The 57,671-nt window shown below is 34.5% G+C and carries 55 protein-coding genes and 2 pseudogenes (1 of these 57 running past the window's edge); 38 read left to right on the forward strand and 19 right to left on the reverse strand.

The window, feature by feature from the left end; all coding sequences use genetic code 11:
- Positions 1–196 (reverse strand): bacteriohemerythrin (locus CQA66_RS05115; protein ID WP_181882241.1); only part of this gene is annotated, 196 nt, incomplete at its 3' end.
- Between the two features lie 29 nt (positions 197–225).
- On the reverse strand, positions 226–867 hold the full coding sequence (locus CQA66_RS05120; RefSeq protein ID WP_233707650.1) for a bacteriohemerythrin: 642 nt from the start codon (positions 865–867) through the stop codon (positions 226–228).
- Positions 868–1,069: 202 nt separating this feature from the next.
- Here CQA66_RS05120 and CQA66_RS05125 point away from each other — a divergent pair, with 202 nt between their 5' ends.
- From CQA66_RS05125 to glmU, 3 genes are read left to right on the forward strand one after another with little or no spacing between them, the layout of a single operon-like run.
- Entirely contained in the window at positions 1,070–2,008 is a 939-nt protein-coding gene (locus tag CQA66_RS05125; RefSeq protein ID WP_233707651.1) for a peptidylprolyl isomerase, read from the forward strand.
- Between the two features lie 6 nt (positions 2,009–2,014).
- Positions 2,015–3,091 (forward strand): ATP-binding protein, encoded by a 1,077-nt coding sequence (locus tag CQA66_RS05130; RefSeq protein ID WP_104762291.1) that lies wholly within the window; start codon positions 2,015–2,017, stop codon positions 3,089–3,091.
- Positions 3,092–3,150: 59 nt separating this feature from the next.
- Positions 3,151–4,512 (forward strand): bifunctional UDP-N-acetylglucosamine diphosphorylase/glucosamine-1-phosphate N-acetyltransferase GlmU, encoded by a 1,362-nt coding sequence (gene glmU / locus CQA66_RS05135; RefSeq protein WP_104762292.1) that lies wholly within the window; start codon positions 3,151–3,153, stop codon positions 4,510–4,512.
- Between the two features lie 425 nt (positions 4,513–4,937).
- Here the strand turns inward: glmU and glyQ are convergent, their stop codons facing one another.
- Entirely contained in the window at positions 4,938–5,879 is a 942-nt protein-coding gene (glyQ, locus tag CQA66_RS05140) for a glycine--tRNA ligase subunit alpha (RefSeq protein ID WP_104762293.1), read from the reverse strand.
- 231 nt (positions 5,880–6,110) lie between these two features.
- Here glyQ and CQA66_RS09490 point away from each other — a divergent pair, with 231 nt between their 5' ends.
- Positions 6,111–6,308, forward strand: coding sequence for a hypothetical protein (locus CQA66_RS09490; protein ID WP_233707652.1), 198 nt, complete (start codon positions 6,111–6,113; stop codon positions 6,306–6,308).
- Positions 6,299–8,305 (forward strand): annotated as a pseudogene (locus tag CQA66_RS05145) (TonB-dependent receptor domain-containing protein). Before CQA66_RS09490 ends, CQA66_RS05145 begins: the two are co-directional and overlap by 10 nt.
- A gap of 83 nt (positions 8,306–8,388) precedes the next feature.
- Here the strand turns inward: CQA66_RS05145 and CQA66_RS05150 are convergent.
- Positions 8,389–8,646, reverse strand: coding sequence for a FeoA family protein (locus CQA66_RS05150; RefSeq protein ID WP_104762294.1), 258 nt, complete (start codon positions 8,644–8,646; stop codon positions 8,389–8,391).
- A gap of 115 nt (positions 8,647–8,761) precedes the next feature.
- Between CQA66_RS05150 and hisC the strand changes: the two genes are divergently transcribed.
- Genes hisC through CQA66_RS05180 form a run of 6 tightly spaced genes read left to right on the forward strand, consistent with a single transcriptional unit; the run spans position 8,762 to position 14,621 of the window.
- Entirely contained in the window at positions 8,762–9,862 is a 1,101-nt protein-coding gene (gene hisC, locus CQA66_RS05155; protein ID WP_104762295.1) for a histidinol-phosphate transaminase, read from the forward strand.
- Between the two features lie 38 nt (positions 9,863–9,900).
- Positions 9,901–11,592: a flagellar basal-body MS-ring/collar protein FliF gene (gene fliF / locus CQA66_RS05160; RefSeq protein WP_104762296.1), complete on the forward strand. Its 1,692-nt coding sequence runs from the start codon at positions 9,901–9,903 to the stop codon at positions 11,590–11,592.
- 32 nt (positions 11,593–11,624) lie between these two features.
- Entirely contained in the window at positions 11,625–12,656 is a 1,032-nt protein-coding gene (fliG, locus tag CQA66_RS05165) for a flagellar motor switch protein FliG (protein ID WP_104762297.1), read from the forward strand.
- Positions 12,643–13,452, forward strand: coding sequence for a flagellar assembly protein FliH (gene fliH, locus CQA66_RS05170; protein WP_104762298.1), 810 nt, complete (start codon positions 12,643–12,645; stop codon positions 13,450–13,452). Before fliG ends, fliH begins: the two co-directional genes overlap by 14 nt.
- A 30-nt stretch (positions 13,453–13,482) precedes the next feature.
- Positions 13,483–14,187 (forward strand): 1-(5-phosphoribosyl)-5-[(5-phosphoribosylamino)methylideneamino]imidazole-4-carboxamide isomerase, encoded by a 705-nt coding sequence (hisA, locus tag CQA66_RS05175; protein ID WP_104762299.1) that lies wholly within the window; start codon positions 13,483–13,485, stop codon positions 14,185–14,187.
- 59 nt (positions 14,188–14,246) lie between these two features.
- Positions 14,247–14,621: a chemotaxis response regulator CheY gene (locus CQA66_RS05180; RefSeq protein ID WP_104762300.1), complete on the forward strand. Its 375-nt coding sequence runs from the start codon at positions 14,247–14,249 to the stop codon at positions 14,619–14,621.
- A gap of 212 nt (positions 14,622–14,833) precedes the next feature.
- Here the strand turns inward: CQA66_RS05180 and CQA66_RS05185 are convergent, their stop codons facing one another.
- The 7 genes and pseudogenes from CQA66_RS05185 to CQA66_RS05210 all read right to left on the reverse strand — a co-directional run bounded on the left by CQA66_RS05185 (position 14,834) and on the right by CQA66_RS05210 (position 20,181).
- Positions 14,834–15,469: a hypothetical protein gene (locus CQA66_RS05185; protein WP_104762301.1), complete on the reverse strand. Its 636-nt coding sequence runs from the start codon at positions 15,467–15,469 to the stop codon at positions 14,834–14,836.
- Positions 15,470–15,556: 87 nt separating this feature from the next.
- On the reverse strand, positions 15,557–16,009 hold the full coding sequence (locus CQA66_RS05190) for a hypothetical protein (RefSeq protein ID WP_104762302.1): 453 nt from the start codon (positions 16,007–16,009) through the stop codon (positions 15,557–15,559).
- A gap of 30 nt (positions 16,010–16,039) precedes the next feature.
- Positions 16,040–16,720, reverse strand: a complete 681-nt coding sequence (locus tag CQA66_RS05195; protein ID WP_104762303.1) for a hypothetical protein — start codon at positions 16,718–16,720, stop codon at positions 16,040–16,042.
- 225 nt (positions 16,721–16,945) lie between these two features.
- A complete protein-coding gene (locus tag CQA66_RS09685; RefSeq protein ID WP_411698456.1) occupies positions 16,946–17,425 on the reverse strand; it encodes a methyl-accepting chemotaxis protein in 480 nt (159 codons plus the stop codon).
- Between the two features lie 36 nt (positions 17,426–17,461).
- A pseudogene (locus CQA66_RS09690) lies at positions 17,462–18,241 on the reverse strand (PAS domain-containing protein); the annotation flags it as partial.
- Positions 18,242–18,532: 291 nt separating this feature from the next.
- Positions 18,533–19,741: a phosphoglycerate kinase gene (locus CQA66_RS05205; RefSeq protein ID WP_104762305.1), complete on the reverse strand. Its 1,209-nt coding sequence runs from the start codon at positions 19,739–19,741 to the stop codon at positions 18,533–18,535.
- A 146-nt stretch (positions 19,742–19,887) separates the two neighbouring features.
- On the reverse strand, positions 19,888–20,181 hold the full coding sequence (locus tag CQA66_RS05210) for an HU family DNA-binding protein (RefSeq protein WP_104762306.1): 294 nt from the start codon (positions 20,179–20,181) through the stop codon (positions 19,888–19,890).
- 195 nt (positions 20,182–20,376) lie between these two features.
- Here CQA66_RS05210 and gap point away from each other — a divergent pair, with 195 nt between their 5' ends.
- Positions 20,377–21,360, forward strand: coding sequence for a type I glyceraldehyde-3-phosphate dehydrogenase (gene gap / locus CQA66_RS05215; RefSeq protein WP_104762307.1), 984 nt, complete (start codon positions 20,377–20,379; stop codon positions 21,358–21,360).
- A 1,082-nt stretch (positions 21,361–22,442) separates the two neighbouring features.
- On the opposite strand, the gene CQA66_RS05225 is transcribed toward gap, so the two are convergent.
- Positions 22,443–22,934, reverse strand: coding sequence for a flavodoxin (locus tag CQA66_RS05225; RefSeq protein ID WP_104762309.1), 492 nt, complete (start codon positions 22,932–22,934; stop codon positions 22,443–22,445).
- A 131-nt stretch (positions 22,935–23,065) separates the two neighbouring features.
- On the opposite strand from CQA66_RS05225, the gene CQA66_RS05230 reads away from it, so the two are divergent.
- On the forward strand, positions 23,066–24,214 hold the full coding sequence (locus CQA66_RS05230; RefSeq protein WP_104762310.1) for a pyridoxal-phosphate-dependent aminotransferase family protein: 1,149 nt from the start codon (positions 23,066–23,068) through the stop codon (positions 24,212–24,214).
- 163 nt (positions 24,215–24,377) lie between these two features.
- Here CQA66_RS05230 and CQA66_RS05235 read toward each other — a convergent pair whose 3' ends face one another.
- The 4 genes from CQA66_RS05235 to CQA66_RS05250 form a co-directional block, all read right to left on the reverse strand.
- Positions 24,378–25,751 (reverse strand): MFS transporter, encoded by a 1,374-nt coding sequence (locus CQA66_RS05235; RefSeq protein ID WP_104762311.1) that lies wholly within the window; start codon positions 25,749–25,751, stop codon positions 24,378–24,380.
- Positions 25,752–25,988: 237 nt separating this feature from the next.
- Positions 25,989–26,726 (reverse strand): hypothetical protein, encoded by a 738-nt coding sequence (locus CQA66_RS05240; protein ID WP_115582561.1) that lies wholly within the window; start codon positions 26,724–26,726, stop codon positions 25,989–25,991.
- A gap of 116 nt (positions 26,727–26,842) precedes the next feature.
- Positions 26,843–27,514, reverse strand: coding sequence for a hypothetical protein (locus tag CQA66_RS05245; RefSeq protein ID WP_104762313.1), 672 nt, complete (start codon positions 27,512–27,514; stop codon positions 26,843–26,845).
- Positions 27,514–28,704: an exo-alpha-sialidase gene (locus tag CQA66_RS05250; protein WP_115582562.1), complete on the reverse strand. Its 1,191-nt coding sequence runs from the start codon at positions 28,702–28,704 to the stop codon at positions 27,514–27,516. The genes CQA66_RS05245 and CQA66_RS05250 overlap by 1 nt, the downstream gene beginning before the upstream one ends.
- Positions 28,705–28,895: 191 nt before the next feature.
- Between CQA66_RS05250 and CQA66_RS05255 the strand changes: the two genes are divergently transcribed.
- The 4 genes from CQA66_RS05255 (at position 28,896) to CQA66_RS05265 (ending at position 32,381) form a co-directional block, all read left to right on the forward strand.
- Positions 28,896–29,108 (forward strand): hypothetical protein, encoded by a 213-nt coding sequence (locus CQA66_RS05255; RefSeq protein ID WP_104762315.1) that lies wholly within the window; start codon positions 28,896–28,898, stop codon positions 29,106–29,108.
- A gap of 559 nt (positions 29,109–29,667) precedes the next feature.
- On the forward strand, positions 29,668–30,906 hold the full coding sequence (gltS, locus tag CQA66_RS05260) for a sodium/glutamate symporter (protein ID WP_267892934.1): 1,239 nt from the start codon (positions 29,668–29,670) through the stop codon (positions 30,904–30,906).
- A 59-nt stretch (positions 30,907–30,965) separates the two neighbouring features.
- Positions 30,966–31,118: a hypothetical protein gene (locus CQA66_RS09280; RefSeq protein WP_158656985.1), complete on the forward strand. Its 153-nt coding sequence runs from the start codon at positions 30,966–30,968 to the stop codon at positions 31,116–31,118.
- A 9-nt stretch (positions 31,119–31,127) separates the two neighbouring features.
- Complete coding sequence (locus CQA66_RS05265) at positions 31,128–32,381, forward strand: TolC family protein (protein ID WP_104762316.1); 1,254 nt, start codon at positions 31,128–31,130, stop codon at positions 32,379–32,381.
- 223 nt (positions 32,382–32,604) lie between these two features.
- Here CQA66_RS05265 and CQA66_RS05270 read toward each other — a convergent pair whose 3' ends face one another.
- Entirely contained in the window at positions 32,605–34,389 is a 1,785-nt protein-coding gene (locus tag CQA66_RS05270) for an aminopeptidase P family protein (RefSeq protein ID WP_104762317.1), read from the reverse strand.
- Positions 34,390–34,602: 213 nt separating this feature from the next.
- Positions 34,603–35,640 (reverse strand): UDP-glucose 4-epimerase GalE, encoded by a 1,038-nt coding sequence (gene galE / locus CQA66_RS05275; RefSeq protein ID WP_104762318.1) that lies wholly within the window; start codon positions 35,638–35,640, stop codon positions 34,603–34,605.
- A 115-nt stretch (positions 35,641–35,755) separates the two neighbouring features.
- Between galE and CQA66_RS05280 the strand changes: the two genes are divergently transcribed.
- From CQA66_RS05280 to ftsZ, 4 genes are all read left to right on the forward strand, one after another.
- On the forward strand, positions 35,756–36,223 hold the full coding sequence (locus tag CQA66_RS05280; RefSeq protein ID WP_104762319.1) for an acyl-CoA thioesterase: 468 nt from the start codon (positions 35,756–35,758) through the stop codon (positions 36,221–36,223).
- Positions 36,224–36,409: 186 nt separating this feature from the next.
- Entirely contained in the window at positions 36,410–38,080 is a 1,671-nt protein-coding gene (locus CQA66_RS05285) for a SurA N-terminal domain-containing protein (RefSeq protein ID WP_104762320.1), read from the forward strand.
- Positions 38,077–39,453 (forward strand): cell division protein FtsA, encoded by a 1,377-nt coding sequence (ftsA, locus tag CQA66_RS05290; protein ID WP_104762321.1) that lies wholly within the window; start codon positions 38,077–38,079, stop codon positions 39,451–39,453. Before CQA66_RS05285 ends, ftsA begins: the two co-directional genes overlap by 4 nt.
- Before the next feature lie 9 nt (positions 39,454–39,462).
- Complete coding sequence (gene ftsZ, locus CQA66_RS05295) at positions 39,463–40,698, forward strand: cell division protein FtsZ (RefSeq protein WP_104762322.1); 1,236 nt, start codon at positions 39,463–39,465, stop codon at positions 40,696–40,698.
- Positions 40,699–40,923: 225 nt separating this feature from the next.
- Here ftsZ and purD read toward each other — a convergent pair whose 3' ends face one another.
- Positions 40,924–42,246, reverse strand: coding sequence for a phosphoribosylamine--glycine ligase (gene purD, locus CQA66_RS05300; protein ID WP_104762323.1), 1,323 nt, complete (start codon positions 42,244–42,246; stop codon positions 40,924–40,926).
- A gap of 382 nt (positions 42,247–42,628) precedes the next feature.
- Here purD and ilvD point away from each other — a divergent pair, with 382 nt between their 5' ends.
- From ilvD to CQA66_RS05380, 17 genes are all read left to right on the forward strand, one after another.
- Positions 42,629–44,320: a dihydroxy-acid dehydratase gene (gene ilvD / locus CQA66_RS05305; RefSeq protein WP_104762324.1), complete on the forward strand. Its 1,692-nt coding sequence runs from the start codon at positions 42,629–42,631 to the stop codon at positions 44,318–44,320.
- Between the two features lie 3 nt (positions 44,321–44,323).
- Entirely contained in the window at positions 44,324–44,482 is a 159-nt protein-coding gene (locus CQA66_RS09285) for a hypothetical protein (RefSeq protein ID WP_158654869.1), read from the forward strand.
- On the forward strand, positions 44,479–45,264 hold the full coding sequence (locus CQA66_RS05310) for a type II restriction endonuclease (RefSeq protein ID WP_104762325.1): 786 nt from the start codon (positions 44,479–44,481) through the stop codon (positions 45,262–45,264). Before CQA66_RS09285 ends, CQA66_RS05310 begins: the two co-directional genes overlap by 4 nt.
- Positions 45,254–46,141: a DNA adenine methylase gene (locus CQA66_RS05315; RefSeq protein ID WP_104721914.1), complete on the forward strand. Its 888-nt coding sequence runs from the start codon at positions 45,254–45,256 to the stop codon at positions 46,139–46,141. The genes CQA66_RS05310 and CQA66_RS05315 overlap by 11 nt, the downstream gene beginning before the upstream one ends.
- Positions 46,142–46,199: 58 nt before the next feature.
- Positions 46,200–46,598: a hypothetical protein gene (locus tag CQA66_RS09745; RefSeq protein WP_459178014.1), complete on the forward strand. Its 399-nt coding sequence runs from the start codon at positions 46,200–46,202 to the stop codon at positions 46,596–46,598.
- A gap of 3 nt (positions 46,599–46,601) precedes the next feature.
- Complete coding sequence (locus CQA66_RS05325; protein ID WP_104762326.1) at positions 46,602–47,615, forward strand: DNA adenine methylase; 1,014 nt, start codon at positions 46,602–46,604, stop codon at positions 47,613–47,615.
- A 40-nt stretch (positions 47,616–47,655) separates the two neighbouring features.
- A complete protein-coding gene (locus CQA66_RS05330) occupies positions 47,656–48,144 on the forward strand; it encodes a hypothetical protein (RefSeq protein WP_104762327.1) in 489 nt (162 codons plus the stop codon).
- A 36-nt stretch (positions 48,145–48,180) separates the two neighbouring features.
- Positions 48,181–48,594 carry a BsaWI family type II restriction enzyme gene (locus CQA66_RS05335; protein WP_267891874.1) on the forward strand — a complete coding sequence of 138 codons (414 nt, stop codon included), beginning with the start codon at positions 48,181–48,183 and terminating at the stop codon, positions 48,592–48,594.
- The gene (locus tag CQA66_RS05340; RefSeq protein WP_233707655.1) at positions 48,594–49,871 is read left to right on the forward strand and encodes a modification methylase; all 1,278 of its coding nucleotides are present in this window, start codon (positions 48,594–48,596) and stop codon (positions 49,869–49,871) included. The genes CQA66_RS05335 and CQA66_RS05340 overlap by 1 nt, the downstream gene beginning before the upstream one ends.
- Positions 49,872–50,138: 267 nt before the next feature.
- Entirely contained in the window at positions 50,139–52,055 is a 1,917-nt protein-coding gene (locus CQA66_RS05345; RefSeq protein ID WP_104762328.1) for a flavin monoamine oxidase family protein, read from the forward strand.
- Positions 52,056–52,116: 61 nt separating this feature from the next.
- The gene (locus tag CQA66_RS05350) at positions 52,117–52,341 is read left to right on the forward strand and encodes a hypothetical protein (RefSeq protein ID WP_233707656.1); all 225 of its coding nucleotides are present in this window, start codon (positions 52,117–52,119) and stop codon (positions 52,339–52,341) included.
- Positions 52,331–53,527 (forward strand): Eco57I restriction-modification methylase domain-containing protein, encoded by a 1,197-nt coding sequence (locus CQA66_RS05355; RefSeq protein ID WP_104762329.1) that lies wholly within the window; start codon positions 52,331–52,333, stop codon positions 53,525–53,527. The genes CQA66_RS05350 and CQA66_RS05355 overlap by 11 nt, the downstream gene beginning before the upstream one ends.
- Positions 53,528–53,685: 158 nt before the next feature.
- A complete protein-coding gene (locus CQA66_RS05360) occupies positions 53,686–54,762 on the forward strand; it encodes a hypothetical protein (RefSeq protein WP_104762330.1) in 1,077 nt (358 codons plus the stop codon).
- Entirely contained in the window at positions 54,762–55,619 is an 858-nt protein-coding gene (locus CQA66_RS05365) for a DNA adenine methylase (protein ID WP_104762331.1), read from the forward strand. The genes CQA66_RS05360 and CQA66_RS05365 overlap by 1 nt, the downstream gene beginning before the upstream one ends.
- A gap of 31 nt (positions 55,620–55,650) precedes the next feature.
- Positions 55,651–56,694: an N-6 DNA methylase gene (locus CQA66_RS05370; protein WP_104762332.1), complete on the forward strand. Its 1,044-nt coding sequence runs from the start codon at positions 55,651–55,653 to the stop codon at positions 56,692–56,694.
- A 251-nt stretch (positions 56,695–56,945) separates the two neighbouring features.
- Positions 56,946–57,080 carry a hypothetical protein gene (locus tag CQA66_RS09595; RefSeq protein ID WP_267892933.1) on the forward strand — a complete coding sequence of 45 codons (135 nt, stop codon included), beginning with the start codon at positions 56,946–56,948 and terminating at the stop codon, positions 57,078–57,080.
- A 200-nt stretch (positions 57,081–57,280) separates the two neighbouring features.
- A protein-coding gene (locus CQA66_RS05380) for a DUF302 domain-containing protein (RefSeq protein ID WP_104762334.1) crosses the window boundary here: on the forward strand, positions 57,281–57,671 show its 5' portion. Its footprint extends 44 nt past the window's final position; the window shows 391 of its 435 coding nt (coding positions 1–391); the start codon lies at positions 57,281–57,283; its stop codon lies beyond the right edge, outside the window.

Genomic DNA, 57,671 nt, shown 5'->3' on the forward strand with positions numbered 1-57,671 from the left:
CCATATATGTTTCTTCATCCCGAAAATGTGTTTTCATATACTCAAAAAGTGCCGCTAACATTTTTTTTATTTCTGCAGGATCAGTCTGCTTACCTATCATATTACCTGCCATATTTGCTAATTCGAAAAGCTTCTTGTGTTGCTCATCAATAAGGTAATTTCCAACGCTATATTTATCATCCCAAGCTAGCAACATAATAACTCCTACTGCTTGACTGATTGATCTTAGTTGACCTCATGATCGGTAACATATTTGATATTTGTTGTGCAATCTTGGCATTTATGTGTTTCTTCTCCACTTTGAATCTTTGCATGAATATCTGGCGCAATGTTATAAGTATTTCCACATAAACAAGTGTATATATGCATTACTCCTTTTTTGCCTTTTGCTTTTGTTTCCAAAGTGGAACTTTTTAGTATGCTTGTACTTTTATTTTCTGTGGTTGGAACATTTGTTGTGCTGGCTTGTTTTGCTCTTTTTGCTTTCATATCCTCTCGGTAATTATGATACCCCATATCTTCTTGTAGGATATGCTTTAAGAGCCATTGTTCCATGATGATAACAAGTTGTTGTTTGAAGTCATGCTTCATATTTTTGACTAGTAAAGTTATTTCTGCGATAATCTGCTTGTGTTTTTCTTTGTGAAGATTTAATCCGGGATACTGTATGCCTGCCATATATGTTTCTTCATCCCGAAAATGTGTTTTCATATACTCAAAAAGTGCCGCTAACATTTTTTTTATTTCTGCAGGATCAGTCTGCTTACCTATCATATTATCTGCCATATTTGCTAATTCGAAAAGCTTCTTGTGCTGCTCATCAATAAGGTAATTCCCAACACTATATTTATCGTCCCAAGCCAACATAATAACTCCTTTACTCATTAAAACTAAATAAACCATTAACTTGCTAAAAATTATAGCATATTACATAAAAATTTTTAATTATACTCTAACCAGACTTAATTTACTTGGTTTGAGAATTGTATAATGGGTTTAGTTAGTCGTTACAATGTTATTATTTAACTTTTCTAGTTAGAATCAAAGGGCTAAGAATTAGGAGAAAGCAATGGGTTATTATAAGGTATTTATTTTGTTTTTAGGATTCTCGATAGGCAGTATTGTATTTGCTTTAGAAGAAGCGCAGTTGCAAGCCACAAGGTCCGATACTCAAACTCAAGACATGCAAATAGATTCTCCTAAGCATACAATTAGCTACAAAAAGAGAAATATTGTTGATGGCATTGCCCTTTTTGTCAATGGAGAACCTATTACCCTCTATGCAATTTCCCAAGCAGAAAAAATGCTCAATACAGACAAATTGCGAGCCACAGATTTTCTTATTATGGAAGAGTTACGTAAAGAGGAAATTAAGCGATTAAAGATAGAGGTAACAGACGCGCAAATAGATTCTCAAATTAACCAAATAGCCGAGCAAAACAACATGAATTTGAATCAATTTTATGCAGCAGTTGTAAAAGAGGGCATGTCATTAAGCGAATATCGCGCAAAACTTAAAGAGCAGATGTTAATGCAAGATTTGATGCGTAAGATCTTATTTTCGAGTAATATAGGACAAGAAGATGAATTGCGTAAATATTACAATGAACATTCAGAAGAATTCCTTATCCCCAAAAGAGTGCAAAGTATTAAATTTGTTAGTAAGGATAAACAAAGCTTGGAATCTTTTATACGATCGGGACTTTCTTCACCATTACCTAGCAATATTGCAAAAGGCGAGGAAGAGTTAGAATTAGAGAGCTTGCCACATCAGATTGCAGATGTGTTTCTTACTACGTCGCAAAATACCTTTACTCCAGTTTTGGAATCAGGGGAAGGTAGTTATGTTGCATTTTTTGTGAAAAATAAACTTGATATAACCCACGTGGATTTTGAGAAAGCAAAAGGCTATATTGTTCAAAAACTTATGATGACTAATCAAGAAAAGATTCTTGCAGAGTATTTTGAGCGCGTAAGAACTCGCTCAAAAATTGTGTTTATTCGCTAGAACAATATGGAGAGAGAACATTATAGAATCAAAGATTTCATTCCGCGTAGTTTGAGTGTGAAATCGCATAGAGTGTATCTTTCTGGTTCTCCTTCTAGTGGTAAGACAACATTAGCGTTAATGGGAGAGGCTGTTTCGTCTCTTTGCTATATTAATCTTATGTTTGCTTCTAATAAGAAGTTATTGCAAGAAGCAAAAAAGAAATTATTATCTGTAGATTCAGGAATCAAACTTATTGTAATTGACAATTACCGAGAAGGTTTTTTAGATAGCGAATTACTTTCGCAATTGGATGAAATAAGAATTATTTTGATTGGTAAATATGCCGTTTATAAACAAGATTCTATGCTTAGAGATTTTTCTTACGTAATATTACGACATTTGAGCTTTGAAGAATATTTGGCTAGCGATACAAAGAATCTTGGCATAGAGTCTCTTTTTGGAAATTTTATCCAATGTGGTAATGCACCTGAAATTTATCATTTACCTCGATTCCAAAGAGAGCAGAGAAAGTGGCAGATCATGAGGCTTGCCTTAGAAGAGAATCTTGCTATTTTTTGTGCTATGTTGTCCTTCCAATCACTAAAGATAACTACTAATAGCCTTTATACGCAATTAAAAAATTGTGTACAAATTTCTAAAGACCGTCTTTATCCCCTCATAGAAAAGCTGCAAGATGAATATATTATCTCTGTATGCGAGCATACCAACAACATAGAATCAAAGCACAAAAGATATAAGTTATATTTTTATGATTTTTCACTTTTTGTGTTTGCTGATAATAAGCATTTTTTGCGCATGTACGAAAATATGGTTTATTTAGAGCTTATTGCGCGTGGGTTCATGTTGTGTTACGATGATTACTTTGATTTCTTAGACAAAAAGAAGCGAGTGTATTTTCTGTGTATGCCTTTTGCAAGCCTAGAAAGCATACAATTGCGCATCAAGAATCTTCAATCTATGTTTACAACTCGAGATAGACAACTCATTATTGTGTCTATGAGTCTCAATAAACAATTAAGCAAACATATCGACATTGTGGATTTCACGAGTTTGTATAATCTTAGCACTTTAGAAGCATGAGCTGATAAGAATCCAATTTATAGTATAATCATCGTATAAGTTTCGTTAAAAGGTTGGATATGACATCAGTTGTTATTTTAGCTGCTGGGTTGGGGACAAGAATGCGTTCTACTGTTCCAAAAGTGTTGCATAAGATTTGTGGCAAAAGCATGCTTGATTATACTATTGATACTGCCTTAAGTGTGAGTTCTGATGTGCATGTTGTTTTATTTCATCAAGAACAAGTGATTAAAGAACATATTGAGCAGCGTTATCCTCTCTATTTACGTGATAAATTACATTTTCATACGCAAATGTATGCTAAGTATCCGGGTACGGGTGGAGCACTTATTGCAGAATCTTCCGAAGAACATGAGCAAGTAAGACTCTTGCCATTACAGGGAGACAGGGTAATTGTCATGAGTGGGGACACGCCTTTTGTAGATGTTGCAGATTTAGAAGTATTATTGCAGAGTCGCGCAGATATTTGTGTTGGAATTTTTGAAACAAACAATCCTTATGGCTACGGTCGTATTATTACCACAAATAGCAGCGGGAATCCATTGTGTATTCGCCAGATCATTGAAGAAAGAGACTGCACACAAGAGCAAAAGCAAGTGTCTCTTGTCAATGGTGGAGTGTATTGTTTTCAGAAAGAGATTCTTTGTAAGTATATTGCTTCATTATTACCAAATAACAATCAAAGTGAGTATTACCTTACGGATATTATTAGACTTGCTGCACTTGATGGGGTATTAATAGCTGGGCATATTTTAGAATCAGAGCATCTTTTAGGGATAAACTCTAAGGTAGAATTAGCAAAAGCGCAGGATATTATGTTGGATAGTTTGCGATTAAAGGCAATGCAGCAAGGGGTAATTATGCGTATGCCTAAGAGTATTTATATAGAAAATGATGTGGTGTTTGAGGGGGAATGTATCCTTGAAAATGGCGTTTGTATCACAGGTAGAAGTATCATTAAAGATTCCCATATCAAAGCACATACAGTAATAGAGAATAGCAGTATTATCAAGAGTGATATAGGACCTAATGCCCATATTCGCCCGTCTTGCATGATTACCAATTCGCATATTGGTAATTTTGTGGAGTGTAAAAACGCCAATCTTACGGGTGTTAAAGCTGGACATTTGAGCTATCTAGGAGATTGTAGAATCGATGAAGGAAGTAATATTGGTGCTGGAGTGATTACCTGTAATTATGATGGTAAAAAGAAACACCAAACACTAATTGGCAAGAATGTATTTGTGGGGAGTGATTGTCAATTGGTTGCGCCATTAGAAATACAAGATAACGTTTTAATTGCGGCAGGCAGCACGGTTACTAAGAGTGCAAAATCTGGATCTCTTGTTATTGCAAGGCAAAAACAGACTACCCATGAAAATGGTTTTTTTCGCTTTTTCGAGCAAGATAAGGAATCTTAAAAGACAAAATAGCAAGCAAATACTTATAGAAGTAGGTTAGGTTACTACACAAACAATAAGATTCTATGAAACTATCTTGAACAAGAGGAATAAAAAGTTCAATGATTTTAACGAGAAGTGAGTAGCCGCATTCTTTGTTGATAAGAAAGTTTAGTCATAACAGCTTAAATATAGCCAATGAAAAGATAATATTGTGTTGGTGTACTGATATTAAATGTAGTCTTATATTTAGTATAAAATTCATAATATTTTAATATTTCTCTCTAAAATCCATAAGCCGAAGTTATATAGTTATATGGATAACTAAAATATTTATATCTGTAAAATAATCAATTCGTAGAGAATTTGAGATTGATTGATGTATTGTCATGATTTGTAATTGAGTTTATGTTTCAAGCAGTGCAGATTCTAAAACTTACTCTGTTTTATAACGTATTCTTAGTGTTTTCTAATCTCTGTGCCCTTTCTTTTTCTTGTTCTTTATAGCAAATTGCACAACCTTTCGCAAGTTGTCGAATCTTAAGAATATATTCTTGTCTTTGTGAAACCGATAATGCCCCTCTAGCGTCAAGTATATTAAAGAAATGGCTTGATAATATTGTATAGTCATAAGCCGGTAGTGGCAATTTTGATTCTAGGCAGTGTTTCGCCTCATTTTGGAAGTTTTCAAAGGTTTGTAATAAAAATTCAACACTTGCAATTTCAAAATGGTACTTGGAAAATTCATATTCTGCTTGTAAATGAACATCTGCATAAGTTTTTGTCGTGTGAGGCTGGATTTTATCATGTCCATTCCATGCAATTTTAAATAGAGATTCTACTTCTTGTATATACATTGCTAATCTTTCAATACCATAAGTAATTTCTACGCTAATACTTTCGCAGGGAATACCACCTACTTGTTGAAAATAAGTAAACTGCGTGATTTCCATGCCATCAAGCCATACTTCCCAGCCCAATCCCCACGCACCGAGTGTAGGAGATTCCCAATTGTCCTCTACAAAACGAATATCATGCGCATAAATATCAAGCCCTAGAGTACTTAAGCTCTGCAAATAAAGCTCTTGAATATTGTTTGGCGACGGCTTAATAAGTACTTGAAATTGATAATAGCTTCCTAGACGGTTGGGATTCTCACCATAACGACCATCAGTTGGTCTACGTGAAGGAGCCACGTAAGCTACCGCCCATGAGGTTTTATCCAAACTTCTTAACAAAGTTGCGGGGTGGAAAGTACCAGCTCCCGCGGGTAAATCATAGGGCTGCAGGATAATGCAACCTCTTGTAGAATCTGCTTCTTGTTCATTAAACGTTGCATTTGCCCAAAAGGATTGTAATCGTAAAATAATTTCTGAAAATGAAAGCATAATCAACCTTGACCTTAGGATAATGTCTAATTATACACTACTGTGATTAGCAATTGGTGTTTTGAGAGCATAAATATTCGTCTATGTAACTTTATATATTAATAATAAATATTAAATTTATATATTTTTAAGTTTTGTTATGATATTCTCTATATATTATGAATATCAAAAAGTAATTGATATTAATTTGATTTTTCCTTATGATTAATTTATATATAAAGGTTATTAACAATGAAAAAGGGAATATATGTAAGCCAAATCCTTCTCTTGATGGTAAGCTTGTCTGTTGTTCATGCAGAGGATTCCAATTCGCAAATGTTGCTGGCGCAAGTCAAAGAGACAAAATCTTATATACTTGATAAAATTATCACTACCGCTACGGGTTTTGAACAAGATATTAAAAATGCTCCAGCTTCTCTATGTCTGTAATTAGTAATAAAGATTTACAGAGTCGCCCTATTAGGGATTTAAGTGAGGCTATTGCACAAATACCTGGTGTAAGTGTTGATGTTGGAGCAACAAGCTTTGGTGGTTTTGCAGTCTCCTTACGGGGTATGCCGGCGAGCTATACTCTTTTTCTTGTCGACGGTGTAAGGCAGGATAGCGATCAGGAGACATTTCCTAATGTGAATTTCTCACAAGGTTCTTTCATGCCTCCTATTGCGGCTATTGAAAGGATTGAGGTTATTAGAGGTCCTGCTTCTACAATCTACGGAAGTGATGCTATTGGTGGTGTTGTGAATGTGATTCTTAAAAAGAGTTTTGATAAATGGGTAAGCAATGCTACACTAGAGGCTACAGCACAAGAGAGGCAAATATTCTCTAATTATTTGGGTGTTTCGCTTTTTACTGCTGGTCCTCTAGATTCACTTAAGAAATGGTCATTGCAATTAAGAGTAAAAGACACGTTTTCTTTTTCTCCCTTAGAGAGGCTATCTAATCTGAACTATAATCCTTCAGATGCAAATTCAACGCCCACATTAGGACCGAATGAAATTTCACTTATTGGTGCTGGCAAAAGCAATCAATACCAAATAGGCACGCGATTGGGATATGCAATGAATGAGCATAATTATTTCTATACTGATTTTGCACATTTTGGTCAATGGTATGATCCTCATGCGTTTGAGAATACTCTTTTCATGCGCAATAATTTTCTCTTAAGACATCAAGGTAGTTATGGTACAAATGGTATTATTCGCACAGATTCAAGTGTGCAGTATAATAGCAACTACAATGAAACGCGCAATAGATTAGGGCAGGATATAGTCGCAGAGCATAAGACAATTGTTCCATTTTGGCGTATGAAAGTTATAGCTGGAGGACAATACGTCTACAACACTATTACAGCACTTAATGGTACGAAATTTGGGGGCGATGTTCCCACATTGCTTGATAGGCACAATTTTAGTATTTTTGCTGAAGATGAATATATGATTCTGGATAATGTAATTCTTACATTTGGTGGAAGATTAAACGTCAATTCAAGTTTTGGTTTTAATTTTTCTCCACGAGCTTTCTTTATTTATCATATCATGGAGGATAGTATTTGGGGTTTTACATTGAATTTGGGGGTGTCTACTGGCTATAAAGTTCCCACAATCACACAAGTTGCACCCGGTTGAAGCTCTAGCACAGGCAGAGGTGCTATTAGGATATATGGGAATCCGGATTTGCAACCAGAGTCTTCGATTAATAGTGAAGTTACTCTCATGCACGATACAGATTGGCATGAAATAACTCTTACAGGATTCTATACTGATTTTAGAGATAAGATTTCTAGTATTGCGGTAGCCGTCGGTGGCGCATTGCCTGCAGGATTTATATGTCCTAGTGGAAGTGCTGTTGGCAGTATTCAACCGGGTTGCCAAAATCCTATCAATGTTGATACCGCGCGAAGTTATGGAATTGAGCTTGCAGCCCAGCTTAAGCCACTTGATATAAAAATCGGAGATATTGGATTCACACTTTCTTATACTTGGAATAAGAATGAGGCAACTTCAGGAGCTCAAAAGGGATTGCCTCTTGCAAATATTCCTGAACACACTCTGAATATGGCTCTAAATTATTCCTATCATGATATTTTTGGAATATTTTTACGTGGGGAATTTCGTGCGAAACAATTGCGAACGAATATTTTAGGTAGGAATAGCACCACCTCCGCTTTAGAGACGATTCTTGCAAGCAATCCCAATGTTAGTAGATACTATAATCCTTATTTTCTTGTACATTTGGGAGGTAACTATAATATTACGAATTTTTTACGATTAAATTTTGGAATCTATAATTTATTAAATCAAAACTTTGTAGATTTTTATATTATTAATAGCAATGCCTCTGGACAAACAACAAGCACTGCTTATAATAATTATGCTAACATTTATGAGGGTAGGCGATATTATCTTTCACTTAGTATGGATTTTTAAACGTAATTGGATAGAGATTCTAATAATAGAAGTCAGTTGAATAAAACAATATGTACTTTCTTAATTTCTACAAGTTCTTTATTTTAGATTTCGTGATTATGTGCTGAATCTTTTTGATATTCTTTAACATTAATGAGACGTGCCTCTCTTTTTCGTAAGGCGACGTGATTACCATGTACGTTAAAGCTGTAAGTGTCTTTTGCTAGAGAAGTGTGTTGCAATACGGCAATATTCCCCTCGCATAATCCCATTGCATAGAATCTCTGTTGCAAGTCATAAGAAGCAGAATCAATCGAAGTAATGAGATATTGTTTATTAAATTGAGAATCCACAAGTGTCATAGTAATGCCTTTTTGCTATATTTTTGCTATATATTGCAGTTAAATTATAGCGTAAAAGGTTAAATTTTAATATTTATGTTACAATATGCAAATTTATAACAGGTTAGGGTTTTTTATGAATTTTCATAAACATTTATCTGATTTGCCTACTTATCAGGCGGGTAAGCCTTTGGAAGATGTGATAGCTAGCTATCACATTCTTCCAGAAGATATTATAAAATTGGGTAGTAACGAAAATCCTCTTGGTGTTGCTCCTAGCGCAAAGGAGGCAATAATAAAATACGCAAATTTAGCAAGTGTTTATCCCGATGATTCTTACAGAGACATTAAAGAATCGTTAGCCAATAAATATCAGATTCAAGCACAAAACATTATTATTGGTAGTGGGAGCGATCAAATTATCGAATTTTGCGTACATGCGATTTGCGATTCAACAAAAACTGTGCTTATGGCGCAACATACTTTTGCTATGTATGAAATTTATGCAAAACAGTGCAATGCTAAAATTATAAAAACGACTGATTTTTTTCATAATTTGGATTCTATGAGAGAAATGTATCGCATGTATAAACCCGAGATTATTTTTCTTTGTACTCCTAATAATCCTTTGGGTGAAGCACTAAAGAGAATTGATATAATGGAATTTTTAAATGGGATTTCTGCAGATTGTTTGGTGATTCTTGATTGTGCTTATATGGAGTATTGTGCCTATAAGGATTTAGACTACGCTGTTTCTCCGAAAGACATTGTGAATCTTCCGAACGTAATTTACCTGGGCACTTTTTCTAAAATCTATGGTCTAGGAGGAATGCGTATCGGCTACGGCATTGCCAATAATGCTTTAATTGCCCTGCTGCATAAGTTACGTCCACCGTTTAACGTAACAACTTTAAGCCTCAAGGCAGCGAATGCGGCATTATTAGATACGGATTTTATCAATAAAACGCTTGATAATAATTTAACACAAATGCAAGAATATCGAAAGTTTGCAGAAAAATATTCATTGGAGATTCTTGAGTCTTATGGAAACTTTGTAACTTTTTTATTGCACAATAAGTTAAATTCTATTAAAATAGTAGCTTTGCTATTACAGCAAGGTATTGTTGTTCGGGATTTGACTAGTTATGGATTAAATGCTATAAGAGTTACAATAGGTATGCCTAAGCAGAATGAGATTTTTTTCCAGAAAATGGCAGACATATTGGATAGTTATTGATTCTATTGAATAACAGATTATGATGAGGAAAGTAGATTGTGGATTTTAAAGCAATATTTGTGCAATTACAAACTCTTATTAATAAATTAAATAGAAAGCAGCAAATTGTCGTTTTAGTCACGGTGATTGTAATTGTTGCCTTTTTATCATATCTTCTTGTTTCATCATTAGGTGGAAAACAAACAGGAACTTCAGACGGTTATTCGGTATTGTTTTCAGCTGAGAATCCTAGTGATACAGGTGCAGCTATTTCTTACCTTAAACAACAAAATATTCCCTATCGTATGCCAAATGAGAATACTATAGTTGTTCCTCAAGAAAAAGTGTATGAAGTTCGGAATGAACTTGCTATGCAAGGAATACCAAAAGGAAGAGTAGACTACGGGATTTTTGATGAGAGTACTTTTGGACAAACTTCTGAAGAAATACGTATTAAAACATATCGTGCAAGAAAAGGTCAGTTAGAACAAACACTCATGGTTCTTAGCCCTATTAAAGAAGCAAGAGTAGAAGTTTCTGAACCAAAAGATGATGTTTTTGTTCGTGATAAGGCTCTACCAAAGGCAAGCGTTGCATTAGTTTTATATGAAAACATGAGTCTTAGTCCAAAACAGATATTTGGAATCAAGAATCTTGTTGCCAATTCTTTTAATGGCTTAATTCCAGAAAATGTTTTTATTACCGACCAAACCGGCAGAGCATTGGGCGAACAAAGTCCTGATGAAGTGGAGAATGAAAGGGCTTTTAAAGAATTACAATATCGGATTCAAGCTGAAAGGGAAACTGCAGCCAAGATTCAACAAGCCATTGCGAGATACGTTGGCGGTGCTGATAGAATGAGCGTTAGCGTCAACATGGAATTTGATTTTGGAAGACAAGAGAGTGTAGAAGAAATATATAGTAAAGATTCTGCTGTCGTTAGTGAAACCGCACTAGAAGAAAAACGGGAAGGTTTAGCACCTAAAGATCCAGGTGGTGTTCCAGGTGTTATTAATAATATCAAGGAGGTTAATGATTTAGATGGTGGAAATAGGGAAAAATATGAGAAATCTCAATCTGCTACCAATTATTTACCCGACAAGAAGCAAACCACTACAAAGGTGCAATATCCACAATTAAAAAGAATGACAGTGGCTGTTGTAGTTGATGGTACATATACAGAAGTGGTTGATGAACAGACAGGCGTTATTACGATGAAATATACCCCTAGAACCGCAGAAGATTTGACAAATATTCAGAAAACTGTTGAAGCTGCATCTGGATATAATGCTGAAAGAGGGGATATAGTAAGTGTGGTTCCTGGTCAACTTAATGCTGTTGGTTCTGGTATTCCCCCTCTTACGAATTTTGAAAAAGTAGCACAAGCCGTAGAAAAATATCTTGGTCCATTTATGCCATTGCTACGTTACATTTTGGTAATTATTGTGTTATTCTTCTTTTACAAAAAAGTCATTGTTCCATTTGCAGAGAGAATGCTTGAGGTACATGAAGAGGAGGAGGTTGAACAACAACCACTCTTTGATTTTGATGACGATGATGATACCCTTAACCGTGCCAATGAAATGAGAAAAAGAGTAGAAGAGCAGTTGGGTATTGGAGATGGATTCAACGAAGATGCCGTCAAGTATGATGTTTTACTAGAAAAAATTAAAGAGGCGATAAAGACAAAACCAGATGAAGTGGCAGGATTATTTCAAGCATTAATACGAGATGAAATAGAGATGAAATAGAGATGAAATAACATTGTTTTGAGGAGTACACTATGGCTACGACATTAACACAAAAGCAAAGAGCACAATATGATGAGCTTTCGATGTCTGAAAAAGTAGCTATCTTGCTTATTCAGGTTGGTGAAGAAATTACAAGCGAAGTGTTTCATCATTTAGATATAGAATCTATTACAGAAATAAGCAAGCATATTATGCAGCTTGGAGGCACAGATAAGGCAGTTGGGGCAGCTGTTTTAGAAGAGTTTTATACAATTTTACAATCTAACCAGTATATTAATTCTGGTGGTGTTGATTATGCAAGAGAATTGTTAATACGTACGCTCGGTCCAGATGTTGCCAAAAGAGTGCTTGACAAACTTGCAAAGACAATGCAATCTACAAAGAATTTTGGTTATCTTGACAAGGTGAAGCCACAACAACTAGCCGACTTTATTGTGAATGAACACCCACAAACTATTGCATTGATTTTAGCACATATGGATTCAGGTGGTGCAGCTGAAACCTTAGGATTTTTTACTGATGAATTGCGTGCGGAAATCGCTATTCGTATGGCAAATTTAGGCGATATTTCTCCTTCTGTTGTTAAACGTGTTTCGGCTGTGTTAGAACAACAAGTTGAATCTCTTACAAGTTATAAAGTTGAAGTTGGTGGTCCTCGTGCTGTTGCGGAAATGTTTAACCGCATGGGACAAAAAACCTCAAAAGCAACTCTTGCCCAGATTGAACAAAGAGACGAGCAGCTTGCTAATGAAATTAAAGAAATGATGTTTACATTTGAGGATATGATTAAACTTGATAAATCTGCAATTGTTGAGATATTAAAAGTGGCTGATAAGAAAGATTTAGCATTGGCTTTGAAGTCTAGCGCAGACGAGTTGAAACAGAAATTTATGAGCAATATGAGTTCTAGAGCAAGCGAACAGTTTGCCGAAGAGATACAATTCCTTGGAGCAGTTAAGGTACGTGATATTGAAGCAGCACAAAGAAAGATTATCGAAATTGTTCAGAATCTTTCAGAACAAGGTTTAATCCAGTTGGGAGAACAAGACGATGTTATCTCGTAGCCATAATCTTATACAAGAAGAACAGATGAGTAGTCATGTTGTAAATAAATACCAATTTAAATCTATACAGGCGATGCAAAAACCTGTGCAACAGAAAGAAGAAATGACTCCAGATTCTTATGAAGAGGAAGCCAACACGGGGCAACTAGAGAATAAAATTGATAAAAATGCAATTACTAGTTCTTTAGAGAAGGAATTGATTGAGAAATTATTGCATAAGAGCGATGAGCTGTCTGGCAACTTAGCAAAGTTGCAGATACAATTTGAGAAATCTCAAGCAGATATGCAAGAAACAATTAATAAAACCAATGATGAATCATACAAAAGAGGTTTTGAGGAAGGTAAAAATGAAGCAAGAGCGGAAATGGAATCTCTTATTAATCAAGAACGAGAAAAGATTGTTCAATCTCTCATTACATTAGAAAGTACCTTGAAGCAATCACAGACTCATTTAGAAGATTTAGAAAAAGAATTAAGTGGTATTGCAATAGATATGGCAAAGGAAGTGATTATTAAGGAGATTGATGAAAATTCACAAAAGGTTGCATTAGAACTTACAAAGTCGCTATTGTCAAACATTATGGAAGCCACTCAAATTGGCATTAAGGTGAATCCAATTGACTATGTTTTTCTTAAGGAAAATTTAAAAAATAATGAGAAAGTCCAGCTTGAAGCTGATAATGCAATATCGCGTGGTGGAGTAGTTATTGCATCAAATTTAGGGAATCTTGATGGCAATATTATGTCGCGTTATAAAATGCTTAAGCAATCAGTGTTGGATAATCTCAAAGAATGATATAATTCTATTATTGGTAGAAGGATATTTATGGAAATTTTCCCCGCTATTGATTTACTAGATTCTAAGGCTGTACGTTTGACTAAGGGAGATATTGCAAGTACAAAGGTTTACGGTGAAGCTTGTGATTTTGCTAAATATTTTGAAGATTGTGGTGCAAAATGGATTCATATTGTAGATTTAAATGGAGCATTTGAAGGTAGTCCAAAAAATCTTAATACAATAGAGAGAATTCTTCGTGATACTTCCTTAAAGATTCAAATTGGTGGTGGTATACGCAATGAGGAATACATTAAGCGATACAAAGAGAGTGGTGCGACTAGAATTATTCTCGGTTCAGCCGCACTCAAGGATCCATTTTGGGCAAAAGATATGGCAAGCAAATATTCGATAGCTATTAGCATAGATTCTAGAGATTCTAAAGTAGCTACAAGCGGTTGGCTTGAAAATAATGATATTTCTGCATTAGATTTTGCAGGACAATTTTACAATTCAGATGTAGAGGCAATTATTTGCACGGATATTGGAAGAGACGGGCTTTTGTCTGGAATTAATGTAGATTTGACTTGTAATATCGCTAAATGCAGCGGTATTTTTACTATTGCTAGTGGTGGATTTTCTTGTGCAAAGGAATTAGAATCTTTACAATATTACAGTGAAATATCTGGATTAATTATTGGAAAAGCATTTTATGAGAAGAAGCTTGATTTTAAAAAATTAAAATTTACTTTTTAGTTGAAAAAAACATGTTACAATATGAGATACTTAAAGTTTAAACTAGTGAGGAGCAGAAGTTGAAATTGCTTGTAGTTGATGATAGTTCTACAATGAGAAGAATCATAAAAAATACTTTGCAGAGATTAGGATATGAAGATATTTTGGAAGCTGAACATGGAGTAGACGCGTGGAATCAAATGACGACCATAGAAGGGATAAATGTTCTCATTACCGATTGGAATATGCCTGAAATGAATGGTTTAGAGTTAGTGAAGAAAGTCCGAGCGGAAGATAAATATAAAGATATACCTATTATTATGGTAACTACAGAGGGCGGTAAATCTGAAGTTATTACTGCTTTAAAAGCCGGAGTTAATAATTATATTGTGAAGCCATTTACCCCTCAGGTTCTTAAAGAGAAACTTGAAGTTGTTTTAGGGCTTAATGAGTAGTTTAGTAGTATATTCATCCTTATTTATTTTTAAGATTGCTGCTATTATTTTATATTATATTTGATTATACTTGTATTCCTTTCTTAGTCTTTTATCAGATATACTTAATATTTAGTTTGTAGTTTTAATCGTTTCACAACTGAGTTGAGCGATAAGTTTACTATTTTTTATATAATTTTTAGGGAATCTTGAATCTTATGTTTCATTGATAACTATTGTTTTACCCATGCTAGATTATCATAGACAGTAACTTGTTTTTGACTTTTTTCAAAAAGTAATTCTCCAACAAATTGATTTCTCTCATAGAATGTGATATGCACCTTATTTTCTCCTTCCCACTTGTATTCTACAACAATATCTTGTTCATGTGCGATTTTTATATTATCTTTTGGTAAAACAGGTTCTAAAAAATCCTTAAAATCTGTAATTTCCAATCTGTCCAAGTAAGCTTTTTCAATTGTCGAATCTTCAAAAACATATTTGATAAACGGTATATCATTTACTAAGCAATTGCAATAAAAAATACAAATTTTTGCCTTACATTCTTGCATCAATTGACAATGACATGAGCTATACGGATTTTGCTCATTTGTATGTGATTGCTTATTGTTTATGGAATCTTGTTGATGATTTTTCTGATATAAACCTTTTTGTTTTTGCATGATAGTAGCTTCGTCAATTTGATCATCTGTTTCTATATATTTGTATTGTAAATTTCCAGAATTGGACTTATATCCTTTTTGCTCTAGGGTATATGATTCAATTGGCAATGCTAATAGGAATATTATTAATGTTTTTCTAGTGAATTTATGCTTGATTATATTTGTTATCGTATCAATATGTATCATAACATTCCTTCTTGGATTTAGTTATTCAGCAGATTCCAATAAAGCATAAATTATTAAAATTATTAGAGCTATTTGGTGTGATAAGGGTTATTTTATTTGGAAAGACATTAATATTTTGCTTAAATTTTTTCTACGTGTTTTCGTCCCAAGGAGAAAAATATCAACTATCCACCATATAGCAACCATAATAAATCCTATATAACCAATAGTAATGAGAATGAAAGTAAGTAGTTTATATTCTGTAAATTCACCTATAATCGAACCAGCTAGCATGATACAGTAAGAAAGCCCCAAAAGTGTTATTTTTAGAGTACCAATGAGTTTATCACCAATCATAAAACGACCTATGCCCAACATACCAAGTAATACACCGCCTATCCAAAAAACGACTTCAATATTATAAAGACGTAGCAATGGTAATCGCAATATAAATTTCGCTAATCCCAACTTATCAAGTTTATTTAGTTTATCTTTAATGAGCGGTATGCTTTCATGTGGAATTTTGTCATATATGTGCAGCATAATAAGTGAAGCTATCATTTTTTTCCTTTTTAACTAATCCGCATGTGATTATAGCACAATATCTTTAAGTGTATTTTGGAATATCGCATTCAAAATTTCTTCTTGTTTTACACTGGTATGCGAAATCTCTTTTTTGTATTTTTTACTAAGAATTTTACAAAAAGCAAGTATGCAAAAAGGGCAAATTTTTAAAGGATGTTCATAGAATAATCTTGTATCTACTCCATGAGATCGGACTCTATAATCAAATGCGTTGATTTTTGGAGTGCATATTTTGAGATATTCTGTGTTTATTGTTTGGATTTCTTGGCATTTAATAAAATGCAAGGCTGGTGCTTGTATTTTGGTAAATGTTCGCTCGTCGACAATGTGATTGTACGCACAAGCGAGATAAAGAGTAGAACCTAAATATACTTTAAAAAATGGAGAATCTCCTGTATCAAGAGAGTCGAATCTCAATCCTTTTTCTAATATTTGTTCATCAAATATGCTTAAATTTGCAATTCTTTCGAGTTGTTTTTGTGTTTTTTGAAATAAGAATATTGACTTATGTGTTGCATTTGATGTTTGTTTGTTTGAAGATTCTGACGTGTGAAGTGTATTGTTTTGTGATTCGATAGTAGGTGTAGATTGCTGCATGAATATTGCGTTGGTTTTTGTATTTTCTGTATTAGCCTTTGTATTTTCATTAGAAGTTTTGGCAGTAAACGTGTTATTTTGTAATACCATAAATCCCCCTTTTGCTGATATTCTAAATCATAGCTGATTTATTTAAATAATGTTGTGTAGAAAAGAGGGGCTTAACAAAAGAGAGGTTACTTTGTAATAATTAAGCTGATTCTAAGAAAATTTTATGCTAGACATTATTGTCAAATAAGATTCTTATTTTGATTATATTAATGTCTCTTGAAATCTAGAATCTTTGTGTGTGTCGCATGGAAATGATATTGTATATTATGTATTTGTTATGGCTTTTGCGACTGAATTTGAGCTAGCACAAATTTTTTCCATCACTTCTTTTGTCTGGTTTGCTAATTCTACACTGGAGTTTACTTCACTAATTGATTCCTCAATGCTACCAACAACTTGCGATGTAACATCTCGAATAGAATTGATGGTCGCTGTGATTTCTGAAATAGATCTGCTTGTTCTTTCGGCAAGTTTTCGCACTTCATCGGCTACGACTGCAAAGCCTCTGCCATGTTCACCTGCACGTGCGGCTTCTATTGCGGCATTTAATGCTAAGAGATTGGTTTGGTCTGCAATATCTTTGATAGTTTGAATAATGGATGTGATTTCATCTGATTGCGCATTGAGCTGTTGCACTAAGTTTGAACTTGTTTGCATAATTTCTGCAATATGTTGAATATTAGAAGTCGTGGTTTGTATCGCTTGAGCACCTTCATTGCTTAGAGAATCATTTTGCGAAGCCAATTCAATAGCTATCCGACTTCGTTCTTTATCAGTGTTAACTTGTTCAGAAATATCTGTTGCAAATTTGATAACCTTAGAAACCTTTCCATGTAAGTCAACTATCGGGTTATAGCTTGCTTCGAGATAGACTTTTTGAGCGTTTTTACCTATTCTAGTGAATTTACCACTTTGAAATTGTCCGCTTCTTAGGGTATCCCAAAACCTCTTGTAATCTGGAGATGATGTATAATTTTGTTCAACAAATAAGGAATGATGTTTACCTTTAATTTCATCTAGTGTATAACCCATAGTCTTTAAAAAATTTTCATTTGCATTGATAATTGTGCCATTTAAATCAAATTCTATGACTGCCATAGAACGATTAATTGCCTTGATAATGCTTTCTGTGTCATTTGCTTTTATTTTAGCTTGTGTAACATCAGAGGCAAATTTAATAACTTTTATCGCCTTTCCATTTTCATTAAAAATTGGATTGTATGTTGCCTCTAGCCATACTGGATTGCTATTATGTTTGATTCTTAGAAATACTCCACTTTGAAATTCGCCTTTTGCGAGATTATTCCAAAAGCTAATATATTCATTGCTGCTAACATAGTTTGAGTCACAAAAGATTCTGTGATGTTTACCTTTAATTTCATCTAGTGTATAACCCATAGTCTTTAAAAAATTTTCATTTGCATTGATAATTGTGCCATTTAAATCAAATTCTATAGTTGCCATAGAACGATTAATTGCTGTTAAAATAGCTTCTTGATTTGCAAGGTTTTGTTTTAACTCTAAGAGTTCCTGTTTAATTTGATTTGTCTTAAAAAACATTATTTTTCCTTAATATTTAAAGTTAAATCATAAATTTTATCAAGTAATTATTAATATTATATATAGATATCATAGACAATATTTATATAATCGCGTATATGATATTATTTAAAATAAAAATATGAAGATAAGAACAATACCGTTATTAACACGTAATAATTTGAGAGATTTTCTGCATATCGTATTAATAAATCCAATATGAAAGGGAATCATACTGTATTACAAAAAAAAAAAAAAGAGGGATACGCAATTTTGCAAAAGAAAATAGAGGGTTAATTATTCCAAGAATACTTACTTTTTATCTAGTACTTCAAAGGTAGGGAGTATATTTCCTTCTAAAAGCTCTAAGCTTGCACCTCCTCCTGTGGAAATAAAGCTCATATTGTCTCTTTGCCCAGCTTTATCGATAGCATCAGTAGTGTCTCCTCCACCGATAAAGCTAAAGGCATAGGTGTTTGCTAAAGTGTGCGCTAGATTAAATGTTCCACGCGAAAATTGGTTAATTTCATACACGCCAAGTGGACCATTCCATATAACGGTCTGGCAAGAAGTAATAACTTCTGTAAAAAGTTTCACACTAGCAGGTCCAATGTCTGCTGCAATACAATGCTCTGGAATATCTTGAGAAGGAGTAATATGGATATTTTTTGGGTGATTTAAGCTATCTGTGCTTACAATATCAACAGGTAAGTATATTTTTACGTTTTTTTCCTTAGCCAGTTGCATGATATTTTTTGCATCATCGACAAGATTCTGTTCTACAAGACTTTTTTGCATATCATACCCCATTGCCATAAGAAATGTGTTACTCATAGCACCTCCTATGATAATCTTATCAACTACGTTCAGTACCTTATGTAAAAGACGTAGTTTTGAACTCACCTTGCTTCCACCCACAATTAATAAAAGTGGTCGTAATGGGTTATGGGTAACTTTTGCAAAAGAATCAATTTCTTTTTTTAATAAGATTCCAGCGACTTTTTGAGAGACAAACTCGGCAATGCCATAAGTGCTTGCGTGAGTCCTATGGCTTGTTCCAAACGCATCGTTTACATAAATGTCGCAGAGATTGGCTAGTTTTCTACTCAACTCTTTATCATTCTTTGTTTCTCCTTCATAAAATCTGATATTTTCCAAGAGAATAATTTGATGCGTGTTGATTTCTTGTTGTTTTTTAGCAGATTCGATGGTATCAGCAAAAAACACCTCCCTATTCAGCAATCTCTCGAGTCTTTTAATAACATGTTTAAGAGAAAAACTTGCGTCTTTCCCTTTTGGTCTACCAAGATGGCTAACTAACACAATGCTTTTTGCACCATTATCAATGCAATAATTAATCGTGGGTAGTGCTTCCCGCATCCTTGTGTCATCGCTAATATTAAAATCTTTATCCATAGGAACGTTAAAGTCTACGCGAATGAGAATATTTTTGGATTGTATGCTTATATCCCTTATACTCTTTGTTTGTTGCATAAGGGATATGCTTGTGGGTTTCGACATATTTGCTCCTCTCTATACTGTGAAGTAAATTGAAAGCTTATTTTATCATAAGGAACCTAACTCAATATTGAATAAAAGCAAAGATGCAATCTAGGATGTTTGTTAATGTAAATTATTTATTTTTAAACGATTACGAGAAGATATATTTATTTTTTTGCTTTAATTTTTGCTATTTCATCTTTTAGTGCTTTACCAGGTTTGAATTTGGGGACCCATTTATCTGCTGTTTTGTAGGTTTTATCACTGCCAGGGACTTTACCCTCCTTGCCTTTTTGCCAAACATTTTCGAATTTTCCAAAGCCTACTAGCTCCACTGTGTTATTTGCTTTTAGAGCAGATTCTACCGCTTTAATGAAAGAATCTAGGGCTTTTTCAGCTTCTTTCTTTTCTTTATACTCACCAATTTCCCTCATAGTCGCGATAAATTCACTTTTATTCATAAGAACTCCTCAAATTATGATTAAACATTTTCTTCAAATCATCATAAAATATGTTTGAAAAAGAATAAACATTGTAATTTTTTTTTACATGAAAATCAAGTGATTTTTGCTTGAAAGTGTAAAAAATGGCAACTTTCTGATACAATTCATCTGCTATAAAACAACAGAAATTTAGGATAGATTTGAGGATTAAGCATGAGCATTAAAGTTGCGATTAATGGAACAGGGCGAATCGGGTTATGTGTTGCAAGGATTGTCGCATTGAGAGAAGATATGGAATTGGTTGCAATGAATAGTACGGCTGATATTGACACGTTGATGCATCTCTTGCGCTATGATTCTGTGCATGGCGTTTTTCAAGCAACAAAACAAGATTCCAATACTTTAACATTAGATAATAGCCAGAACGTTAAGGTATTAAATGATAGAGATCCGGCGAAGCTTGATTTTGGTAGGGCTACTTGTGTTATTGAGTGTACAGGGAAATTCAACTCTCTTGATAAGGCTAAAGCACATATTAGAAATCATGTTCAAAAGGTTATTATTTCTGCGCCTGCGGATAATGTTCCTACTTTTGTTTATGGTGTGAATCATCAGCAATATAACGGTGAAAATATAATTTCTAATGCTTCTTGTACAACAAATTGCCTAGCCCCGCTCGTTAAAGTGCTTGACGAACATTTTGGCATAGAAAACGGATTGATGACGACTATCCATAGCTATACCAATGATCAGAATCTGCTCGATGTAAAACATAAAGATTTAAGAAGGGCAAGGGCAGCAACACTTAATATGATTCCTACTAGCACTGGAGCAGCAAAGGCTATAGGATTAGTATTGCCACATTTGAATGGTAAATTAAATGGCATTTCCGTTCGCGTTCCTACCCCAGATGTAAGCTTGGTAGATATAAGTGTGAATCTTCAACAAAGCACAGACAAAGATTCTATCAACAATGTCTTCTATAAGGTACAAGATTCCACAATGAAAGGCATTATTTTGGTTGATGATGAGCAGAGAGTCTCAAGTGATTTTATTGGTTCTTCCTTTAGCGCGATTGTTGTTCCAGATAAAACCGTTGTAGTTGACAGGAAGCATGCAAAAATTCTTGCATGGTACGATAATGAAATGGGATATGCGCAAAGACTTGTGGATATGACTACATTTATCAATAATTAATCAAAATACGGTTTTCTTCTCAATTTCTTTGAATTTCTCCGTTTTTCATTAAAAGTACTATGGCGTGTAAGTTTTCTAAACTTTCGAGAATAAGTCAAACTATTATAGATACTATGTTGTAATGATATTACTTAAACAAATAAAGACTTCAGGCAATTGTATGACATGATTTCAAGTACAATGATTAATAGCAATAAAACATTACTCTGCATTTTTGATTGAATGAATAAAATAAATGATAAGTAAAGAAAAATTATGATCAAAATGAGTGTTGTTAGTCCAAACACGGTATTCCACCTTATAATAATATCGACGTTGAAGATATTCAATCTATCGAAGTGTTACTTTGGTGCCGTTGTTTATGGGAATGGTACGCGAGGTGGAGTAGTTAACATTATTACAAAAATACCAAGTAAAGATTCTGCACGTATAGTATTAAAAGTGTGAGTGGTGAGATTCTCGCTTTTTGAGTGTGTTGTTTGATAACGTTTATTTTGCTGAAAGTATAGATTCTAGTGGGAATCATGATAAAGATGGCTATTTCCTTAGCGATTTAAGTGTGGAATTCTCGTTATAAAGTGAATCTTGGTATCAGAACTTCTTTGATTCATGGTATGCCACTTATCAAAACTATCCGCAATATCATGTGAGTTTAGGTAGAAGCTATATTATGTAGAGTTTAGACGGCATTTTTAATTTTAGTCAAGATTGGATTCTAGAATCTTGAGAATCTCCATATACTTAGGGCTTAAAAAACATCTTGTATAGTTGAGTTATGGGGATTTGTGGGCATTAAACTATTGTTATTATTCATCTTCCTTCAAAATATTTCAATGCTTGTCGTTTCCTTTTATCGATTAATTTTAACCTGGCAAGTTCATAGAGATTCGCTAAATATTGTCCGTATAAGGTCAAATCAGCACATTTTTATGGATAAATAATGTAAAGATAAACAGGCATTTTTGATTGTTAGCGTGAATAGTATGTAGATTAAGAGGAAGAGAGCATGAAAACATAAGGTAGGTTTTACCTATGTCTTTCATTCAAGGTTTTAGAAGTTTAGTTTAGGAAGAGTGGAGTGCTTAGAATCCAGATTCCTTAAGAGTCTTAACCCAAGCATCGAGTCGTTCGTCAGTTTTATCATCTTGATTGATTTCATCTATGGCTAAACCTACAAATTTACCGTTTTCTACGCCTTTGGAAGAATCAAATTCATAGCCATCGGTTGAAGTTGAACCAATAATTTTTGCGCCCTTTGCAGCGTTTTTCAGATGGTAGAGCGCATCACAGAAAGTTTCGCTATACCCATCAGAATCGCCTAATCCCAATAATGCAACGCTTTTGCCATCAAAGCTTGTTCCCTCTAGGGATTCTGCGAAACTTTCCCAATCGCTTTGTAGTTCGCCATCCCCCCATGTAGAGCTTGCGAGGATAATTTTATTGTATTTTGCTATATCATCAGATGAAGCATTTGCGACATCAACCAAATCTGCTCCACCTAATTTGCTTGCTAGTCTTTCGCATACATCGGTTGTTGTGCCATTATCGCTTCCGAAAAATATTCCAATACTCATTGTTTTTCCTTTATGGATAAAAATCACAAATCCTATCAATGATTTGTCTATGCTCGTAAGCATACTATAAATTACTTAAACTACACCTTACATTTTGCTATACTTTGGCAAATAATTTTTTAAGGAAAAAAATGAAAGTACAGAATGCTATCGTTAAAAATTTCACTACTCCGTTGCTTTTCACACCAGGTCCTACACCATCTCCAGAGCCTCTACGTGTTGCTATGGCAGAACCTACATTGCATCATAGAACCAAAGAGTTCGAATCTATCTTTATGCAAGTAAGAGAATCTTTACTAAATATGTTACAAATGACCGAAGTTTTAATGTTAGCAAGCAGTGGTACTGGTGCTATGGAGGCATGTATTAGTAATTTTTCGCGTAAAAAGATCCTTACTATCAACAGCGGAAAGTTTGGTCAAAGATTTGGCGCAATTGGTAGGGCATTGCAGAGGGAGGTTGTTGAGATTAGCAACGAATGGGATACTCCTGTCTCTATCGAAGAGGTTGTACAACACATGCAAAATCATAAAGACATTGAATGCGTCTGCTTGCAAATATGTGAATCTGCTGGCGGCTTGGCTCATCCTTATAAGGAAGTTTTTGCGTTTATTAAAGAGAATTATCCTCATGTTTTCACAATAGCCGACGGGATTACTGCTATTGGTGTTGAAGAGATTGATATAACATATATTGACGCATTAATTGGTGGAAGTCAAAAGGCTTTTATGTTGCCACCTGGGCTTGCTATTATAGGCTTAAGTGATGTTGCAGTTGATTTTATAGAATCAAATTCAAGCGGATATTATTTCAATCTTGCAAGAGAGTTAAAAAACCAACGCAATAATACAACAGCCTATACCGCTCCAACGTCCATCATCATAGGATTAAAGGCTTATTTTGATAGATTGCATTCTCAAAAGCTTACAATGCAAGATGTTTATTGTTATACGGCGACTATTGCCAATGCCGTGTCTGAAGCAATGCAAGCACTTACCTTAAAGATTTATCCAAAAGTTCCTTCAAAAAGTATGACTGTTATAGAATCTCCACTTGCTAAAGATATTATTAGCATGCTTAAAGAGCAATATAATATCAATGTAGCTAACGGGCAAGATCATTTAAAAAATAAAATTTTCCGAATCAATCAAATGGGATATATTCCTCTACATGAAATGGCGTTTGTTCTTAATGCTATTGAATTGAGCTTGCATGCTCTTAACATTCGTAAATTTGATTCTATCGCCAATAGAGTATTTTATGAGGCAGTACGCGCGTAGCGTAGAAAAGTGTAAAAAGCGCAGAAAGATGTAACTACGTCCTTAATGCACTTTGTAAATGCTGCTTTGCACCCTTATCAATGGCAATGCCATGCTACATACAGAACCATATCTAGTTGTTTTGATTGCCATATTAAGTATTTAAGTACATCAGAAGAGTTTGTTAATCGTTTTGTTTTTCTAGCTCGGTTTCTTTAGGAATATTCATTGCAACTATAAAACAACAAAATAAGAAAAACATAATATAGATAAAATATCCCCATTCTGGTAGTCCCAAAATAAGATTTACCACTTTTCCGTCTACAATTTCATTCCCGTATGGACCGCCTGCTTTAAACCATAACGCCACACTAGGCACAGTACCACCAAAGCACGCGACAGCGATAGCATAAGGGAATCCTGTACCTAAGGCACGGATTTTTTCAGGGAAAAGAGTGGCTTTAGCAATACCTGCAATAGAAGTGTAAAATCCAGAGATTGTCAGTCCCAAGGCAATGAAAATAAAGGCTAACAACGGACTATTGAAAAATCCTTGAGGACCACACTTAATAATACCTGTCATTAAAGGAAACACGGCAATGATTCCTAATCCACTAAAAAGTGAAAGCATTTTTTTTACACCAATTTTATCTCCTATCATTCCCATAAATGGCTGAATGATCATTCCGAATCCTAAGCCGCACATAGCAATCATATACGCTTTATCTTTATCAAAAAAGGCACTTTTCTCAAGGAAGGTGTGCATATAGGCAGTGAAGTTATAGTAACACATACTTCCAGCCGCAGTTAGTCCAAAAACAAGTACGCAATATTTGCGATATTGCCATAACATTTTTAGAGAACCTCTTTGTGAATCTTGTCTATCTAGCTCTTTTGCGCTTTCGTGCATGTTTGCTCGAAGGAATAAGGATCCAAGAGCGAGTATTCCAGCTAGGATGAATAAATATCGCCAAGCCTCTTGTTGCATTCGTTCTGTACCAAAAAAGCTTACGGCAGCCCATACACATCCGAGCGCGACAAATTGGGCGGCAATCAGCGTTACATATTGAAATGAGGAGAAGAATCCCCGATTCCCCTTAGTTGACATTTCGGAAATGTAAGTCGCTACTAAGCCGCCCTCACCACCTACAGACAACCCTTGTATCATACGTGCTATCACAAGTAAAATTGCCGCCCAGATTCCAATTTGTTCTTTTGATGGCGTGAATGCTATCATGAAATTTCCCACAGACATCAAGATAATTGCATAAACCATAGTTTTTTGTCTGCCTATTTTGTCTGCCCATGAACCAAAAATCAAACTGCCAATAGGACGCATAAAAAACCCTAGTGCGAATACGCCAAAGCTTTTTATTAAGTTCATAGTTTCATCTTGAGAATCAAAAAAATGATGTGTAAAATAAGTTGCCAAAGAAAGATAAATATAAAAATCAAACCATTCTACAAAGTTCCCCGAGCTAGCAGCCAGAATAGAACGTATCCTTTGTCCTTTAGTAATATCGCGCTGTATGCGAGTCGTGTTTGTTGTATTCCCCATAGTGTTCCTTGTGTTTTTATTGTAGATTATGGTTATATGATATTTATTGATAATGAATATTGTAAATAGTTACAATAAAATATTTAAAAAAGAAGAAAATTAACAATGAATTTTTGGGGTTATTGTAAAAGAGGTGTTGGAATTTATGGTAATTTTGTGCTAAGTTGTTTTATATACAACATGTAACTTTACGTAACTTTAATGATAGTAGCAAATTGGATAGACAGTAATCAAAGATTAAAATAATTTGGCACTTAAAATTCTGAAACCCAAGCTTACAAAATGGTTTTGCCCAGAGAAATCATTGCCATAGGTTAGGTTTATTTGTAAAATATTTTTAACCAGCCATGTTTGTACTCCAATTTGATATAGCACATTATCAAAGGCACGTATCCAATATATTTCTCCTAAAAGAGATAGAGAATCAGGTAGCACAAAAGTTTCTAAACCAGCTCCTAAAGTTATAGTGGAATGCTTGAAATTGAAGTTTAAGATATTAAATCCCATGCTTATATGTCCAATGATTCTTGATTTCCATAATTCGATACTTACAGGGATATTAAAGTGTGTGTTATTACCTTCATTGTTATTAATTTTATTGTTATTAATCCAATGGATATAAGTGTTACCGATTGTTAATGCAATACCCCAACCTTTTTGCTTAATATCAACAAAAAGTTTTTTGATTTGAAATTGTAGTATGTTTGTTTCTATCCCTATCATACCGCCTAAACTGACTTCTGTGTTCCAAAAGAGATTGCATGTCGGTACAGCCCATAGTTCGCTAGTATCATTTTGTCCTACGTTAACCCATGTTTCAACTTGACAATGATTTTTTCTGATAATATCCGCATCATCTGTGTTAAGTGGTCTTGCTGCAAAACTAAGTTGCAGATATATAAAAACGTACAACCAAAGAACTGTTAAAAAATATTTCCCCTGTTTTTTTTTTTTTTTGATATTTATTTTTTTCATAATTAGCCTATTTATTACAATAGAAATGAGCGGAGGTATTATAGCGAAAGTCAGAATAATTTTATTGATAAAAAGTATGTTGAATATTCTAGGTAAAATAAGTATTTGTACGTTGTTTAGAACTTAAATGATGCAAGATGGCGCCATAATGGGAGTCGAGATCCATAAATGAGAATCTTAGTAAGAATATATGCTGCGCAATATAACCATAAGTATGGACATATTAGGCTTTCTAATGGTGATTCATTATAGTCTGCGAACACACTAAAGAGTACAAGTGCTATGAGTGCTAAGATTCCAAAACTGGGGTTAATGCTATAAAGTGTGAGGATAAAGCTACAAATAAATAAACCTTGTAAAATGATATGAGAATGATAGATGTCAAAATCAATGAAGCCTAATATTCCAAGATATAACATGAATCCATAAAGAATAAGCATTGTTGCTGTTGCAAAGTCTAACTTGATTTGTTTGATACAAAGGCTATTATGTATTTTGAAATGATTGTTATTTTGTATCATGTCCGCAATGACTATTTGACTGCATGTTACAACAATGAATAATGTACATAAATAACTTGTTCTATCGAAAAATGAATAGATGAAGTTTATTATAGATGATTCTTCAAAAAGGGGTATAAAACAACCTATTGATAAAAGAATCCACAATATATATTTAAGTCTTCTTTTGTAAAGTGAGCGAGTGCGGTATTTTGACTCTTTTGTGCGAAAAATAGCCTGTATAATAATCAATAAAATACCAATGACGGAAATTCCTGTTGCAATCATCATTGCGCCTTATTATTTGTCTCACGTATTCGCGAAGATTCAATAAGTTCCAAAAGAGAATCGAGCTTTATGCTTACATGTTTAATTGTTTGACGATTATAGGTATAAGCTATATGTAAGTGCTGTTCGCTAAGAGCCGCAGAAGGATAGCTTACTTCACCGAATCGAGGGGCAAAATCTATGGTCGTGAGATAGACAAAGTGTCCGTTTGTATTATTTTGTAGATAATACAGGCTTAGGCTTTGTCTATCGCCAACGGGTTTATCTGCATTTTGCAAAAGTGGATTATGTTTCCCGTCATTATGAATTAGTAAAACTTCTCCTCCGATATTCACAAGTAATACAGAACTATCGTAATTAAAGAGATTGCTCGTAATTACTTCATTCCATTGATTACCGTAATTGCTACATGTCTGAAAATACGCATTCATGTTATAGCGGTTGTTTGTTCGAAACAAACTTACACAGTCCGAATCATTAACAGGCACGAAAGTTGGTTGAAGTTGTGCTTTGAGATTATTAATTCGCTTTGTGAATATCATATTACCGTGTTCATCAAAGTACGCAATAAGTGGAAATTTATGCCACATTTCATGCGAAATAGGCAAGTAAAATCCTCCATTTTCAAGAATCATAGCCGGTGTGCGAATAAGATGGGAATAATTACCAAATGGACTTAAGTGTAATTCCTTGATGTAGTGTATATTTTTTAAAGTGTCGTCAAATGAGAATTGATAAATTCGTGAGGTAGCCCAGCCGCCAAGGCTCACACCTACAACGAAGAAATACACTTTATCATTAGTATCTTTAAAAATAATCGGATTGCCTAATTTTTTAATAAATCTCCCACTTAATTTAGAAAGTTGTTGAGGTGTGAGCAGTACCTGTGTATCCCTCCATTCATTTTCAGAATCTAAATCCAAAAAACTTTGATAAATCTTCACATCTCGAGCCCCTTCTCTGCTACCCGCATAAAATAACGCCATAAGTGTTGAATCGCGTCGTAGTAAAGCACTTGCATGTGCGCTGTCCTCTGGATTTATGATAAAGTTAGATGTTGTAAGTAATCCTTGTTGATTATTTGAGGTCTTTGTTATATACGGGGGGGGGGGGGCAAGACAAAGTGGGATTGTGGAATCGTTGCATATCCCTTTCGTTGTAGGGTAACAATGAAACTTAAAATCAAGCATGCAGAACAAAAAAGTGAAAAAGAGGGCTTGAACCTCGACATATAAATATCCTTATGATTGATGAAACGGTGTTTATTATACATTAAGTTTTAAAGATTTATAACGTACTTACTGTAGTGGTTATATTTTTGTATAATGTTCTTTTGGATTCTGATTGCAGACTTATTGCAATGTGATTAACGAGGAAATTAATGTTTCGCTATAAACTTTTTTTATTTGGCTTTCCTGATTTGTGTAAAGATTTTAATGATGTGTTATTGCATTTGAAGCAAGTACCTCCGCAAAGGGCTGCTGTTGAGACTATGGAGCAATGTTATTTAATTGATATGCAAACAGGCGCAAGATATGCCATAGGTTATAATGAAAAAGGCTTGTTTGTTAGGGATTTTGACAATAATCAGTGATGAATGTCGGTAATTCTTGCGGTTTTTAATACTTTCATTTGAAGTTAGCTAGTGTCTTATTGAGTGAGAATCATCATACTAGTAGTTCTTAAGAAAATTCATAATTCCCCTATAAATCTAAGATTTGTTTTACTATTCTGTTATAATCGAAAACTTACAGAAGATTCATTTAATTACTTTAAGGAAGATTATGAAACAATATTTATATTTCTCTCATTTACTGCGTCTTGGCAAGCTCATTTTATTTTCTTTTTTCTTGTCTCTATTGCACGCAGATGTATTGGTGTTTAAAGCAGAGAATTTAGCTACTAAGGAATGTATAGAGGTTAACAAACAGGCTGATTTTGAAAAGATTCCTACGTGGCGCAATAATTACACTATTACTCAAAATGCTACCCCTCTTTATAGTGCGCCTTCAGAATCCTGTATGTTAGATTCTAGCCATGTTTTGCATGCGAATAGCAAAGTAGAGGTTTTGGGTGTTAGTGGCGATTTTCTTAGTGTGAAATATAAGATTCAAGAAAAAGGGCAGAGTAACACACATGTTACATTTGGATTCATTAAAAAAGATGCGGCAACACTTAGTGCCTTTTCTTTTGATTTCTATTTTACGCTTGTGTGCATGGTGCTAGTTTTGCTTGTAGGACGTTATATTATTTCTAAAGTAAAAGTTTTACAAGATTACAACATTCCTGAACCTGTGGTTGGTGGAATCTTAGCGGCAGTTTTTATCCTTTGTGTGTATCAATTTTTACATGTTGAATTTAAGTTTGATTCTTCACTCAAAGATCCGCTTATGCTTGCTTTCTTCTCTTCGATTGGATTAAGTGCAGATTTTACATCGCTTAAAAAGGGCGGTAAAATGTTAGGGATTTTCTTGATTGTAGTGGTTGTGCTTTTGTTTTTGCAAAATATTATTGGTGTAGGTGTGAGTTATATTATGGGGCAAAATCCATTGCTTGGCATGTTGGGCGGCTCTATTACCATGAGTGGAGGGCATGGCACAGGCGCGGCGTGGGCAGATATTTTTAAGAAAGCACCCTATGATTTTAGCGCGGCTACTGAAGTTGCTATGGCGTGTGCGACTTTTGGGCTTGTAATGGGTGGACTTATTGGAGGACCCACAGCGCGCTATCTTATCAAAAAGCATAATTTAAAGCTCCCGGGTAAGGAGCATAATAATGACGATTCGCACGGTTTTGAAACCCCAAATAAAGAACGTCTGATTACCCCTATTAGTTTTGTAGAATCACTTGCTTTGATTGCGATGTGTCTTTTAATAGGGACATTGCTTAGTGATTATAGCAAGAGTGTGTTTTCTGGATTCAATCTCCCTACATTCGTGTATTGTCTGTTTGTGGGAGTGATACTGCGCAATGTCCTAAGTGCTTTGAGTATTCATCAAGTGTTTGATAGAGAGGTTTCTGTATTAGGGAATGTCTCTCTCTCTCTCTTTCTTGCGTTTGCGATGATGACATTAAATCTCTGGGAACTTGTTGCCTTAGCGTTGCCTATGGTAGTGATTTTGGGTGCACAAGCGATATGTATGGTGCTTTTTGCCTTATTTATTACTTTTCGATTCTGTGGAAAAGATTATGATGCCGCGGTGCTTGCGGCCGGACATTGTGGCTTTGGTTTGGGTGCGACACCTACCGCTATGGTTAACATGCAAACGGTAACTTCTCATTATGGACCAAGCCATACAGCGTTTATTGTTGTGCCTTTGGTTGGAGCGTTTTTTATTGATTTGATTAACGCTATTGTGATTCAGACAATGTTACAAATAGTGCCGCTTTAGTGATAATTTGGTGTTTTGTCGTGATATTATAAAATATTGTAAAGAGAATTAGGAAGTTTATGTTTTGTCATTCAAGATTCTATGTTTTCTGTTCTTATGGAATCAAGAGAATAGATAATCCCTATTTAAAAATCAAAAGGTTTAACATTTCGAGCCATGCAATACAATGCAGCCGAAGCATGGAATCTGTTGCTGTTTGTATTGGGATTTAAGGACTTTTATTGAATCAGAAATCGCCTTTGCTTATTCTATTGATGATTATTTTATTTTCTTGTGTGATGCAGGCTGTAACTATGCAAGACGTTATTCAAATGTCTCTGAACAATAGCTATCAGTTAGAAAATCGCAAACATCTTATAGAATCCTCAAAATTTCATCGCAAGAGTTTGCACACACTTTTTTTCCCAAGTGTGAGTGTTGGGTATAATTTTGGTTTTAATGCGCCGCAAAATCGTCCGTTGTACTTTCAAAACTCTGTTAATTTGACGGGGCAAGTGAATCTTTTTAGGGGAATGCAAGATATATATACTTATAAAAAAACCCATACTGCTATTCAAATAGAGGAAAATGCCCTTGATTCTAATAAAAATGATCTTGTTCTTAGCACAAAGTTAGCTTATATTCAGATTCTGCAAAATAAAGAATCTCTTAAAATTGCTAAAGAGTCTATTAAATTATTAGAAATTCAATTACAGGTTACAACGCAATTTTATTTACACGGTATTGGCGATAAAAGCGCAGTTCTTAGCATAGAGGTGAATCTCGCAAATGCGAAGATTGAGCTTGCACGGGTCCAAGTCGCATTGAATTATAATTTAGAGATTCTGCATAAATTGAGCGGTGGAAATTTTAGTTTAGATTCTTTAGAGGATATAGAAATTGTTGATGATATAAACTTCGATAAAGCGGAATTGTTGCAAGATATTTATCAGAAAAATCCGCAATTTCGCGAACTCTCACTGATTACGCAACAAAATCTCTATGATATGAAAATAGCGCATGCGCAGTATTATCCTCAAATTGATTTGAGTGGACAGAAGTATTGGCATTTTGCAGAATCAAGTAATGCTTCTATACCAATTGCGCAGCAGACTCGAGTCCAATTGCAGGCAAGTTGGAATTTCACCAATAATTATGCAGCCTTTTATCAAGCGCAAAGTAAAAAGGCTAATGCTTTGGCTCTGAATGCGCAATATTCGGATTTACGTAAGGATATTGAAACAGAAATATCGAATCTTCTTAGCAGTCTTAGTGTTGCAAAGCAACAATTGTCTTTAGCAAAAATAGCCCTTACTCAAGCCGAAGAAAATTATCGTATTATCAGCAATCGTTATCAAGAGAATATTGTTAACTATATCGAGCTTCTTAATGCGGAATTATTGCTCACTAATGCAAGAAGTTCTCTTGTGAATGCGCATTACGAAATTGCTACAAATATTGCAAGGATTAATCACTTTCATAATCAACAATTTTAATTTTGTTCTTTACCCTCATTGGTGATTGAGGTAATGCAATATCTAATGGATATGCGATTGTGTATGTTTAAGCTCTATTATGATTAATGTGTCATGGCAATGGCTGTTCTAAGCAAGTGCGTAAAGTTTGTAAGACTTTGTAATTTCTGCATTGTCGCATTAATTCAAATCGCCTAAATTGTGTGATAGATTTGTTAGCTGTATAGAATCGTTATATGGAATCCTATATAGGCTGTGTTCTTTGTAGTAGCCACTCTCTTGCCTTTCCGTCTAATTTGTTTTGTAAGGCTTGTTTTACTTTGTCGTGATAATTATTAAGCCATGTTTTCTCTTCTTCATTCAAGAGAGCTGTATTAAGACATGAGATTTCAAATGGACACAATGTTAAAACTTCAAAGCAGAGAAATTCTCCAAATTCATTTTCTTTAGGCTCTGTTACTTTTGTGTTCACTACAAGATTCTCTAGTCTTATTCCCCATTTGCCATTGCGGTAAATTCCAGGTTCAATTGAGCTTACCATGCCTATTTTTGCTTGTGTTTTAGGAAGTGGATTAGCAGAACAAGAGATAGCTTGCGGCCCTTCGTGGACGTTTAGGAAATATCCTACACCATGTCCTGTGCCATGAAAATAATTGATTTGATTTTTCCATAAAGCTATACGGGCAACGGAATCTAAAAAAGGCATCGGTAGATTTAAAGGGAAACTCGCCGAAGCAAGAGCTATGTGCGCTTTCAAAACCAATGTGTAATCCCTTTTCTGTTCGTCGCTAGGTATCCCAATGGGTACGACACGTGTAATATCTGTCGTACCTTTGGTGTATTGTCCCCCAGAATCAATAAGCAGTAATCCTTGTGATTCTAAGTATGAAAAGCATTGAGGGGTTGCATTGTAATGTGGTTGTGCCCCATTGGCATTAAATCCCGCTATTGTCGCAAAACTATCGGAGATATAAAGAGGGCTTTTTGCACGAAAATAGCTTAATTGTTGCGCGATATCTAGCTCGCTAATTCTTTGCTGATTTGTTAGTGCTTCTTCTAACCATGAGAAGAAATTGCAAAGTGCTATTCCATCGTGTTGCATTGCTTCTCTAATATGTTCTATTTCTATTGGATTTTTACAAGCCTTTAGTAGTTGGCTGGGGTTAATGTCGTCAATTATCTGATTATTCTTTTGTAGAATGTTTCCAAAATAGGCATTAACTTTGCTGCTATCAATTAAAATACGTTCGTTTGTAAGGCACTGTAGAGCCTTTTCAATTGCCTCATAGGGTTCGATATTTATACCGTCCTTTTGCAATTTATTGACAATCTCACTTGCTACTTTTTCTGGTTGCACAAACAGGGTAGCATTCTCTAAAGAAAGTAAGAAAAAGCACAGAAATACGGGATTGTAGGATATATCATTGCCCCGTAGATTGCATAGCCATGCAATATCGTCTAATGTTGTTATGATGTGATAATTTGCTTGATGTTGTTGCATTTTTTTACGTATTTGCAATAATGTTTCTTGTCTATTGCGTGGAGAATAGATGTGTTCATAAATGGGGGCGCACGGAAGAGCTGGTCTATCTTTCCAGAGAGTCGTGAGAAGATCGTAGTGTGTGAAAGTAATATTTTTATGTTGCAAGGTCGTTTGTAGTTTAGTTTGCATAGCGAGAGGTAGGACACGAAAATCTGTTGCTAAAGTCTGCTTTTCTGTGAGGTTTTTTTCTAGCCACTTTATGAAAGTATTGCTAGAATCTTGTTTTTGTAGCTCTATCGTGCTATTTTTTAATTCCTGCTGTGCTTGTATCCAATATCTGCCATCTGTCCAAAGTGCTGCATAGTCTTGTGTGATAATGAGACTTCCAGCACTCCCATTAAATCCACTAAGCCACTTTCTGCTCTCCCAATACTCTGGTAAATATTCTGATAAATGCGGATCAGATGTTAAAACAATATAGACGTCAATTTTATATTTTGCCATAAGTAAACGTAGAGCCTTGATTCGTTGTGCATAATTATTCATTGGTGTCCTTAAGAATTTATTATTGATTGATGTGTAACTTTTTTAAATATGTTTGAAGATAATAAAAGTCTTTTTACATTCTATATTGTTGAAATTAATATTAGATTAGATATTTGGAGTTTGGTTGTGTGGATGATTAACGATTGCTTTCCGTGTAATTCATAAAAATTGTCGGAAAGCATAAAGCCTTTAGATAGATTCAAAGAATCTAGCTTATTTAATGTCCTCTTGTTTGGTTAAAAATAATTCCCAATTATAGGCACTTTCAATAATTAATCTTAAATCATTGAATCGAGGCTTCCATTCTGTTGCTTTAAGCAATTTGTTGTTATCTGCAATGAGTATGGCTGCGTCTCCTGTTCTCCTGCCTGAAATATAAGTTTTGAAATTATTCTTACTTACTTCCTTGACACAGTTGATTACTTCATGTACGCTAAATCCTCTGCCATATCCTACATTAAAAATTTCAGCAAAATGCCCCACTGCATTTTGTAAGAGTTTAAAGGCTTCTATATGTGCCATGCTTAAGTCATCAATATGAATATAATCTCTAATACATGTACCATCTTTTGTGTGATAATTTGTCCCAAAGATGCTCATACCCTCGCGTTTGCCTACAGCGCATTCGCAAGCTATTTTAATAAGATGAGTTGCATTTTTGGTTCTTTGCCCCAAAGACGTGTTGCTTGTATAGTCATTCTGCATATTTGCACCAGCCACATTAAAATAACGTAGAATCACGTAGTTAATTTTTTCAGATTCCGCTATATCTTGAAGCATGGTTTCTACCATTAATTTACTCCAGCCGTAAGGATTAATTGGACGTGGCATTTCTTTTTCTGTGATAGGCATTTGTTCTATATCTGGCTCGCCATAGACTGCGGCTGTACTAGAAAATATGAAATTTTTAATTTTATATTTCGCGCAAAAAGAAAGAAGTTTGAGTGTTTTTGCCGCATTATTATTGTAATAAAGGATAGGGTTTTCTACGGATTCCTGAATGCTAATAAAAGCTGCAAAATGCAAAACTGCAGTAATTTTATATTGTTTAAAAACTTCTTCGCTATTTTCTATATCTTCGCGTATTAATCGAACTCTGTCTCCAAACTGCTGTTTAAGATATTCGTAATTCTTTAAGAATCCTGTTGAGATATTATCGATAATGATGATTTCTGCATTGGTGTTGATAAGGAAATGATAAACGCAATGTGAGCCTATATAGCCACATGCTCCTGTAAAAAGTAGCTTCATTATAACTCCAGCTATAAAATTAAATGTTAAGAAACTTTGTCATAAGTGGGCTTAAATCTACTATTATACATTATAATTCCTCTTTTTTGTGAATAGAATTAAAAGGATACAAACTATGGAGCAGATATTTGATAATAAAACTCTTACTATGTCGATACTTGCTACTCCATCACATGCTAATTTTAATGGTGTTATGCACGGCGGCGATTTGTTAAAACTTCTAGATCAAGTTGCTTATGCTTGTGCTACTCGATATTGTGGAATGGGTGTCGTTACCTTGAGTGTTGATAGAGTATTATTTCGTAATCCTATAAAGATTGGGAATCTTGTGCATTTTTTAGCCTCTATTAACTATATCGGGCAAACAAGCATGGAAGTTGGAATTAAAGTTGTGGCAGAAGATATAGCAAAAAGTTGTGTTGTGCATTGTAATAGCTCTTATTTTACAATGGTTGCATTGGGCAGTAATGGCAGACCAGCAAAGATACCGCAATTAGTGCCCGTTACAGATGAAGAGAGGAGACGATTTGAAGCAGGTAGAGAGCGAAGAATGGCAAGTAAGAAGAATGCAAAGAGGCACTAATCTATCACACAACAGGCAGATCAATCTAGTGTAATTTTGTAAATTACCACTTAAATGGGCAATGAAAGAACGCATAACCCAATAGAATATGGTTTGAATATTGATAAAATTTCCAATGCAGTAGAGCATTTCATTGGTTTTTCGTTATAATATAACTTTAAATTTAGTTATTCTAGGAATATTATTATGTTGGAATGGATGCAAAAGCACAAAAAATATTTAGTTGTTACCGTTTGGGTTAGTGCTTTGGCATTGATATTTGCTGGACTTGTTGAATGGGGTGGAGGTGGATTTTCTGTAGGAAGTAAAGATATTGTCGCAAAGGTAGGAAATTTAGAAGTTAGTCGCTCTGAATATCAACGTGCTTATGATTTCTATGGTATTACTGATGACGAAGAAGCAAAAATGCTAGGTGTGGATAACGAAGCTTTTAGGGAAACTGTGCGTGCTAAATTACTTGAATTGATTTCTAAGGAAATTGGGATAACTACCACAAAAGAAGAAATGCTTGATTTTTTGTTGCATATCCCTGCTTTTCAAGTTAATAATCGTTTTGACAAGTCGCAATATTCAACATTTCTTGCCAAGACTGGACAGAAGGCTGAATCATTTGAAAAGCTTGTAGCAAAAGAAATTCTGAATGCAAAAATACAAAATTTTCCCTTATTCTCCCCAGCCACCTTAGAATTTAATACATTTTTAACAGCCAATAATATTGCTGATGATATTTCTGTGGCTGTTCTACACAAAAAAGAGCTATTAAAGAATGAGCATTTTGATATATCAGATTCTCGGATTCAGGAATTTTGGAATACAAACAAAGATAATTATTACAAACCAGCAGTTTATAATATTGCTTATATTGCAATAGATTCCAATCTCATTCCTTTACATACAGAATCTTTAGAGCAATTTTTCAATGATAATAAGACAAAATATTCAGCAGATGCTTTGGAGACACAAGATAAGAATTTATTGCATGATTACAGGCTTGAGCAGGCGAGACTTTATGCGCAACTTGCTTTAAGTTTTATAGAAACTCATTTAAAAGATTCTTATAAGCCACAGAATGTAATGAAGCTTACTAAAAATGCGGATTTTAAAATGTTGAGCTTGGAATCTCTTAAGAAAGTACAGGATTCCATCCTTGACGGGGAAGCAATGCCCAAAGACATGATACCAATAGAGTATGCTGCAATTAGTGAAAAAAACACAGAGATTTATCCCCAATTATTAATCAATTTGAATAGTATGAGTTCCCATATTCCAACCGATGGCAAAGTTTCGGATATAGCCCAACAAAGATTAGACCTTATAGAAAATGATAATATTATTATCGCCCCTTATTTTATTGCAAAATCACAAAGAGTACCTTTAGAGTTTTCTGAAGTTAAGGAAAAAGTTACCCATGATTTACTGACTCATGATGAGCAAACTAGATTTAAGGAGATCGCACAACATAAATTAAAATATATAATGCAGCACGGCAATGATGATAAAATGATGCAACATATTGGTTTTGTAACTTTAGCGGATTCCACTTTGCGCAATTCAAACGCCATTGTTCCTGCAAGAAATGATATACATATACACTCCTTGCAGGATTCTGAAATTAAATATTTTATTTCACAAATTTTCCAAGAGAATAGTAAATATGGTTTAGTTTTTTTAGATAATAATAGAATATTGTTGTATATAATTAATCAGCAACGTTTACTCAATTTGAATGAGCTACTTAATGCTTCCAACAATGCGCTTGATGAAATAGCTCAATCTAAAACAAGAGATATGCGCAATGCCCTTTTCGAGTATGCTACTGCTAAATACAGAGTTATTGATTATAGGAGGAAAGATTGAGTAAGATTATTTTAGCAGTTGATATCGGTTCAAGTAAAATTTGCTCTGTCGTTGCCGAATTAAAAGATTCTACTATGCAAATTATAGGTACTGGTTACTCTAAATCAAAAGGAATCAAGAAAGGTGTAATTACCAATATTGATCTGGCAAGCCGAGCAATTCGTGAGAGCGTTGAAGATGCTAGACGTATTACAGGCGTCCCATTACCCGGTGCTATTATCTCTCTGTCTGGCGCACACACTAAAAGCTATAATGCAAAGGGAATTGTAAATGTTGTAGAGAAAGAGGTTAATCTTGATTCTATTAACATGGTGCTTGATAATGCGGTGCATGGCGCGAATATTCCGAGAGATTATGAGGTAGTACATGTTCTTCCTTATTGCTTTAAACTTGATGAGCAAGATAATGACATAGAGGATCCTATTGGTATGACGGGTAGGAGCTTACAAGTTGACGCTCATATAGTTACTGTGCAAAAGGCAAGTTTAGACAACCTTAAAAAGTCTATTATATTGGCAGGAGTTAAGATAGAAAATATTGTATTGGCTTCTTATGCGGCGTCTATTTCTGCACTTAACGAGGATGAGAAGCAGCTAGGTATAGCGTGTATAGATATGGGTGCTAATACTTGTGAGCTTATGATTTATAAGGGAAATTCTATGCGTTATAATGATTTTTTGGGGGTTGGCTCAAATCACATTTCAAATGATATTGCTAGAATCTTAAGCACGCCAATAGAAATTGCTGAGGCTATTAAGAAGGAATATGGCAATTTAACGTTAAATGAGCAGGGTTCTATTGAGATTCCAAAAATAGGAAATACGGGTGAAAAGACAGAAGTAGGTTTGGATTTAGTCCATAATATTGTTTGCGCCCGAGTTTATGAAACATTAGCTATTTTAGAACGTTTAATTAAAGCAAGTGGATTATCTGATAAAATTAATGGTATAGTTTTAACTGGAGGTATGGTAAACTTAAAAGAAATGAGAGATTTTGCCGCAGATGTTTTTAAGCCGCTGTCAGTACGTTTAGCGCAGCCCGCAGAAGTTGGGGGGTTGTTTGCAACACTTAAAGATCCAAGCAGCGCCGTAGCAGTGGGATTGCTTCTTTATGGTGCTGGTTATTTTACCAACTATGAAAAAGATTCACAAAATGTTATTAGAAGTAAATATGAGAATGTAAGCATGTTACAATCAGATTATACAAATTATGTTTATGAGAATGATGGGATTAATAAGATTAATTTGGAGGATTTGAAAGCAAATGAAGAGGGATTAGAATACCAAGAACAAGAAAATACAATAAAACAAGATTCATTTTTTAAGAAAATGAAAAAAGCAGCGACTGGGATTGCACAAAGATTATTTGGATAAAGGTGAAATATGAATAACAATGCGAATGTAGATTTAACATCAATAAATTTGAAAGAAATGAAAGTAGAGGCAACTATTCAAAAAAACGATAACGCGTCAATAACAGTAGTAGGTGTTGGTGGTGGTGGTAACAACATGATAAATCATCTTTGTGAAATAGGCACTTATCCAAATATTCGTCTTGTTATTGCCAATACTGATTTGCAACACATGAAGAATAATCCCGCACAAACACACATTCTTTTGGGTGAGAAGACAACACAAGGTTTAGGTGCTGGTATGCGACCTGAAATTGGTAGAAAAGCAGCTGAAGAAAGTTATGATAAATTAAAAGAAGTCTTTGAAGGTTCGGATTTAGTTATTATATCTGCTGGGCTTGGTGGCGGTACAGGTACTGGTGCTACACCCATTATTGCAAGTGCGGCAAAAGAAGTTGGTGCTTTGACTATCGCAGTTGTTACGACACCATTTAAAATGGAAGGTAAAAAAAGAGCTAAATTGGCTCAAGAAAGTCTTGTTTTGCTAAAAGAAGTTTGCGATTCTATTATTATTATTCCCAATCAAAGACTACTTAATATGATAGATAAGAATACAAGTTACGAGGAAAGCATGTCTTATGTTGATGACGTCTTAGCACGTGCGGTTAATGGAATTGCGAATATTATTCTTGCTGAACCAGGAGATGGCATTAACCTTGATTTTGCTGATTTACGTACTGTGGTTGCAGGTAAAGGGCTTGCACTTATTAGCATTGGCGAAGCTGAAGGTGATGATGCTGCGCAAAAAGCTGTTTCCAACGCTATTGAATCGCCACTTTTTGAGGATATTTCAATTAAAGGCTCTATGGCTATTTTGATAAGTTTTGAAGTTAATCCAAAGTTTCCTTTTGTCCAAATTACTCAAGTAGTAGAGAATCTCCAAGAGGTTGCAGACGAAAATGCAGATATTATCTTTGGAACAGTCACTAATCCTAATTTTCCAGAAAAAAGAGTTTGCGTATCGATTATCACAACAGGGTTTCAGCAAGCTATTCAACATAACGTTTCGCATTCAGCTCAACCAGCTTCTAGTCCCATTGTAGAATCTTCTGAACAAATCAACAATAAAACTAATACTGTTTCAACGCAAGCAGATTTATTTCCGCATCAACAAGAATCTTATAGCCAAAGAATAAAAGTAAGCAATTCGGATTATAGTGAAGATGACTTGGAAGCTCCTGCTTATTTCAGGCATCAACAAGATTAATGAAATTAAAACTGCCTATACTTGATTCTATATCTTAAAAAGATAGTCGTCTTTATGTAAGTTAGAATTTGCTTTTAAAATGTTCTTTTGTAGTGTAGAGTGTAGGATGTCTAGCAGTAGCCGCTTAGATTCAGGGGAAGATTCTTGTGAATTTTCTAATCCCAATTTGTTGAAGTTGTTGAGCAGCGATTTAGCAAATTAGCAACAAACTTTCCTTAATTTATATTAAAGTGCTTGGTAGGCAATATCTTTACGATAATGTTTGCCTTCGAATATGATATTTTCTGTAAGACAATACGCATTGTCTCGTGCTTCTTGCAGAGTATTACCCATCCCTACAGCTATAATAGCCCTGCCACTATTCGCATAGAGTTCCCCGTTTTTCATTGAAGTATTTGCAAAAACTACGTGCGATTGAGAATCAATAACATTAATGTCGTTTTGTAACTGTGTTTGCAGATTCTCGTGAAATTCAATTTTTGCGGGATAGCAATTAGATTTTTCATTTTTTGTGTAATCGCTACTTGTCATTACAACACAGACGCTACATAGGTTTTTGAATCGTATATTGTTTAATTTTTCCCCTTTCACGCAAGATTCCAATACTTCCAGTAAGGGCGTTTCTAAAAGTGGCAATAACACTTCGCATTCTGGATCTCCGAAACGTACATTGTATTCAAGTAAATATGGCTCACCCGATACAACCATAATGCCCGCAAAAATCACTCCTTTATAAGGTGTTTTGGAATCACTCAAGGCTTGAAATGTAGGTGTTAATATCCTATCTTTAATTTTGGATTCTAGAGTTTTATTATAGAGATTGCGGGGAAGATTGCTATAAGCACCCATGCCGCCAGTGTTTGGTCCTTTATTAGAATCTAATAGTCTTTTGTGGTCTTGGCAGGCTGGTAATACCGTGTATTCTTTGCCATTGCTTAATGCAAAAATAGAAAGTTCGTAACCGTCTAAAAATTCTTCTATAACGACTATTTTACCCGCTTCACCAAAAAGTTCTCCTGTTAACATTTGTTGTAGTTTTGTTTTTGCTTCTTCTTTTGAATTTATAATAAGAACACCTTTTCCTGCGCATAAACCACTAGCTTTCAGCACAATTGGTAGCGATAAAGATTCGATAAATTTATATCCCTCATTGATAGTATCAAGTGATATTTCTTTGTGCATTGCCGTAGGAATATTTAACTCGGTAATAAGTTGCTTCATATAGGCTTTCGATCCCTCTAGTTTTGCATTTTGACTCGATGGTCCAAATACTGCAATGTTATGAGATTCTAGAAAATCGCTTATTCCATTTATCAGGGGTTCCTCTGGTCCTACAATGACAAGGGAAATATGATATTCGCGAACATATTGCAGCAATTCCTGATATGTTTCGTAAGAAAAAGATTTAGCTTTAAGATAGAGTGAAGCAGCAGGATTCTCTGGGCTTAAAAAAATGTCTTTTACTCTTTTATCTTGCCGTAGAGAACGTGCTATGGCATATTCTCTGCCACCATTACCAATAATAAGAATATTTTTATTTGTTTCCAAGTGATGTCCTTATGATTGTGAAAGTATAAAGGGAGAAACCCAAAAGAACGTTACTCTTTTTTCTTTTGCAAGCCCAACAAAGCTACAAAAAAGGGGTTTTAGAATCTAATTAGGCGGCAAATCCTTAAATGCTTTGCATTTTTCACTATTGGTAAACAACAGAACGAAAGTGCTGACACACATAGACTAGCTGCAACCCAAAATATAATGTTTTTATAGACTGCCAAATATTATAGAGAAATACGGAACTTTCAGGCTGCATAATTATAGCGAATTTATCGTATAAGGGAAAGAAATTGCTATTTCTTTAAGTAGTATGAATGTTTGTAATTTTTAGAGATATAATTATAGACTTTTAGCCAATAAAATTAAAGGAGACACAATGCGAAGCGACATCATCAAAAAAGGCTACCAAAAAGCCCCTCATAGGAGTTTATTACGCGCCACAGGGCTAAAAGATGGGGATTTTAATAAGCCCTTTATTGGTGTGGCAAATAGCTATATCGACATCATTCCCGGGCATTTTTTCTTAAACCGCTATGCGCAGATTGTCAAAGAAGAAATCCGCAAGGCTGGTGGTGTGCCTTTTGAGTTTAATACTATCGGTGTGGATGATGGCATCGCGATGGGGCATAGCGGAATGCTTTATTCTCTGCCAAGTCGCGAACTCATTGCTGATAGCATTGAGACAATGATGAATGCTCATAGTCTTGATGCGATGATTTGCCTACCTAATTGTGATAAAATCGTGCCCGGAATGCTTATGGGAGCGTTGCGCGTGAATGTGCCAACCATCTTTGTGAGCGGGGGACCGATGAAAGCGGGTAAGCTAGAAGATGGCACGATACTCGACCTAAACTCTGCCTTTGAGGCTGTGGGGGCATTTGGTGAGGGTAAAATTGATGAAAAAAGGCTTTATGAGATAGAGTGTAATGCCTGTCCAAGCGGTGGGAGTTGTAGCGGAATGTTTACTGCAAATTCTATGAATACACTTTGTGAGGCTATGGGGGTTGCGCTACCGGGTAATGGCACGATTTTAGCCTTGAGCCAAGAGAGGGAAGAGCTTTTACGCAAAGCAGCGCGTAGAATCGTGGAGATTGCGCTTAGTTCTGAAAAAACCGAGCAGTTTAGATTCCGCAATATTCTAAACGTCAAAGCCGTGCATAATGCCTTTGTCGTGGATATGGCGATGGGCGGTAGCACGAATACGATTTTGCATATGCTCGCAATCGCCAAAGAAGCCGAGGTGGATTTTAATTTAGATTCTATCAATGCTATCGCAAGCCAAGTGGCGCATATCGCCAAGATTGCCCCTGCATTAAGCACAATTCATATGGAAGATATTCATCGCGCAGGTGGCGTAACTGCTGTGATGAATGAGGTGGCAAAACGAGATTGCGTCTTAAAGCTTGATGCGCTCACGATTACGGGAGAGACTTTGGGTGAGCGCATAGCAAATGCCAAAATTACAGATTCTGAAGTTATCCGCCATAATGAAAATGCCTATTCGCAGGTGGGTGGGTTAAAAATCCTCTATGGCAACCTTGCGCGTGAGGGTGCGGTGCTAAAAGTCGCCGCAGTGGCAGAATCGATGAAAGAATTTGAAGGAGTGGCGGTGTGTTTTAACTCTCAAGATGAAGCGATTAAGGGCATTGCAGGAGGCAAAGTAAAGGCTGGGAATGTCGTGGTAATCCGCTATGAGGGACCCAAAGGAGGACCCGGAATGCAGGAAATGCTTGCGCCAACAAGTATGATTATGGGAATGGGGCTTGGTGAATCAGTGGCACTTATAACCGATGGACGCTTTAGCGGCGCAACGCGTGGCGGTTGCATTGGACATATCAGCCCTGAAGCGGCAGAGGGAGGAGTGATTGCACTTATCGAAGATGGCGATAGAATCGCGATTTCGGTAAGTCGCGGAACATTGGAATTGCTTGTGGATTCTGCTGTTTTGGAGGCACGCAGGGCAAAATGGAAGCCCATCAAAAAAGAAATTAAAAGCAAATGGCTTAAAAGATATTCCTTGCTTGTAAGCAATGCCGCAAATGGCGCGGTACTGAAAACGGAGCTGTAATTTATGAAAACCGCCCTAGTATTTCATCAGAATCAACAAAATCTTTTTTATAAGCATAATACTTTTGACGATAAAAAGGTTTGCTTTTTAGATTCGCTTAAAGGCAAATCTTTACACTACAAACACGGCTGTGAGTTGTTAATTATTAAGGAAAAGAAATGAAAAAACAAGATTTTATACAAAAATTTAGATTTTTTCTTAATACCATACAAGATAAAATTTGCGAAGATTCTAAATGGAAAATTAAGGGTTTTATTGATAATGATAAAACAATTTTTACTCTCTCAAATGATACAAAAGTTATCTCTAAAATTCTAGAAATTCATCTTTTTCCCTATATTTTAGACTTTGCAAACACTCATAACTTTGAGGTTATTTTACCTAGTCATCAAAATTATTATCCTGATTTATCTTTTATCTCAAAAAAAGATTCTCAAGTTAAGTTTGCAATTGATATTAAAACAACCTATCGCAACGAATCTAATCCAAATCTTTGCAATGGTTTTACATTAGGTTCGCACGGAGAATATTTTAAAAATAGAGAATCTAATAAGAATATTCAATTTCCTTATAAGCAGTATCAAGGACATTTTTGCTTAGGCGTCATTTATGATAGGGTAATGATTAATGAATTTGTGCGTTATGGAATTGATGATTTAAAAAAGATTCCATCTGTAATACAAAACCTCACTTTATTTTTTGTAGAGAAGTATAAAATAGCAAGCAATTCTAGCGGTAGTGGCAATACTGCAAACATAGGTAGCATCAAAAATATTGATGATATTATCAACGAAAGAGGGATATTTGCAAATTTTGGCGAGGAAATTTTTGATGATTATTGGATAAATTATGGGCAAATTAATATTACAGATTCTAGAGGAAACATAAAGACAATAACAAAACTCAAAGAGTATTTAGCATATAGGGGTAGAAATGAAAATTAGGATTCCACCACTTAAGATTCAAGGCATTAAAAGTAAGCTTGTCTGCTCCATTAAAAACGCAATGGAATGGGACAATCAAGGAATCTACTTTGAACCATTTATGGGAAGTGGTGTTGTGGGCTTTAATATCGCACCCAAAAGAGCTATTTTTAGCGATAATAATCCGCATATTATCAATTTTTATAGAGCAATTCAAAAAGGTTTTATTAATAAAGAATCTGTGAGAGAATACTTAAAACAAGAAGGTGCTACATTGGAAAAAGAAGGACTAGAGCATTATTTAAAAGTTAGAGAGAGATTTAATCAAACTGCTTGTTCTTTTGACTTTTTGTTTTTGAATCGCAGCTGTTTTAATGGGCTTATGAGATTTAATTTAAAAGGCGGTTTTAATGTGCCTTATTGCAAAAAAGATACAAGATTTACTCAAAGCTATATCACAAAGATTGTTAATCAAATAAATTGGGTAAGCAACCTTATAAAAAATAATGATTATGAATTTAGAATCTGTGATTTTACATATATTCTTAAACAAGCACAATATGGAGACTTTATCTATTGCGATCCACCTTATATTGATAGGCATTGTGATTACTTTAATACTTGGAATGAGACGAAAGAAAAAGAGCTTTATGAGATTTTATCCAGCACAAAAGCAAGGTTTATACTCTCAACTTGGCATAGTAATCAATATAGAGAAAATAAATACATAACAACATTATGGAGTGGGTTTTATAATGACATTATTGAGCATTTTTATCACTTAGGAGCGAGTGAAAATAACAGAAATGCAATGAAAGAAGCATTAATAAAGAATTATATTGTGGATATGAATCTTATGCAAAGCAATCCTACAAAACAAAAATCTTTATTTGGATAAACAATGCACGTCAAATTCTATGAATCACCTTATTATTCTGCCACAAAATCAAGGCTCTATGGCAAAAAAAGGGAATTTACATGCAGGTTTTAATCATCTACAAGCAACAAAAGGAGTGGAACTTTTAATCAACAATTTTAGTTTGGAGCGATGTCAAATTTCTATCTGGAATGTGCAACAAGGAATGAGAATGAAAATAGATAAAGTCAAAACCGCCTTTAAAATTAGCCCCGAAGCGGCAGAGGGCGGGCTGATTGCGCTGATTGAGGATGGTGATAGAATTGCGATTTCTGTCTCAAAAGGCACTTTGGATTTGCTAGTAGATTCCGCTGTTTTGGAGGCACGCAGGGCAAAATGGAAGCCCATCAAAAAAGAAATTAAAAGCAAATGGCTTAAAAGATATTCCTTGCTTGTGAGCAACGCGGCAAATGGTGCGGTGCTAAAGACGGAGCTGTAATTTATGAAAACCGCCCTAGTATTTCATCAGAATCAACAAAATCTTTTTTATAAGCATAATACTTTTGACGACAGGAAAGCTTTCTTTTTAGATTTGCTCAAAGGTAATTCCTTACATTATAAACGTTACACCAAAAGCCCTTTACGTTATGGTGGAGGCAAAACTCTAGCAGTTGGGTTAATCCTAGAGCATTTTCCCAATGATATAAAGCGTCTTGTTTCACCCTTTATGGGAGGAGGGAGTGTAGAAATCGCAAGTGCTGTTGAGCTAGGTTTGGAAGTCAAAGCCTTTGATATTTTTGATATTTTGGTGAATTTTTGGCAAGTTTTGATTGCAGATTCCCAAAAGCTTTATGATGAATTACTTAAGCTCGAACCTACAAAAGAAAATTATGCAAAGATAAAAGATGAGCTGAAAGCCTTTTGGAATGAACGACACAAAGATTCGCAAAATACTGCTCAAATCAAGCTAGATTCTCTCACACTTGCAAGAGATTATTATTTTAACTTTAATCTAAGCTATGGACCCGGATTCCTCGGCTGGATGAGTAAGATTTATGAGGACAAAAATCGCTATTTAAATGCTTTGCAAAAATTAAAAGACTTGGGGCAAGATTCTAGGTTGCAAAATCTAAGTGTGGAATGTCAAGGTTTTGAAAAGGTGTTTGAAAGCCATCCAAACGATTTTTTCTATTGCGACCCGCCTTATTTTTTAGAAGGGGATTCTAAAATGTTTAAAGGAATCTATCCTATGCGGAATTTCCCAATTCATCATAATAATTTTAATCACAATCTTTTGGCACAATGCCTCAAAAAGCATAATGGCGGGTTTATCTTAAGCTATAATGATTGCACCTTTGTGCGAGAAGCTTATAAGGATTTTAGAATCTTAGAGCCTAAATGGCAATACACTATGGGGCAAGGCGAAACACGTATTGGCAAAAATCGCGTGGAGCGAGGCGACAAAGATAATATCAAGCAAAGCCACGAGTTGTTGATTATGAATTTGCAAGCTTGAATTAGGTAAAATCTTGTTTGCAAGTTCAATGGAGGTACGTATGTCTTATGTTATTAATTTGAAGAATCTTTCTTTCTTTACTTCATTTTCTATATGCCTTTTTCTTTTTGGTTGTAGCACAAGACACTATGTCGTATTACAAAATATTCCGCCTCATAGTTGTATAAATATTTTTAAGGATAAGACACAAAATAAATTACTACAAAAGACATGCTTAAATATACCTTTTGAATCTGCGAGTTTTGTAGAAGATGAATTAAAAATCCAAGCATTCAGCAAAAGAGATGAAGATGATGAGAGATTCTATACATTTGTTTTTATAAGTTTTAAATTATTTGAAAACGCTTTTTATCTCTATGAATATGGACAAGAAGAAGGATTTGATGATGGCACTATCAAAAAAATAAACATGACTGAATATTTTTATTGTTATTATGGTGCAAACAATACAAACAAGCAATATATCTGGCTAGATTCTTTTAATGATAAGCTCTTAGAATCATTAAAAAAGAAAAAATGGGGTTGTTGATGCAATATATATGCTAAAAAATCCAAAATTTCTTCTATCCCGCAATGGCAAGATTTGTTTTATATTAAAGTAGGAGAGGAGATGCAAAAGCCCGATGTTGATTTGGTGATTTATAGTTTAGATTCTAATGCAAAATTACATAAATGCTTGATATTATCCCTTAAGACTTCTTTGCGTGAAAGGGCGGGGCAAACTTATAAATGGAAACTCTTAATGGAAATTGCTAGCACAGAATCTAGCCTTAAAGAAAAATATGATATTTCCTATAATCCTCCCATTTTGCCACTTGTATGTTTTGCTACTGTGAATTTTTATAATGAAATTAATAACCCCCAACATAGAGGAATGTTTAAATTTTTTGATTGTGCATTTATTGGCAAGAATATACAAACAGGCGATTTTATCAAGCCATTAAGATCCCTTATTGATTATATAAGCGAGAATCTCTAATGATACTTTTAGAAAAGCCCAACTTTAACTCAAACTTTATGCAAAAACAAATGGATAAAGATTCTAAAAAACAAGACTATTTGGCAATATATAATCCTAAATACGACTTTCTAGGGCAATCTTATGCGTCAATATATCCCAATCTACATAAATATCCTGCGACAATGCTTCCTCAAATTGGCTTAGAATTACTCAAGGAATTTAAAGCTAAGAAAAGTAATCTTTTAGACCCGTATTGCGGTAGTGGAAGTAGTTTTGTAAGTGGTTTAGGGTATGGAATACGGTATTTTGTAGGTTTTGATTTAAATCCCTTGGCGATAATGATTGCAAAGGCTAGAATGACTTATATAAATTCCTCTTATCTTATTCAGCAAAAAGAAAAGCTTTTGCGTCAAATAGAATCTAAAAACGAATTATCTTTAGATTCTAATCCCCTAATAAATATTACAAATCTCGATTTTTGGATAGAAAAGAACGCCCAGCAGGATTTAAAAATTATTTTTTCTTATATTAAAAACTTGGAGGATAAAAATTTACAAAATCTTTTTATACTTAGCTTTAGTGAGACCTTGCGGGAGTGTAGCTATACTCGCAATAATGAGTTTAAACTCTTTAGAATGAAAGATTATGAAAATTATAAACCCAATGTGTATGCAATTTTTACGAAAAATATAGAATCTCTTGTAAAGAATTATTTGCAATTTTATCACCCCAAACTACGAGATATTGCCCTTAGTCTTACAAATATAAATTTCAAAAGCCCAAAAGAGACATTTGATTCTTTACTTACAAGCCCTCCCTATGGAGATTCCAAAACAACGGTTGCTTATGGGCAGTTTAGTACCTTTATCAATGAATGGTTAGGATTCAAAGAAGCAAGAAGGCTAGACTCAAGACTAATGAGCGGGAAAAAGGCTAAGAATCTCTACAATAAAGGCTTGATAAAAGATTATATTACAGAAATTTCTACAATAGATAAAAAAAGAGCTTTAGAGATTTCAAGCTTTTATTTTGACTTGGAATCTAGCATTAAATCTTTGATAAATTCTATAAATGAGGGTGGCAAAGTATTTTTTATTGTAGGAAACCACAGAGTAAAAAACATAGAGCTTCCCACTGATAAATTTATTGCTGAAGTTTTTTGCAACAATGGCTTTACTCATTTGCAAACTATCAAACGCAAAATTTCTAATAAATCAATGCCGCTTCAAAACTCCCCAACGAACAAGGCAGGGATTCTCTCACGCACGATGAATGAGGAATATCGCGGTGTGTGAAAATAAGGATAAATGAAAGAATCTAAATAGGATATTATCGCTTTTCTTGTAATGCAATGTTTGCTTTATCGAAGTAAATTGTAAAAAATCAACGATTCAATATTAAATATTATATAAACTAAGAGTAAGAATTGCATTATCAAACAATGGTTTAGAAAGTCTAGGTAGATTCTAGGACTTTGTGTATTTTGAATCTGAAAAAACATTTGTTGTATCAAGGAATATTCAAAAGAAACTATGCAATAATTTTAATATTTAGGAAAAAATATGAGCATAACAAGACGAGATTTTTTAAATGGTATAGCCCTTACAGTCGTAGCTGGAGCATCTCCGCTAGAGCTATTGTATGGCAAGGAGCAGGCAAAAAAAGAGGCTGCAAAAATTCTTTTAGAGGATAATTACTATCCCCCAAAGCTAACAGGCTTACGCGGGAGCACTGATGCAAGTTATGAATTTGCTCATATGCTACGCGATGGAGAAAACTTTGATTTCCAATCTTTGCCAATAGAAGAGGAATATGATTTGATTATCGTTGGGGCTGGAATTAGCGGCTTGTGCGCGGCATGTGTTTATCAAGATAAAAATAAAAATCAAAAAAGAGTTTTGATTTTGGATAATCACGATGATTTTGGCGGGCATGCTAGAAGAAATGAATTTCATTTAAGAGATAGGATGATTCTAAGCTATGGAGGGAGTGAATCGCTCCAATCTCCAAAGGCTCTTTATTCAAAAGAGATTGTAGAATTTTTAAAGGGCTTGGGGGTTGATATTGATACTCTAGCAAAAAGTTTTAATGTCAATTTCTATCCTGATTTAAATTTAAGTCGTGGTGTGTATTTTAATAAAAAAGATTTTGGCGCGGATAAAGTCGTAAGTGGCAATCCAAGAAAGATTATTTGTGATGATATTCCAGAGGATAGGATAAATGGCAGAAGCTATAAAGACTTTATCGATGATTTCCCAATGTCGCAAAAGGATAAGGAGGATTTGATTGCGCTTTTTGAGAATCCTAAGGATTATTTAGAAGGCATGAGCGAGGAAGAGAGGGTAGAATATGTGGAGAAAACAAGCTATAGAAATTTCTTAAGAGATAAAGTCAATCTCTCTCCTAAAGCCATTTTATTTTTTGAGGGAATGACAGATGATTTTTTAGCTCTTGGGATAGATTCTATCTCTTGTGAGGACGCTAGAGGTTCCTTTTTGCCCGGGTTTGATAATTTAAAGCTCCCTCCACTTAGTAAAGCAGCAGAAGCAGAGATTAATGAGCCTTATATTTATCATTTTCCAGATGGTAATGCAAGTATCGCAAGGCTAATGGTGCAAAAGCTAATCCCTAGTATCGCCCCCATAAAAAGCGCCGATGATGTGGTTTTAGCAAACTTTGATTATTCCAAGCTTGATATGTCGGATACGCCAACGAGGATTCGACTAAATAGCACGGTGATTAATGCCAAAAATACAAAAGATGGCGCGATAGTTACCTATGCAAGCGGGGTGGATAAGAAACTTCATAAGATTTTTGCCAAAAAGACGATTATGGCAAATTATAATAGCTCTATTCCTTATATCATCCCAGATATGCCGCAGATTCAAAAGAACGCATTATCAAAATGTGTCAAAACTCCACTAATCCACACAAAAGTTATTATCAAAAATTGGGAACCTTTTATCAAGCTAGGGGTGCATGAGATTTATTCCCCGCGTATGTTTTATGTGCGCACAAAGCTAGATTATCCTGTGAATATGGGAGGTTATGAGCATCCAAAAGATCCTAAAAAGCCTATTTGCCTTCATATGGTAGCTGCACCTGTGGTTTTAAGTAGAGAGATAGCAGATGGTGATAGCATGGATGCAAGAGAGCAGTCAAGGCTAGCGCGTCATCAGCTTTTTAGTCTCCCTTTTTCTGAATTAGAAAAAATGCTAAGAGAGCAATTACAAGGAATGCTAGGATCTGTTGGGTTTAAGCACAAAAGAGATATTTTAGCCATCACTCTTAATCGGTGGGCGCATTGCTATTCTTATACCCTCAATACTCTTTATGATGATGAAAAAGAGAGTGAAAAAATCATCGCAGAGGCAAAAAAACCCTATGGAAATATCACGATTGCAAACTCTGATGCTAATTGGGACGCCTATGCGCATACTGCCATTGAAGAGGCGATGAGGGCTGTTAGAGAGTTATAACTTATCTTTTAATTTCTTGTTCTATAAGTACTACAAAAGGACTTTTTATTGATTTTGCATAATGAAACATAAAATCTCAGATATGGTTAAAGATAGTGTAATGGGCAGAATCTTTCTGTTTCTTAAACAGATAATGCCCTTTCAGGCAAAATGGGATAATAATCGCGGTATTGTTAAGAGAGATTTTGAAAATGCAAAAACATTTTTACTTGGTTCTTTTGAAAAATCTTTAAAATTAAGAGCAGAAGCCTACCTCCATTTTAGGAGATATTTTTATGAATCTTGATGTAGAAAATTTAGGGCAAGTTTTCACACCACCACATATTATAAGCGATATGTTAAATCTCATTCAAAGCACCAAGAGGCTTTCTAATCCACGATTCTTAGAGCCAAGCTGCGGGAATGGAGCATTTTTTGAAAATCTACCTAGCAATAAAATAGGCATAGAGCTAGATTCCAAAGTCATTTGTGATAAGTCTGTCTTAAATATTGATTTTTTTAGCTATTCTGTAAGTGAAAAATTTGATTGCATTATCGGCAACCCTCCTTATGTGCGTTATCAAGATATTTTAGATTCTACGAAATTCCTTTTAAGCACTTATAAAAATGTCTTTGATTCTCGCTCGAATTTGTATTTATTTTTTATCTATAAATCTATCTTGCATTTAAAAGATAAGGGGGAACTGATTTTTATCACGCCTAGAGATTTTCTAAAAAGCACAGCAAGCATAAAACTCAATGAGTTTTTATTCTCGCAAGGTAGCATAACAGATTTTATAGATTTGGGAGATAAAAAGATTTTTAACAAGGCTCAACCAAATTGTGCTATATGGAGGTTTGAAAAAGGTAATTTTGGGCGAAAAACCCAATGTTTGAGGGAATTTAGTTGCATCAATGGACAGATTCTTTTTACTAAAAAATCTTATAGTATTCCCTTTAGCTCATTGTTTTTTGTCAAAGTTGGGGCAGTGAGTGGGGCAGATTCTATTTTTGCTAGTGAGAAGTGGGGCAATGTAGAGTTTGTCCATTCTGCCACAGCAAAAAGCGGCAAAACTAAAACAATGATTTATGGAGAATGGGCAAAAGACTGCAAATATTTGGAGCAATTTAAAGAAAGGCTTTTACAAAGAAAAATTAAAAAATTTGATGAAAGTAATTGGTGGGCTTGGGGCAGAGATTATCATAAAAGCGAAAAACCACGAATCTATGTCAACACCAAAACTCGGAATAAAAAACCTTTTTTCTTACATTCTTGCAAGGCTTATGATGGCTCTATTTTAGCGATTTTTCCAAAATTTGAAGCAGATTCTAATATCTTACAAGAATTGTGTGAGAGATTAAATAATGTAGATTGGGAAGAGCTAGGATTTGTATGTGATGGACGATTTTTATTTTCCCAAAGAAGCTTGGAGAATTGTATGCTAGATTCTGGTTTTAAGGACATTGGCAGTAAATTGGGCATAAGGATTTAACTATGAAATGGATTCTGCTGTTTTGGAGGCACGCAGGGCAAAATGGAAGCCTGTAAAAAAGAGATTCCAAGTAAATGGTTGCGCCGCTATGCGCTGCTAAAGACGGAAGTGTGAGATATTAATAGGCTTAGATAATACCTAGATAATAAGAGATAAATATGTTACAAGCACAAATTCAAAATTTTTCTTATAAAAAAATATGGCAAGAGAATTTAGAAAACTTTACGTTCGTAAATATTAATGCTTTACCTAGTAAGTGTTTCATTAATTTTCAGAATAAAACTTTAGCTTTAAGCAAATGGGTTAGCCCCAAGCGCACACGGTCTTATCCTTATGCTAGAGTATATGATACTTTTGATAGCGGAGCAAACAAAGTTGTAACGATAATTCCACTCATTAAAGATGAGGGCATTAATGGAGATATGGATTATTTGCAATGGGATACGCTTTCTTTAATGAGTCTCTTGAATGTCTATGTGATTATAGGTTTTTATGATAAAGCAGAACTTAACACAAGCAAAATTGATAAAATTACGAATCAGCTTTTTAATAATGAATACATTGTAGAACAACTCTCTCAACTTGTCAACTATCATCAATCTGCATTGCATTGGAATCTTAACCAGCTAAACAATAAAAATCTTTCAAGGCTTGTAAATCTTGCAAAAAAATCTTACTTAAATATTTCTGCTATTCTAAATACTAAACTTCACAATCCTCAAAATATAGATAAGTTTATACAAAAAATCTTACAGAGCAGAGAATCTTTTATGCAATTTTCAAGAAAAAAGGCAGAACAAGCTCAAAACCGAGAAAGTTTGACTTTACAACCTAAGGAATATATTGGCATAGGACAAAAATCAAAAATTGTTATAGAAAATTATTTAGGTGGACAATATTTTTTCACAATTGATGATATTCTTTTTAAAAATGACATATTATATTTATGCGAAAGCAAGCATAGTAAAAATGCGTTATTACCAAGTAACGATGATATAAAAGATGGACTTTTAAAACTTATGCTTTATAATAATCTCTCCGAGATTGAAGGATATGATAATTTCAAGATTATTTTGAGATTAACTTCAAATATTCTACAAAATAGCATTATTTTGCCAAATGAGAATCTCGAATCTTTTATTCAAAACAATACCTTCAGCCCATCTCAAATTACCACCCTAAAAGCTTTAAATACAGAATCAAAGCAAAATAATTTTGAAATTTGGATAAATTGATGAAAGCTAGATTCTGCAAATCTCCCCTTCGCTATCCCGGTGGCAAATCAAGGGCAATTCAATATTTAAAAGAATATTTTCCAACAAATTTTAAAGAATATCGCGAGCCATTCTTTGGCGGTGGGAGTGTCGGAATCTATCTCATACAAAAATATGCTTCTAGCAAAAAAATAAAATTTTCCGCTAATGATTGCAACTATGATGTCTATTGTTTCTGGGATATTCTCAAAACGCAAGGTAATCATCTTATTGCAGAAATTCAAAGGCTAAAAAAAACATTTAAAGACGGGAGAGAACTCTATCATTTTTTAATGGCTAGAAGAAATGAAAATTTAAGCAACTTTCAAAGAGCAGTCGATTTTTTCATCTTAAATCGCATCACATTTTCTGGCGTGGTCGATTGTGGAGGATACTCACAAAAAGCCTTCGAATCGCGCTTCACGCAAAGTAGCATTGAGAGACTAAAGCCCATACAGGGCATTCTCGATAATTTTCATTTCTATTCCAATGACTATCAAGAATTGTTACACAAAGGCGGAGAGGACGTCTTTATCTTTTTAGACCCTCCATATTATGGCACAACCAAATCAAAACTCTATGGCAAAAAGGGGGATTTGCATACGCATTTTGACCATAAAATGCTTTGTGAAAATCTAAAGCAAACAAATCATAAATTTTTACTAACCTATGATGATAGTCAGATTATTAGAAATCTCTATAAGGATTTTTATATTCTTGAATGGAGCTTGCAATATGGAATGAATAATTATAAACAAGAAAAAGCCAACATTGGCAAAGAGCTTTTAATTAGTAATTTTAATCTATTACAAAAAAATTGCTTATTTAGTATGCGATAGATTATGTATATAATAGGGAGATAAAGAATCAATGCAAAAACACCTAAACAAAGAACGAACCGTTAATCTTGGTTCGTTTTATACCCCCACAAATATTGTCCAAAAAGCCTATGAGCTACTACAAAAAAGAGTGAATCTTAAGGATTTTTTGCTCTTTGATAGTGCTTGTGGTTATGGGGATTTTTTCATCGGTGATTATCAATATTTAGGTGCAGATATTGATGAGATTGCCTTGCAAAAAGTCAATTCTAAAATCCGTACAATTGCGACAAATTCTCTTTTAAATGTGTCTCGTTCTAAGTTTGGAATCCCAGAAAATGAAAATCTCATTATCATTGGAAATCCACCCTATAATGATAAAACTTCCATTATTAATAATGGCATTAAACGGCAACTTTTTGATATAGATAAAAATCTCGCCCACAGGGATTTAGGAATCTCATTCTTGCGATCTTTTGCGCTTCTTAATCCAGGTTTTATATGTGTGCTTCACCCACTCTCATATCTGATTAAAGAGAGTAATTTCAAGGCGTTAAAATTATTCAAGGAGTGTTATGCACTGCTTGAGGATATAATTATCAGTTCTGAAATTTTTACACCCCATTCCAAAACTTTTTTTCCAATTATTATTGCTCTCTATATAAAAGATAATCGGGGAATGGATTATGATTTTATTAAAAATTACCAATTTAGTACGGATAGCGGGAAAAAACTGCGATTAAATGACTTTGATTTTATTGGTAATTATGTCCTAAAATATCCAAACCCAAAAGACAAGCGTAAAGAAATCGCCTATTTTCATACTTTACGAGACATCAATGCACTCAAACGCAATCAAACTTTTATGACAAAATGCAGCGCAAACTCTATTCGTGTATTTCAAGATAACATACAATACTACTATTACATTCATCATTTTAAGAAATTCGCCGATAAACTTCCTTATTATTTTGGTAATTTAGATATTTTTATCAATCACGAGGAGTTTCTCAAAATTTCAGATGCCTTTATGGATTTTAAGACCAATGCATGCGTACAAGAGTACTTTGAAAAATTATTCAAGGAACTTGCATGAAAAACTTTACATATTGTCTGACTTAAACTTAAGAGGAGTTTTTATGAAAATAATTCAATTCAACAAAAAGCATAGGCACAGCCAATACTTCTGTTTATCCTTATTTATCATTCTAAGTAAAGTGAAGAATCTCATTTAATGGATGCTTATAGAGATTCTTCAGTTTCTAGGAAACTTCAGAATGACAGAGATACTTCGCATTCGCTCAGTATGACAAATAAAAGAGATGTTTATCCCTTTGGGAATGCAATATGGGCAAGAACTTTGTTCGTGCTAGTCGCTACCACTCTCGCATCGAGCAAGCCCTCGCACAATCCGCAAGGATTTTGCCCACACTTGCAAATATGACAAGAATGGTCGTAACATCACAAGGAAATTTAACATGACAAAGCCCTCAACACAATACAGCACGGATTTAAAGATATTCGTTCAATTCACATAAGACGCGTATTGTTTGGCAAGCTTTTAAACATACCAAATCAAGCTTTTAATGTAGAAAGTGCTTGTAAGGAATGCTAAATAAATACATCATTAATACTCGTATGATAGATTATTAATTTTATAAATTTTAATAGGATTAATTAGTATGAGGGCTTTAGTATTTATAGCATTTTTTTATATGGCGGTTAATATGGGGAATACAGCACAAATTGTAAAAAGTCGCTATGACTTTGACACGACTATCAATAATGTCTATACATTTTTGACACAAAGAAATATACCAATATTTACAGAATTTAATCATAGTAAAAACGCTCAAGAAGCTGAATTGCAACTTTATCCAACAAAAGTTATAGTTTTTGGGAATCCAAAAGTTGGTACACTTCTCATGCAGGAAAATCAACAAATAGGAATTGAATTGCCATTGAAAATTATCGTATGGGAGGATTCTAAGCGCAATGTGTTCGTAACTTCTACGGATATTAAGAATCTTGCAAGGCAATATCGTCTTACCAATAACAATGTTGTTGAAAATA

The sequence above is a fragment of the Helicobacter aurati genome (genome assembly GCF_003364265.1).
In the GTDB taxonomy this organism is placed as follows: Bacteria; Campylobacterota; Campylobacteria; order Campylobacterales; family Helicobacteraceae; genus Helicobacter_A; species Helicobacter_A aurati.

Bases quoted from the DNA above. Each gene is read 5' to 3' on its own strand.
- CQA66_RS05125 (WP_233707651.1), top strand. From the start codon at position 1,070: ATGGGTTATTATAAGGTATTTATTTTGTTTTTAGGATTCTCGATAGGC.
- hisA (WP_104762299.1), top strand. From the start codon at position 13,483: ATGGAAATTTTCCCCGCTATTGATTTACTAGATTCTAAGGCTGTACGT.
- CQA66_RS05340 (WP_233707655.1), top strand. From the start codon at position 48,594: ATGATACTTTTAGAAAAGCCCAACTTTAACTCAAACTTTATGCAAAAA.
- CQA66_RS05350 (WP_233707656.1), top strand. From the start codon at position 52,117: ATGAAACATAAAATCTCAGATATGGTTAAAGATAGTGTAATGGGCAGA.
- CQA66_RS05255 (WP_104762315.1), top strand. From the start codon at position 28,896: ATGTTTCGCTATAAACTTTTTTTATTTGGCTTTCCTGATTTGTGTAAA.
- CQA66_RS05360 (WP_104762330.1), top strand. From the start codon at position 53,686: ATGTTACAAGCACAAATTCAAAATTTTTCTTATAAAAAAATATGGCAA.
- CQA66_RS05370 (WP_104762332.1), top strand. From the start codon at position 55,651: ATGCAAAAACACCTAAACAAAGAACGAACCGTTAATCTTGGTTCGTTT.
- CQA66_RS05210 (WP_104762306.1), bottom strand. From the start codon at position 20,181: ATGAATAAAAGTGAATTTATCGCGACTATGAGGGAAATTGGTGAGTAT.
- CQA66_RS05325 (WP_104762326.1), top strand. From the start codon at position 46,602: ATGAAAACCGCCCTAGTATTTCATCAGAATCAACAAAATCTTTTTTAT.
- CQA66_RS05190 (WP_104762302.1), bottom strand. From the start codon at position 16,009: ATGATAGCTTCACTTATTATGCTGCACATATATGACAAAATTCCACAT.
- CQA66_RS05285 (WP_104762320.1), top strand. From the start codon at position 36,410: ATGTTGGAATGGATGCAAAAGCACAAAAAATATTTAGTTGTTACCGTT.
- CQA66_RS09490 (WP_233707652.1), top strand. From the start codon at position 6,111: ATGAAAAAGGGAATATATGTAAGCCAAATCCTTCTCTTGATGGTAAGC.
- CQA66_RS05250 (WP_115582562.1), bottom strand. From the start codon at position 28,704: ATGCTTGATTTTAAGTTTCATTGTTACCCTACAACGAAAGGGATATGC.
- CQA66_RS05315 (WP_104721914.1), top strand. From the start codon at position 45,254: ATGAAAATTAGGATTCCACCACTTAAGATTCAAGGCATTAAAAGTAAG.
- CQA66_RS05205 (WP_104762305.1), bottom strand. From the start codon at position 19,741: ATGTCGAAACCCACAAGCATATCCCTTATGCAACAAACAAAGAGTATA.
- CQA66_RS05345 (WP_104762328.1), top strand. From the start codon at position 50,139: ATGAGCATAACAAGACGAGATTTTTTAAATGGTATAGCCCTTACAGTC.
- ilvD (WP_104762324.1), top strand. From the start codon at position 42,629: ATGCGAAGCGACATCATCAAAAAAGGCTACCAAAAAGCCCCTCATAGG.
- CQA66_RS05355 (WP_104762329.1), top strand. From the start codon at position 52,331: ATGAATCTTGATGTAGAAAATTTAGGGCAAGTTTTCACACCACCACAT.
- CQA66_RS05235 (WP_104762311.1), bottom strand. From the start codon at position 25,751: ATGGGGAATACAACAAACACGACTCGCATACAGCGCGATATTACTAAA.
- CQA66_RS05245 (WP_104762313.1), bottom strand. From the start codon at position 27,514: ATGATTGCAACAGGAATTTCCGTCATTGGTATTTTATTGATTATTATA.
- CQA66_RS05365 (WP_104762331.1), top strand. From the start codon at position 54,762: ATGAAAGCTAGATTCTGCAAATCTCCCCTTCGCTATCCCGGTGGCAAA.
- CQA66_RS09285 (WP_158654869.1), top strand. From the start codon at position 44,324: ATGAAAACCGCCCTAGTATTTCATCAGAATCAACAAAATCTTTTTTAT.
- CQA66_RS09280 (WP_158656985.1), top strand. From the start codon at position 30,966: ATGTTTTGTCATTCAAGATTCTATGTTTTCTGTTCTTATGGAATCAAG.
- ftsZ (WP_104762322.1), top strand. From the start codon at position 39,463: ATGAATAACAATGCGAATGTAGATTTAACATCAATAAATTTGAAAGAA.
- CQA66_RS05120 (WP_233707650.1), bottom strand. From the start codon at position 867: ATGTTGGCTTGGGACGATAAATATAGTGTTGGGAATTACCTTATTGAT.
- CQA66_RS05330 (WP_104762327.1), top strand. From the start codon at position 47,656: ATGTCTTATGTTATTAATTTGAAGAATCTTTCTTTCTTTACTTCATTT.
- CQA66_RS05280 (WP_104762319.1), top strand. From the start codon at position 35,756: ATGGAGCAGATATTTGATAATAAAACTCTTACTATGTCGATACTTGCT.
- CQA66_RS05185 (WP_104762301.1), bottom strand. From the start codon at position 15,469: ATGATACATATTGATACGATAACAAATATAATCAAGCATAAATTCACT.
- galE (WP_104762318.1), bottom strand. From the start codon at position 35,640: ATGAAGCTACTTTTTACAGGAGCATGTGGCTATATAGGCTCACATTGC.
- CQA66_RS05195 (WP_104762303.1), bottom strand. From the start codon at position 16,720: ATGGTATTACAAAATAACACGTTTACTGCCAAAACTTCTAATGAAAAT.
- CQA66_RS05310 (WP_104762325.1), top strand. From the start codon at position 44,479: ATGAAAAAACAAGATTTTATACAAAAATTTAGATTTTTTCTTAATACC.
- CQA66_RS09595 (WP_267892933.1), top strand. From the start codon at position 56,946: ATGGGCAAGAACTTTGTTCGTGCTAGTCGCTACCACTCTCGCATCGAG.
- CQA66_RS05270 (WP_104762317.1), bottom strand. From the start codon at position 34,389: ATGAATAATTATGCACAACGAATCAAGGCTCTACGTTTACTTATGGCA.
- CQA66_RS05150 (WP_104762294.1), bottom strand. From the start codon at position 8,646: ATGACACTTGTGGATTCTCAATTTAATAAACAATATCTCATTACTTCG.
- glyQ (WP_104762293.1), bottom strand. From the start codon at position 5,879: ATGCTTTCATTTTCAGAAATTATTTTACGATTACAATCCTTTTGGGCA.
- CQA66_RS05230 (WP_104762310.1), top strand. From the start codon at position 23,066: ATGAAAGTACAGAATGCTATCGTTAAAAATTTCACTACTCCGTTGCTT.
- gap (WP_104762307.1), top strand. From the start codon at position 20,377: ATGAGCATTAAAGTTGCGATTAATGGAACAGGGCGAATCGGGTTATGT.
- CQA66_RS05240 (WP_115582561.1), bottom strand. From the start codon at position 26,726: ATGAAAAAAATAAATATCAAAAAAAAAAAAAAACAGGGGAAATATTTT.
- CQA66_RS05225 (WP_104762309.1), bottom strand. From the start codon at position 22,934: ATGAGTATTGGAATATTTTTCGGAAGCGATAATGGCACAACAACCGAT.
- hisC (WP_104762295.1), top strand. From the start codon at position 8,762: ATGAATTTTCATAAACATTTATCTGATTTGCCTACTTATCAGGCGGGT.
- glmU (WP_104762292.1), top strand. From the start codon at position 3,151: ATGACATCAGTTGTTATTTTAGCTGCTGGGTTGGGGACAAGAATGCGT.
- fliG (WP_104762297.1), top strand. From the start codon at position 11,625: ATGGCTACGACATTAACACAAAAGCAAAGAGCACAATATGATGAGCTT.
- CQA66_RS05130 (WP_104762291.1), top strand. From the start codon at position 2,015: ATGGAGAGAGAACATTATAGAATCAAAGATTTCATTCCGCGTAGTTTG.
- CQA66_RS09745 (WP_459178014.1), top strand. From the start codon at position 46,200: ATGGCAAAAAAAGGGAATTTACATGCAGGTTTTAATCATCTACAAGCA.
- fliH (WP_104762298.1), top strand. From the start codon at position 12,643: ATGTTATCTCGTAGCCATAATCTTATACAAGAAGAACAGATGAGTAGT.